The sequence below is a fragment of the Nucisporomicrobium flavum genome (assembly GCF_016464385.1).
Taxonomy (GTDB): Bacteria; Actinomycetota; Actinomycetes; order Mycobacteriales; family Micromonosporaceae; genus Actinoplanes; species Actinoplanes flavus_A.
In genome coordinates this window covers 64,119-120,168 of the sequence record NZ_JADMLH010000010.1, presented here as the reverse complement: position 1 = coordinate 120,168, position 56,050 = coordinate 64,119, and the positions used below count along the sequence as shown (strand labels likewise).

The 56,050-nt window shown below is 71.1% G+C and carries 57 protein-coding genes (2 of these 57 only partly in view); 45 read left to right on the top strand and 12 right to left on the bottom strand.

Annotated elements, in window-relative coordinates; genetic code table 11:
• Nucleotides 1-712: the 5' portion of an urea ABC transporter permease subunit UrtB gene (gene urtB, locus IT780_RS23880; protein ID WP_199513881.1), read on the bottom strand. Its footprint begins 173 nt before the window's first position; 712 of the gene's 885 nt are visible here — the first part of the coding sequence; the start codon lies at nt 710-712; the stop codon falls past the left edge of the window.
• Nucleotides 713-785: 73 nt separating this feature from the next.
• Entirely contained in the window at nt 786-2,084 is a 1,299-nt protein-coding gene (gene urtA, locus IT780_RS23875) for an urea ABC transporter substrate-binding protein (protein WP_199513880.1), read from the bottom strand.
• A 377-nt stretch (nt 2,085-2,461) separates the two neighbouring features.
• On the opposite strand from urtA, the gene IT780_RS23870 reads away from it, so the two are divergent.
• The 4 genes from IT780_RS23870 (at nt 2,462) to IT780_RS23855 (ending at nt 5,115) form a co-directional block, all read left to right on the top strand.
• Nucleotides 2,462-2,950, top strand: coding sequence for a hypothetical protein (locus IT780_RS23870; RefSeq protein WP_199513879.1), 489 nt, complete (start codon nt 2,462-2,464; stop codon nt 2,948-2,950).
• Nucleotides 2,951-3,299: 349 nt separating this feature from the next.
• Nucleotides 3,300-3,626, top strand: a complete 327-nt coding sequence (locus IT780_RS23865) for a hypothetical protein (RefSeq protein ID WP_199513878.1) — start codon at nt 3,300-3,302, stop codon at nt 3,624-3,626.
• 12 nt (nt 3,627-3,638) lie between these two features.
• On the top strand, nt 3,639-4,700 hold the full coding sequence (locus IT780_RS23860; RefSeq protein WP_199513877.1) for a putative T7SS-secreted protein: 1,062 nt from the start codon (nt 3,639-3,641) through the stop codon (nt 4,698-4,700).
• A gap of 202 nt (nt 4,701-4,902) precedes the next feature.
• Nucleotides 4,903-5,115, top strand: a complete 213-nt coding sequence (locus IT780_RS23855; RefSeq protein ID WP_199513876.1) for a hypothetical protein — start codon at nt 4,903-4,905, stop codon at nt 5,113-5,115.
• A gap of 7 nt (nt 5,116-5,122) precedes the next feature.
• Here IT780_RS23855 and IT780_RS23850 read toward each other — a convergent pair whose 3' ends face one another.
• The gene (locus IT780_RS23850) at nt 5,123-5,659 is read right to left on the bottom strand and encodes a TetR/AcrR family transcriptional regulator (protein ID WP_199513875.1); all 537 of its coding nucleotides are present in this window, start codon (nt 5,657-5,659) and stop codon (nt 5,123-5,125) included.
• Between the two features lie 70 nt (nt 5,660-5,729).
• On the opposite strand from IT780_RS23850, the gene IT780_RS23845 reads away from it, so the two are divergent.
• Nucleotides 5,730-6,215 carry a nuclear transport factor 2 family protein gene (locus IT780_RS23845; RefSeq protein ID WP_199513874.1) on the top strand — a complete coding sequence of 162 codons (486 nt, stop codon included), beginning with the start codon at nt 5,730-5,732 and terminating at the stop codon, nt 6,213-6,215.
• 55 nt (nt 6,216-6,270) lie between these two features.
• Entirely contained in the window at nt 6,271-7,059 is a 789-nt protein-coding gene (locus IT780_RS23840) for an alpha/beta fold hydrolase (protein WP_199513873.1), read from the top strand.
• Between the two features lie 16 nt (nt 7,060-7,075).
• Here IT780_RS23840 and IT780_RS23835 read toward each other — a convergent pair whose 3' ends face one another.
• A complete protein-coding gene (locus IT780_RS23835) occupies nt 7,076-8,269 on the bottom strand; it encodes an MFS transporter (RefSeq protein ID WP_199513872.1) in 1,194 nt (397 codons plus the stop codon).
• Between the two features lie 465 nt (nt 8,270-8,734).
• Between IT780_RS23835 and IT780_RS23830 the strand changes: the two genes are divergently transcribed.
• The 9 genes from IT780_RS23830 (at nt 8,735) to IT780_RS23790 (ending at nt 16,513) form a co-directional block, all read left to right on the top strand.
• A complete protein-coding gene (locus tag IT780_RS23830) occupies nt 8,735-9,235 on the top strand; it encodes a hypothetical protein (protein WP_199513871.1) in 501 nt (166 codons plus the stop codon).
• A gap of 5 nt (nt 9,236-9,240) precedes the next feature.
• Nucleotides 9,241-9,594: a hypothetical protein gene (locus IT780_RS23825; protein WP_233413399.1), complete on the top strand. Its 354-nt coding sequence runs from the start codon at nt 9,241-9,243 to the stop codon at nt 9,592-9,594.
• 82 nt (nt 9,595-9,676) lie between these two features.
• Nucleotides 9,677-10,288, top strand: a complete 612-nt coding sequence (locus IT780_RS23820; protein WP_199513870.1) for a phosphoesterase PA-phosphatase — start codon at nt 9,677-9,679, stop codon at nt 10,286-10,288.
• 139 nt (nt 10,289-10,427) lie between these two features.
• On the top strand, nt 10,428-11,198 hold the full coding sequence (locus IT780_RS23815) for an IclR family transcriptional regulator (RefSeq protein WP_199513869.1): 771 nt from the start codon (nt 10,428-10,430) through the stop codon (nt 11,196-11,198).
• A gap of 251 nt (nt 11,199-11,449) precedes the next feature.
• Nucleotides 11,450-12,880 (top strand): extracellular solute-binding protein, encoded by a 1,431-nt coding sequence (locus IT780_RS23810; protein WP_199513868.1) that lies wholly within the window; start codon nt 11,450-11,452, stop codon nt 12,878-12,880.
• On the top strand, nt 12,877-14,895 hold the full coding sequence (locus IT780_RS23805) for an ABC transporter permease (RefSeq protein WP_199513867.1): 2,019 nt from the start codon (nt 12,877-12,879) through the stop codon (nt 14,893-14,895). Before IT780_RS23810 ends, IT780_RS23805 begins: the two co-directional genes overlap by 4 nt.
• A 31-nt stretch (nt 14,896-14,926) precedes the next feature.
• The gene (locus tag IT780_RS23800) at nt 14,927-15,400 is read left to right on the top strand and encodes an SRPBCC family protein (protein WP_199513866.1); all 474 of its coding nucleotides are present in this window, start codon (nt 14,927-14,929) and stop codon (nt 15,398-15,400) included.
• Nucleotides 15,401-15,672: 272 nt separating this feature from the next.
• The gene (locus tag IT780_RS23795) at nt 15,673-16,152 is read left to right on the top strand and encodes a hypothetical protein (RefSeq protein WP_199513865.1); all 480 of its coding nucleotides are present in this window, start codon (nt 15,673-15,675) and stop codon (nt 16,150-16,152) included.
• Between the two features lie 4 nt (nt 16,153-16,156).
• Nucleotides 16,157-16,513, top strand: a complete 357-nt coding sequence (locus IT780_RS23790; protein WP_199513864.1) for a hypothetical protein — start codon at nt 16,157-16,159, stop codon at nt 16,511-16,513.
• Between the two features lie 17 nt (nt 16,514-16,530).
• Here IT780_RS23790 and IT780_RS23785 read toward each other — a convergent pair whose 3' ends face one another.
• The gene (locus IT780_RS23785) at nt 16,531-17,184 is read right to left on the bottom strand and encodes a hypothetical protein (RefSeq protein ID WP_199513863.1); all 654 of its coding nucleotides are present in this window, start codon (nt 17,182-17,184) and stop codon (nt 16,531-16,533) included.
• Between the two features lie 130 nt (nt 17,185-17,314).
• On the opposite strand from IT780_RS23785, the gene IT780_RS23780 reads away from it, so the two are divergent.
• From IT780_RS23780 to IT780_RS23725, 12 genes are all read left to right on the top strand, one after another.
• A complete protein-coding gene (locus IT780_RS23780; RefSeq protein ID WP_199513862.1) occupies nt 17,315-20,200 on the top strand; it encodes a helix-turn-helix transcriptional regulator in 2,886 nt (961 codons plus the stop codon).
• Nucleotides 20,201-20,268: 68 nt separating this feature from the next.
• The gene (locus tag IT780_RS23775; protein WP_199513861.1) at nt 20,269-22,737 is read left to right on the top strand and encodes a PEP/pyruvate-binding domain-containing protein; all 2,469 of its coding nucleotides are present in this window, start codon (nt 20,269-20,271) and stop codon (nt 22,735-22,737) included.
• A complete protein-coding gene (locus tag IT780_RS23770) occupies nt 22,734-23,705 on the top strand; it encodes a methyltransferase (protein ID WP_199513860.1) in 972 nt (323 codons plus the stop codon). Before IT780_RS23775 ends, IT780_RS23770 begins: the two co-directional genes overlap by 4 nt.
• 162 nt (nt 23,706-23,867) lie before the next feature.
• The gene (locus IT780_RS23765) at nt 23,868-24,995 is read left to right on the top strand and encodes a serine hydrolase domain-containing protein (protein WP_307831338.1); all 1,128 of its coding nucleotides are present in this window, start codon (nt 23,868-23,870) and stop codon (nt 24,993-24,995) included.
• A 5-nt stretch (nt 24,996-25,000) separates the two neighbouring features.
• On the top strand, nt 25,001-25,648 hold the full coding sequence (locus IT780_RS23760; RefSeq protein WP_307831337.1) for a VanZ family protein: 648 nt from the start codon (nt 25,001-25,003) through the stop codon (nt 25,646-25,648).
• A 1-nt stretch (nt 25,649) separates the two neighbouring features.
• Entirely contained in the window at nt 25,650-26,321 is a 672-nt protein-coding gene (locus IT780_RS23755) for a response regulator transcription factor (protein WP_199513858.1), read from the top strand.
• The gene (locus IT780_RS23750) at nt 26,314-27,456 is read left to right on the top strand and encodes a sensor histidine kinase (protein ID WP_199513857.1); all 1,143 of its coding nucleotides are present in this window, start codon (nt 26,314-26,316) and stop codon (nt 27,454-27,456) included. The genes IT780_RS23755 and IT780_RS23750 overlap by 8 nt, the downstream gene beginning before the upstream one ends.
• 110 nt (nt 27,457-27,566) lie before the next feature.
• Entirely contained in the window at nt 27,567-29,531 is a 1,965-nt protein-coding gene (locus IT780_RS23745) for a sensor histidine kinase (RefSeq protein WP_233413398.1), read from the top strand.
• Between the two features lie 71 nt (nt 29,532-29,602).
• The gene (locus IT780_RS23740; RefSeq protein ID WP_199513855.1) at nt 29,603-30,037 is read left to right on the top strand and encodes an SRPBCC family protein; all 435 of its coding nucleotides are present in this window, start codon (nt 29,603-29,605) and stop codon (nt 30,035-30,037) included.
• Complete coding sequence (locus IT780_RS23735) at nt 30,034-30,441, top strand: EVE domain-containing protein (protein ID WP_199513854.1); 408 nt, start codon at nt 30,034-30,036, stop codon at nt 30,439-30,441. The genes IT780_RS23740 and IT780_RS23735 overlap by 4 nt, the downstream gene beginning before the upstream one ends.
• Nucleotides 30,438-30,884, top strand: a complete 447-nt coding sequence (locus tag IT780_RS23730) for a MarR family winged helix-turn-helix transcriptional regulator (RefSeq protein WP_199513853.1) — start codon at nt 30,438-30,440, stop codon at nt 30,882-30,884. The genes IT780_RS23735 and IT780_RS23730 overlap by 4 nt, the downstream gene beginning before the upstream one ends.
• A 1-nt stretch (nt 30,885) precedes the next feature.
• Nucleotides 30,886-31,311, top strand: coding sequence for an MmcQ/YjbR family DNA-binding protein (locus IT780_RS23725; RefSeq protein ID WP_199513852.1), 426 nt, complete (start codon nt 30,886-30,888; stop codon nt 31,309-31,311).
• Here IT780_RS23725 and IT780_RS23720 read toward each other — a convergent pair.
• Nucleotides 31,235-31,696 (bottom strand): DUF6010 family protein, encoded by a 462-nt coding sequence (locus tag IT780_RS23720; protein WP_199513851.1) that lies wholly within the window; start codon nt 31,694-31,696, stop codon nt 31,235-31,237. The two genes, IT780_RS23725 and IT780_RS23720, sit on opposite strands and share 77 nt — an antisense overlap.
• A gap of 120 nt (nt 31,697-31,816) precedes the next feature.
• On the opposite strand from IT780_RS23720, the gene IT780_RS23715 reads away from it, so the two are divergent.
• From IT780_RS23715 to IT780_RS23705, 3 genes are read left to right on the top strand one after another with little or no spacing between them, the layout of a single operon-like run.
• On the top strand, nt 31,817-32,164 hold the full coding sequence (locus tag IT780_RS23715; RefSeq protein ID WP_199513850.1) for an ArsR/SmtB family transcription factor: 348 nt from the start codon (nt 31,817-31,819) through the stop codon (nt 32,162-32,164).
• Nucleotides 32,161-32,586 (top strand): SRPBCC family protein, encoded by a 426-nt coding sequence (locus IT780_RS23710; RefSeq protein WP_199513849.1) that lies wholly within the window; start codon nt 32,161-32,163, stop codon nt 32,584-32,586. The genes IT780_RS23715 and IT780_RS23710 overlap by 4 nt, the downstream gene beginning before the upstream one ends.
• The gene (locus IT780_RS23705; RefSeq protein ID WP_199513848.1) at nt 32,583-33,179 is read left to right on the top strand and encodes a maleylpyruvate isomerase family mycothiol-dependent enzyme; all 597 of its coding nucleotides are present in this window, start codon (nt 32,583-32,585) and stop codon (nt 33,177-33,179) included. The genes IT780_RS23710 and IT780_RS23705 overlap by 4 nt, the downstream gene beginning before the upstream one ends.
• A 3-nt stretch (nt 33,180-33,182) precedes the next feature.
• On the opposite strand, the gene IT780_RS42800 is transcribed toward IT780_RS23705, so the two are convergent.
• A complete protein-coding gene (locus IT780_RS42800; RefSeq protein ID WP_199513847.1) occupies nt 33,183-34,241 on the bottom strand; it encodes a DUF2293 domain-containing protein in 1,059 nt (352 codons plus the stop codon).
• A gap of 175 nt (nt 34,242-34,416) precedes the next feature.
• On the opposite strand from IT780_RS42800, the gene IT780_RS23695 reads away from it, so the two are divergent.
• Nucleotides 34,417-34,887, top strand: coding sequence for a hypothetical protein (locus IT780_RS23695; RefSeq protein WP_199513846.1), 471 nt, complete (start codon nt 34,417-34,419; stop codon nt 34,885-34,887).
• Nucleotides 34,884-35,132 carry a hypothetical protein gene (locus tag IT780_RS23690; RefSeq protein WP_199513845.1) on the top strand — a complete coding sequence of 83 codons (249 nt, stop codon included), beginning with the start codon at nt 34,884-34,886 and terminating at the stop codon, nt 35,130-35,132. Before IT780_RS23695 ends, IT780_RS23690 begins: the two co-directional genes overlap by 4 nt.
• Before the next feature lie 81 nt (nt 35,133-35,213).
• Here IT780_RS23690 and IT780_RS23685 read toward each other — a convergent pair whose 3' ends face one another.
• Nucleotides 35,214-37,307, bottom strand: a complete 2,094-nt coding sequence (locus IT780_RS23685; protein WP_199513844.1) for a galactose oxidase-like domain-containing protein — start codon at nt 37,305-37,307, stop codon at nt 35,214-35,216.
• Nucleotides 37,308-37,769: 462 nt separating this feature from the next.
• On the opposite strand from IT780_RS23685, the gene IT780_RS23680 reads away from it, so the two are divergent.
• A complete protein-coding gene (locus tag IT780_RS23680) occupies nt 37,770-38,060 on the top strand; it encodes a GNAT family N-acetyltransferase (protein WP_307831336.1) in 291 nt (96 codons plus the stop codon).
• A gap of 53 nt (nt 38,061-38,113) precedes the next feature.
• A complete protein-coding gene (locus tag IT780_RS23675; RefSeq protein WP_199513842.1) occupies nt 38,114-38,905 on the top strand; it encodes an META domain-containing protein in 792 nt (263 codons plus the stop codon).
• Nucleotides 38,906-38,936: 31 nt separating this feature from the next.
• Here IT780_RS23675 and IT780_RS23670 read toward each other — a convergent pair whose 3' ends face one another.
• From IT780_RS23670 to IT780_RS23660, 3 genes are all read right to left on the bottom strand, one after another.
• Entirely contained in the window at nt 38,937-40,010 is a 1,074-nt protein-coding gene (locus tag IT780_RS23670; RefSeq protein ID WP_199513841.1) for an FG-GAP repeat domain-containing protein, read from the bottom strand.
• A gap of 156 nt (nt 40,011-40,166) precedes the next feature.
• Nucleotides 40,167-41,681, bottom strand: coding sequence for an FAD-dependent oxidoreductase (locus tag IT780_RS23665; protein ID WP_199513840.1), 1,515 nt, complete (start codon nt 41,679-41,681; stop codon nt 40,167-40,169).
• The gene (locus tag IT780_RS23660) at nt 41,678-42,550 is read right to left on the bottom strand and encodes a LysR family transcriptional regulator (protein WP_199513839.1); all 873 of its coding nucleotides are present in this window, start codon (nt 42,548-42,550) and stop codon (nt 41,678-41,680) included. Before IT780_RS23660 ends, IT780_RS23665 begins: the two co-directional genes overlap by 4 nt.
• Nucleotides 42,551-42,632: 82 nt before the next feature.
• Between IT780_RS23660 and IT780_RS23655 the strand changes: the two genes are divergently transcribed.
• The 4 genes from IT780_RS23655 (at nt 42,633) to mycP (ending at nt 46,354) form a co-directional block, all read left to right on the top strand.
• Entirely contained in the window at nt 42,633-43,517 is an 885-nt protein-coding gene (locus IT780_RS23655; protein ID WP_199513838.1) for an MBL fold metallo-hydrolase, read from the top strand.
• 97 nt (nt 43,518-43,614) lie between these two features.
• Nucleotides 43,615-43,995, top strand: coding sequence for a hypothetical protein (locus IT780_RS23650; RefSeq protein ID WP_199513837.1), 381 nt, complete (start codon nt 43,615-43,617; stop codon nt 43,993-43,995).
• Nucleotides 43,995-45,245, top strand: coding sequence for a hypothetical protein (locus IT780_RS23645; RefSeq protein WP_199513836.1), 1,251 nt, complete (start codon nt 43,995-43,997; stop codon nt 45,243-45,245). The genes IT780_RS23650 and IT780_RS23645 overlap by 1 nt, the downstream gene beginning before the upstream one ends.
• A gap of 47 nt (nt 45,246-45,292) precedes the next feature.
• The gene (gene mycP / locus IT780_RS23640) at nt 45,293-46,354 is read left to right on the top strand and encodes a type VII secretion-associated serine protease mycosin (RefSeq protein WP_199513835.1); all 1,062 of its coding nucleotides are present in this window, start codon (nt 45,293-45,295) and stop codon (nt 46,352-46,354) included.
• Here the strand turns inward: mycP and IT780_RS23635 are convergent.
• The gene (locus IT780_RS23635; RefSeq protein ID WP_199513834.1) at nt 46,351-47,835 is read right to left on the bottom strand and encodes a family 43 glycosylhydrolase; all 1,485 of its coding nucleotides are present in this window, start codon (nt 47,833-47,835) and stop codon (nt 46,351-46,353) included. The two genes, mycP and IT780_RS23635, sit on opposite strands and share 4 nt — an antisense overlap.
• Nucleotides 47,836-48,001: 166 nt before the next feature.
• On the opposite strand from IT780_RS23635, the gene IT780_RS23630 reads away from it, so the two are divergent.
• From IT780_RS23630 to IT780_RS23600, 7 genes are all read left to right on the top strand, one after another.
• The gene (locus IT780_RS23630) at nt 48,002-48,391 is read left to right on the top strand and encodes an HPF/RaiA family ribosome-associated protein (RefSeq protein WP_199513833.1); all 390 of its coding nucleotides are present in this window, start codon (nt 48,002-48,004) and stop codon (nt 48,389-48,391) included.
• A gap of 110 nt (nt 48,392-48,501) precedes the next feature.
• Nucleotides 48,502-50,046, top strand: a complete 1,545-nt coding sequence (locus tag IT780_RS23625) for an aldehyde dehydrogenase family protein (protein ID WP_199513832.1) — start codon at nt 48,502-48,504, stop codon at nt 50,044-50,046.
• Nucleotides 50,047-50,057: 11 nt separating this feature from the next.
• Nucleotides 50,058-50,870, top strand: a complete 813-nt coding sequence (locus IT780_RS23620) for a TrmH family RNA methyltransferase (RefSeq protein WP_199513831.1) — start codon at nt 50,058-50,060, stop codon at nt 50,868-50,870.
• Between the two features lie 37 nt (nt 50,871-50,907).
• Nucleotides 50,908-52,521 carry a methyl-accepting chemotaxis protein gene (locus IT780_RS23615; RefSeq protein ID WP_199513830.1) on the top strand — a complete coding sequence of 538 codons (1,614 nt, stop codon included), beginning with the start codon at nt 50,908-50,910 and terminating at the stop codon, nt 52,519-52,521.
• A gap of 56 nt (nt 52,522-52,577) precedes the next feature.
• Nucleotides 52,578-54,194: a HAMP domain-containing methyl-accepting chemotaxis protein gene (locus IT780_RS23610; RefSeq protein ID WP_199513829.1), complete on the top strand. Its 1,617-nt coding sequence runs from the start codon at nt 52,578-52,580 to the stop codon at nt 54,192-54,194.
• 17 nt (nt 54,195-54,211) lie between these two features.
• Nucleotides 54,212-55,117, top strand: coding sequence for a phosphotransferase enzyme family protein (locus IT780_RS23605; RefSeq protein WP_199513828.1), 906 nt, complete (start codon nt 54,212-54,214; stop codon nt 55,115-55,117).
• Between the two features lie 7 nt (nt 55,118-55,124).
• A protein-coding gene (locus IT780_RS23600; protein ID WP_199513827.1) for an ATP-binding protein crosses the window boundary here: on the top strand, nt 55,125-56,050 show its beginning. 1,657 nt of this gene lie beyond the right edge of the window; the window shows 926 of its 2,583 coding nt (coding positions 1-926); its start codon is at nt 55,125-55,127; the stop codon falls past the right edge of the window.

Sequence of the window (56,050 nt, the reverse complement as noted above, 5' to 3'; positions counted from 1 at the left end):
CGATGCCGCCGGCGGCGACGACGAGGAAGGCCGCGATGATGTACTGCGTGCCCATCTGGGAGTTCGTGCCGCCGATGAGGGACGCGGCCACGCCGGCGACCCCGGCCAGACCCGACCCGACGAAGAAGGTGATGCGGTCGACGGTGCGGGTGGAGATCCCCGAGGTCTCGGCGAGGTCCCGGTTGTGCACGGTCGCCCGGATGCGGCGGCCGAACGAGGTGTACTTGAGCCAGGCCGCCAGCGTGGCGACGCAGAAGGCCGCGAGCAGGATGGTGAACAGCTGCCGCAGCGGCCAGTTGTAGCCGAAGCTGTTCAGCTGCCCGTCGAGCCAGTGCGGCTTCTCCACCGGGACGCCCTGGGACGGGAAGATCTGCAGTGCCGCCTGCTGCAGGATCAGGCTGACACCGACGGTGCACAGCAGGGTGTCGAGGGGCCTGCGGTACATCCACCGGATGATGGCGACCTCCAGCAGGAGGCCGAAGAGGCCGGCGACGACGAACGCGACCGGCAGCGCGACCGGGATCGACACGTCGCTGGAGTCGATGACCCGCTGGACGAGGTAGGCGGTGAAGGCGCCGATCATGAGGAACTCGCCGTGGGCCATGTTGATCACGCCCATCTGGCCGAAGGTGAGCGAGAGGCCCAGCGCGGCGAGCAGGAGCAGGGCACCTTGCGCGCTGCCGTTCAGCAGCTGCGGGATCAGTACGTCCACGTGCTTTCGCTCTCTGTCAGAGGGGGCTGCACGTCACAGGCGACGTGCAGCCCCGCGTCCGTATGGGGGGCGATCAGCCTGCTGCGCCGACGAGCTGCTTGCGGATGTCCGCCGGGAACCAGTCGTAGCCCTCGAGGTACGGGTCGGGCTTGATGAAGGCGTCGGACGCCCAGACGATGTCGAACTGGTTGTCGGCGTTGATCCGGCCGATGTGGCCCGGCTTGGAGATGTGGTGGTTCTTGCCGTCGAGCGTGACCTTGCCCTCCGGCGCGTCGAACGTGATGGTGTTCTTCTTCGCCGCGGCATTCACCGCGTCGACGTCGAAGGAGCCGGCCGCCTCCACGAGCGACTTGTACAGGTACAGCGAGATGTACGCGGCCTCCATCGGGTCGGAGGTGACGCCGCTGCTGTTCGGGTACGCCTTCCAGCTCTGGATGAACTTCGAGTTGGTGGGCGTCTTGAGTGACTGGAAGTAGTTCCAGGACGCGTAGTTGCCGGTGACCTCGTGACCCATCGCCGGCGCCTCCTCCTCGGCGATCGACACCGAGATGATCGGCGTCTTCGCGGGAGTGAGGCCGGCGTCGTAGTACGCCTTGATGAAGCCGACGTTCGACGAGCCGTTGATGGTGTTGAAGACGAAATCGGGCTTGGCCGCCACGATCTTCGCCACCTGGCTGGTCCAGTCGTCCTTGTCGAGGGGTACGTACTCCTCACCGACGATCTGGATGCCGAGCTTGGCCGCGTACAGCTTGATGATCGCGTTGGCGGTACGAGGGAAGACGTAGTCGCTGCCGGCGAGGAACAGCTTCTTCACCCCCTTGGAGGCGAGGAAGTCCATCGCCGGGATGATCTGCTGGTTGGTGGTCGCACCGGTGTAGTAGATGTTCGGCGACGACTCGAGGCCCTCGTACTGCACCGGGTAGAAGAAGAGCCCGTTGAGCTTCTCGACGACCGGCTTCACGGCCTTACGTGAGGACGAGGTCCAGCCGCCGAAGATCGCGGCGACGCAGTCCTGGGTGAGCAGCTTCTCGGTCTTCTCCGCGAAGGTGGGCCAGTCGGTGGCGCCGTCCTCCTGGACGTACTCGATCTTCTTGCCGAGGATGCCGCCGCCGGCGTTGATCTCGTCGGCGGCCATGTGCAGCACATTCGAGACGGTCTTCTCGGAGATCGCCATGCCGCCGGTGAGCGAGTTGAGGAAGCCGAGCTTGACGGTGGAGCCGGAGGTGTCGACGCAGCTGGCCGCCGCGGTCGGCCCGCCGCCGGACGTGTCGTCGCCGGCGCGGGCGCCGCAACCGGCGAGCGCGAGCGTAATGGTCGTCGCGATGGCGCCCGTGGCCACAAGCGCGCGGCGCCGCTTGCTGGTAGTGGACATAGGTGAGAACTCCGTTCCCGGGAAGGGGGGCGTGACGCCGGCCGTCCCGGGCCCTGGGCTCCGTGCCGTTGGCGACATGCAGGTGATGGCTGCTGCAGCTGAAAGCAGACTGACCGCCAGTCATTACTTTGACATTTCTTGAGTGTTCCAACTCTGTAGCCTTGGGTTGGGTCGGTGGCCAATATTCCTGGCCCGATGCGGGTTTGCGCGGCAAGCGGATGTCAAAGTTCTGCCACTGCCTGAAGCGCATGGCACACTTTTGACATTGGCTTGACGCTCGTCGCGGACGAAGCTCGGCCGGGCCCAGCGCTGTACCCGGGCCTCGCCTGCTGCCGACCGGCCGGCCATCTCGGCCGCCTGATCTAGGATCGGCGGCCATGCGCCTGCGTGCCTTTGTCATCCTCGTCCTCGCGCCCCTGCTGCTGATCGCGGCCGGCGTCGGAGTCTGGTACGTCGTGACGCAGAAGGAAGGTCGCTACGACATGGCCCCGCGCGCGTGCCAGAAGATCGAGCCGGTGGTCGACGAGCTGGGCGTGCCGTACGACCTGCGGCCGGCCGGTAAGCCGGCGATCTGCGACCTCCGGCTGCCGAAGGACCACCCGCAGTACACCGACGCGCCGAAGATCACCGTGAGCTTCACTGAACCCGTACGCGACATCGCCGGGGCGAAGCAGACGATGAGCGACCTCCGTTCGCAGCCGGGCGTGACCCCGTTGGCCGGCGTCGGCGACGACGCGTACGTCCGGGACCGTGACTTCTATGTTCGCGTCAGCAACCTGGTGGTCACCATCACGGTCCACCCCGACCAGATCAGCACCCCGGAGCAGGTCAAAGCCTTCATCGTCGCCGTGGCCGACCGTCTCTAGCCGGCACATGGTCCAAGCCTGCTGATGCGGTGCCGTCGCCCGATCTTCTGGCCGGTCTGACGGGAAGCGGCTCACTCCGATGGCTGGACATGGAGGCGGTGGAAACGACAGTGGTAGCGGTGATTCGACGCTGATCAACGTTCGGCGCGCGATCATTGATTGGCACCTTTCCTTGCGATCTTCACCCTATTCAGGTCGGATTCTGAGGTCGCTATGTGGGCAGCCGCCTTTGAGTCCTCGGTGGCACGGGTGGCAGGAATCGGGCGGATCGCGATGCGCCGTTCTGATTCACTGGTCCGCGTTCGGCGGGACGGGGTCTGCTAGCGTCCTCAAAGAACGGAGGTGCTCTATGGCCGACGGATTCAGTGTCGATCTTCCGGCGCTTGAGAGCGCGTCGGCAGGCATCAATATGACGCTCGAAGAGCTGAGCGTCGCCCGGATCGACAGGCTTGACGGCGAGCGTGACGCCTACGGCGATGACGATCTGGCCGATGCGGTCGTGGACTTCTGCGACCGCTGGGAGATCGGAGTGGAACACCTCGCCGTCGACGGTCAGGAGGTCGCTGACCGGCTCAACCAGTGCGTCAAGGCGTACCGGCAGGTCGACGCCGCTGCCCGTGATCGACTACACGGCGTCGTGCAGCGCAGCAGCGGGCCCGACCCGGCCGCCGACTAAGAAGCCCACCGCGTGGCCGAGCTGGGTGAGACCGAGGACCCGAAGGCGCTGGTCCCGGGCAATGCGGTGGCGGTCGGTGCCACTGCGCGATCGTTGCGTGCCCCCGATGCTTTCCGTGCCAAATTCCAGGGACAACCCGACAAGTGGCTGGAGGCGGGCAGTTGCTTCCAAGGTGCGGCCGGCGTCCTGGAGAACTACGTCTACACGCTTACCTGGGCTCAGGGCGAGGCAGGCGCTGCCATCAAGGACTGGATTGCGGCGAACGCCGCGACCAAGCAGGCGCAAGACGCGTACGCGAAATACGAGCAGTCCGGAGGCACTGACCCCTTCGTCGACCCGGGTGAGCCGGCTCGTGCCGCGGCGCGGCAGCGGCTGGAACGTGCCCGTACCCAGCTGAAGAGCGCTGCGCGGGATGCCGCCGGCAAGTTCAAGGCATTCCGTGACAAGGCACCGGAGAAGCCGGGCTTCTGGAGCAAGACAGGCGACTTCTTCTCCGAGGTGGGTGCAGGTCTGCAGAATGCGGGCGGCCATGTGATCAACGGCTTGGCCTCGCTAGGTAATGCGGCCGTACACCACCCGGGCGATGTGCTGGCCGCGACGGCAGGCGCCGGGTTGATGCTCCTCGGCGCCACAGGTGACGCAGGCGGCCTGGTGCTGGATGCCACTGGTGTGGGTGCGGTGGTCGGTGTCCCGGTCAACGTCGTGTCGACCGCGGCCATCCTGACCGGCGGTGCGATGGTCGCCGGCGGCATGGGTGACCTGGTGATGCATGCGACCAGCGACGATCAGACCTCGCCCGCCCGCACCGACCACACCGGCAGCACCGCGGCCCGCGATGTGCACGGCGTCGACCGCACCGGTATGCGCAACGTCGACGAGCAGCATGTCTGGGACAACGGCGACATGTACATCCAGGAGGACGGCTGCATCGTCAAGGTTCTGGATAACGGCAACGGCACCTACGATGTCGTGGTCCGTGACATGAGCAATCCCAGCGGGAAACCGGTGACCTCGATCAAGGACGCCACCGAGAAGTACGTCAACAATAAGATCGACAGCGGCAAGTGGGAGTGATGAGCTCAGAGCAGCGGGAGTGGACCGGCCCAGTGACAACGCGGATGAGGTGCTGCATTTGCGGTGACGACACCGAAGGTGCGGACGACTACATCGTCTTGGCGCTTTCCGCAGCTGCGAGCACCGCCATTCAGTACCTGGGGGCGCACGCGGCTCACTTCGACGGCGCGATGGCACCCGGCTTTCGTCTGGATGGCCGCGTATGAGCGGCGAGGATGCCGAGTGGACCGGCCCGGTGCCGCAGCGGATTCGATGTTGTATCTGCGGGGACGACACGGCTGGTGCGGACGACTACGTGGTGATCGGCGTGATCACTGAGGAGAGCAGCGGCGAGATCCAGTACCTGGGTGCGCACGCCGCGCATCTCGAGGGAGTGATGGCGCGCGGATTCACCGTCGAAGTCACGCTGATGTAGGCCGGCGCTATGCGGTGGAGAGGCCGTCGAGGAGGACATCGATCGCGCGGGTGAGCATGGGTGCTGGGACCGGTGTGGCCGCCGTTGTCTGGGCCAGACCTCGGATCAGCAGGTAGACCTCGTCGACGCCGACGTCGGGTCGTACGGCGCCGGTGGCTTGGGCGCGTCGGAGGGCGGTGCCGACTGCGGTCTTCAGTTCGCCTGCCGCTGCGACGACGGGTGGTGGGGCGTCGTCCAGCATGGATGACAGGGTGAGTTTGCTGGCGCCGCGTTCGATCATCTCGCGGATCAGCGCTCGGAACGCCTCTGTCGGGTCGGGCGCGGTGGCCGCTGCCCGGGTTTTGTCGAGCAGGCCGGTGAAGTGCCGGACCAGGGCGGCCTCGATGAGTGCTTCCTTGGTCGGGAAGTGGCGGAACACGGTCGCGATGCCGACGCCCGCCAGCCGGGCGACCTCCTCGGTGGAGCCGGATTCGCCCTTCGCGCCGAAGACCTGGTCGGCGGCGATCAGGATGCGCTCGCGATTCTCCCGGGCATCCTGGCGCATGCGGTCACTTTAACCGAAGCCCAGACTTCGCTACGGTAAGCGGAGTCTGGACTTCGGTAGGAGGAGCGCCATGCGTACGCCCGAGGAAACCGTTCGTGCCGTCGCCGTGGGTGTCTGCCGGCTGATACGCGGCGGGCTCAGCGAGGCCGAGGAAGCCGCGCAGATCGAGGAGCTGGCGGCCTGTTATGCCGAGCGCACCGATGTCCGGCATCCGTTCAACCCGGTCGGTGACCGCCCGCTGAGCAGCCGGGCCGCCCTACGGGAGCATTTCGGCGGGGGTGGTCGCCCGGCCGGCGTGGAACGCTACGACGTCGTCGACGCCCACGTTCACCAGACGGCCGACCCCGAGGTCGTCGTCTTCGAGTTCCGGTACGCCGGGGTGGTCGACGGTCATGCCTTCGCCGTCCCGTGCATCTTCGTGGTCCGGGTGCGGGACGGCGAGATCGTCGAGTCCCGCGACTACATCCACCACGTGGCCTCCGCGCGGGCGTTCGGTCGCCTGCCCGCTCTGGTCGCCGCCCTTACCGCGCCTCAGGCTCAGTCGCCGGGGCAGTGAGGCGGAAGATGGGCCAGCCGATCTCCGTGCGCTATCGGGAACTTCAGGAGGCGTAGTGACCGATGTTCCGCCGTACACCGCCACCGTCGTCGTCGACGACGGCACGACGATCGCCTGGCACCGTTGGGAACCGGACGCGGGCGTCGACGCCCATCCCGTTCCTGTCGTGCTGCAGCACGGTTTCGCCGCCGACACGATGGTGGACTGGCTGGTTCCCGGTACGGTCGCCGGGCTCACCGCCGCCGGCCGGTGGGTGGTCGGCATCGACGCGCGGGGGCACGGGCGGTCGGCGAAGTCGCCCGACACCACGCGCTACGGCGAGCGACGGATGGCCGAGGATCTTCTGGCTGTCGTGGCCCGGCTCGACGCGCCCGCAGTGGATCTCGTCGGCTATTCGATGGGCGCTGTCGTCGCCCTGCTCGCCGCGGCCCGTTGTACCGCTGTCCGCCGGCTCGTCGTCGGCGGGGTGGGCGCCGGCATCGTCGAGGTCGGCGGTGTGGACACCCGTACGCTGCCGGGCGACCGGCTGGCCCGGGCACTGCTGAGCGGAGAAGCCGAGGACGCCGACGTCGCGGGCATGGTCGCGTTCGCCTCGACGCGGGGAAACGATCTGCCGTCGCTGGCCGCGCAGGCCCGCGCCGTGCACCGCGACGGCATCGACCTCGCCGCCATCACCGCCGAGACGCTCGTCATCGCCGGGGACGCCGACCCTCTGGCGGTACGCCCGCAGGTTCTCGCCGATGCCATCACCGGAGCCCGTCTGCGCGTGGTCCGCGGCGGCCACGATGTCATCGGCAGCAACCCGGACTTCCGGTCGGCGATCCTCGAGTTCCTCCGCGGGTGAAACGGCGCCGCGGCGGTCATGCGTGGGCGGCGGAGTCCGAGCTGCGGGACTGCGGCTCCGTGCCCACCCGTCGGGCCATCGGCCACCAGATCACATGCTGCAGCAATCCCAGGACCAGCGTGAACGGCAGCAGCGTCCACATCCCCGCACTCTCGGCGATCGCGCCCGCAAGCCAGGGGAGCGCCGACCCTCCGACAACCGATCCGGCGTTCATGATGCCGATCGCGCTGGGCACCAGACGCGTGGTGGTCATCCGAGGCGCCAGGGCCATCGCCGTAGGGAAGATCGGCCCGAGGAAGAAACCGAGCAGCATCAATCCCGCCGTGGCCGCGGCTTTACCGGGCAGGATCCAGGTCAACGCGGTGACGACCGTGACGCCGGCGAGGCAGATGTGCATCAAGCCGACCGCGGTGAGCCCGAGCCGCGTGACGATCGGGCTCAGCAGAAACCGGCCCGCAGTCAATCCGAACCAGTAGCCGCTGACCGCGTACCCGGCGAAGATCTCGGTCTGGTGCCGCTCCTCGACGAGATAGCCGAACGACCAGTTCCCCATCCCCAGCTCGAGCCCCACGTAGACAGCCAGGAGCGCGGCGCCGAGCAGGACCGCCGGCTGACGAAGCGCGACGCGGGCAAGGCCGCCCGATGACGGCTTCACCATGGCCGGGCCTGATCCGGTGCGTGGATAGACGATCAGAAAACCGGCCGTGAGCGGGATGGCCACCGCACCCAGCACCAGCATGACCGCCGGCCAGGAGGCGTCGGCGATGATGCGGGTGGCGACCGGCGGTCCGAGCAGCGCCCCGATCCCGAAAAAACCATGCAGCCGGTTCAGCAGGGTGGTCGCGTTGGGCAGGTCCGACAGGTACGCGTTGAGCACCGACTCGAGGATCCCCACCGCGTAGCCGGAGGCGATCTGGAGCACCACGAACGCTATGAACGCCGGACGGGTGCCCGCGTACAGGGCGGTGAGCACGTACACGATGCCGCCGGTGGCCGCCGCGAGCCGGATGCCGAACCGGTGGACCAGCGCACCGGCGTTGAGACTGGCCAGGACGAACCCGGCCGAGCCGGCGAAGAACGTGAGGCCGAGCGTCGTACGCGAGACCGCGTAGTCGTCCATCTGCGCGGCCAGCAGCGCGCCGTTGACGCCGGCGTTCACGCCGACGAGCACGAAGGCCGCGTACGTCAAGGCGATCGGCGCCCGTCCCATCAAAGCCCCCGTCCTAGCTGCGCCGCGCAACGATTCGATCGACGAAAGTCGACCCGCACCCGGCAACATCATCGAATGGAGATCGCCGAGGCGTCAACGACGCTCTTCTGCGGCAGGGATGGTCAGCGCTGTTGGGGACGGCTCTCGCCGGTGGTGATGGAGCGGCTCGAATCGACAGCGGTGGCTGCTACGTTCGGTGGCTGTGGGACGCGCCGCTGAACGGATCGCACGGTGACTGGTCGGCCGCGTGCGCCCCGCGGGAGTGGGAGCGACGACAGTGGAGGGCTGCCCGGGCGGCATCGTCCGGCTTCACGGTCCAGTGCACGCAACGTCGCTGAGGCTCAGGCCGCCCTTGGTGATCTGGCGCGGGCGGGGCGGCCGGGATCGGACGCCGGGCCCGCACGCGCAGGCAGTGAGGCCGCTCAGGCCGCGCCGCATCCGGAGGACGCTGAGTTGGCCCGGATCATGGCGCTGTACGAGCGGCTCGGCGCCGAGCCGCCCGAGTTCAATGTCGCCAGGAACGATGTCGCGTACGGGGCCGAGGGTGCGCACACCATCGACCGGCACGGGCCCGAGATCCCGTTGCGGAGAGATCCGGCCATGAAGACTGTCGAGGGACGGATCTACGGCGACGTGGGATGGGCTCGGCCCGAGAACTGGTCACTGCGGTGGACGGACCACACCACCATGAATCGGGAGATCAACAATTACGTGCGGGAGAACTGGGAGGAGATCCGTACCAATCTCGCCGTCGAGGGCGTGCACAACGGTGCTTTCAATGCCGGACACCGCGTGGGGGAGGGCTTCTACAACTCGGGCATGTACGGCGTCGGACCGCGGGAGTCTCAGTACACCGCTGCGAGCGTCGTCCGAGTCTCGATAGACATCGTTCCCGGATCGGACCCGCCGCAGCCATTCATCGTGACCGCCTTCCCGGCCGGCATTGTGCCTTTCGGACTACTGTGATGCTCATGGCTGTGCCTGACCTGCCCGAGTCGATGCGTGTGCACCTCGCCGAACAGCAGGCGCAGCCCCCGCTGGAGACCGTGCGGGAATTCCTTCTCGGCCACGTCGCGGATGCCGAAAGCCTGGACGAAGTCCGTGCCCGGCTCCGGCGGATCGCCCAGCACAGCACTCGCATGCACCGACGCGTACTGGGTGCGTTCGAGTCCGTTCTCGGCACGTCCTGGCCGCCCGAGACCCTGGCTCGCTTGGTCGGTTGGGACGGCAACTGGGTACTCGACGAACCGTCGGACACGGGCGCGGCGCACTTCCTCCGTGACCTCGCCCAGATGCTCCGTGAGGTGATCTCCGAGGCGGAGTGATGCCGTTGGGCCGTGTCATGGGTGTCGATGGCGGCGGGATACCGTCGCGTGTCGCCGTCGTGTCGGAGGAGGGTCCATCACCATGATGACCACCGCCGGGGTGGCTGCTGGGGGGCGTACCCGGTCGTGGCGGGCCGCCAAGCTGGTCACCGACGTGTTGTCGCCGGGGGCGCTGCTGAGCGTGCTGCTCCTGGTCGTTCCTGTGCACGCCGCCGGGGTCCGGCCGGGCCTCGGGTGGGGCCTGGTGGCCGTCGTGTTCGTCAGCGTGATTCCTCTCGGCTACATCTTCGTCCGCGTGCGGCGGCGGACTCTCACCGACATGCACGTCGGTGTTCGGGAGCACCGGCTGCTGCCGTTCGTCGTCGGCGTGGTCAGCGTCGTGGCCGGGCTGGTCGTGCTGCTGGCCGGCGGGGCGCCGAGTGATCTCGTGGCGGTCGTCGCCGTGGTTCTGGTGGATGCCGCCGTACTCATTGTGGTCAGCAGCTTCTGGAAGATCTCGGTCCATGCGATGGTGGCCATGATGACGACCGGCATCCTGGCCGTCGTCCACGGTCCCGTGCTGTGGGCGTTGCTGCCGCTGGTCGCGCTGGTCGCCTGGTCCCGGGTACGCCTCACCGACCACTCGGTCGCCCAGGTCGTCGCCGGTGCCGTGGTGGGGCTGGCGATGGTGGCGGTGTTCCTCCCGTTCCGGTGACGGGCCGCCTGAGGGGTACGGCCGTTGCTGGGTGCGACGAGTCCCGCACTCGCCGCAAGTTTCGGCGCGGCTACGCTTCTTCCCATGCCGGCCCGTGCAGATCATGAGCACGGCTCGGCAGTGCGAAGGGATCCTCACCATGCCCCGTGTGGTACCGGCGGTCAGCCGTGCGCTCGACATTCTCGACCTGTTCCTCGAGCGGCCGCAGCTGTCGGCACGCGAGGTGATGGAGCGGCTCGATCTGCCCCGGACCACCGTCCATGAGCTGCTCGTCACGCTCGTGGAGCGGGCGTACCTGATCTCCGTGCCCGGCCAGCCGGTCCAGTACCGGCTCGGCATGCCGCTGTTCCAGCTCGGCGCGGCGTTCGCCGGGCGGCTGGATCTGGTGCGCGAGGCGCAGGGCGTCACGCGGGACCTGGCCGCCGCGTGCAACGAGGCCGTCCACGTCGCCGTGCTCGACGGCGCCGACGTCATCTACCTCGTCAAGGTCGACAGCACCCACCCCGTCCGGATGGTCTCGGCCGTCGGGCGGCGGCTGCCGGCGAACTGTACGGCGGTGGGCAAGGTGCTGCTGTCGGGTCTCGATCCGGCGGAGCTGGACGCCGTGCTGGCGAAGGGCGATCTGCCGGGGATGACGGCGGAGAGCATCACCGACCCCGACGTGCTGCGGGAGCATCTGGACCGCGTACGGGCCGACGGGCTGGCGGTCGACTGCGGCGAGTCCGACGGCGCCATGCGGTGTGTCGGTGCGGCGGTTCGGGACCATTCGGGCGCGATCATCGCCGCGATGAGCGTGTCGGCGCCGATCATCCGGTGGACGCCGCAGGCGCACGTGGAGTGGGCCGAGCTGGTTCGCGACGGCGCCGCCACGCTGTCCGCCCGCATGGGTTACTTGGGCCGCCTTCGTTAGGCGGCTTGCCGCTTCGGGCCAGAAACCGCATCGAAACATTGACACCCCTGGGGGTGTCCTCTAGCGTCGCGACCACTCCAAACGATATTTCGAACTGCGGTTCGAAATATCGAACGACTCGGACCGTCAGTGCCGCCTCCTCAGCCCGTCGCCGAACGCATCAGATGTGTCGAGCCGGCGGAGCCCGTGGCCGCTGCCGTCGAGACGCGGGGTAGTGCAGCGCTCAGGGGAGACGAGGGAGGCGAATGTCCATGGAGGACAGGCGGTTGTGGTCGCGGCGCAGCGTTCTGGGGATGGGGGCGGGAGTGCTCGGGGCGGCGGGCCTGGCCGCGTGCGGGGACAGCTCCGACTCGTCCGCGAGTGTGCAGCCGGACGTTCCGAAGGAACTGCTCGACCAGGCGGTGTCGCTCAAGGGTTCCTCGATGGGGGTGCTGTCGCAGAAGCTCTACTCGGCCACGGCGAACGATGCGCTCGACAAGTCGATCAGTAAGTTCGCCGACTCCACCGGTACGAAGATCGAGAACAGCCTGGTCCAGGCCGACGCCGGCGACGTCGTGGCCAAGATCGATGCTGAGGTGAAGGGCGGTGTCGCGCGCGACCTGGCGTTCATGACCGACTCCCGGTTCATCGCGCAGTTCCACGCCCTGGGCGACCTGGAGGACGTGACGGACGTCGTCAAGGCGCTGACCGCCAAGTACGGCGAACCCTGCGCGGAAGCCAAGAACTTCTGCGTCTTCGACGGCAAGTGGTTCGCGATCCCGTACCACTTCATCGGTATCGGGTCGTTCCTGCGCAAGGACTGGATGCAGGAGAAGGGCATCGCCCCCAAGGACGTCTACTCCTGGGAGGAACTGCGCGACCTGTGCCTGGCCATCTCGGATCCGGGCAAGCGCCGGTTCGGGTGGGGCCTCACGATGAACCGGTCCGGCGACGGCAACGGCGTGATCGAGGCGCTGATCAACGCGTACGGCGGGTCGATCGCCTCCAACGACGGCCGGAAGGTCACGTTCAACTCGCCCGAGACGGTGCAGGCCGTGACGTTCCTGGGCGACATCTACACCAACCCCAAGTACAAGCCGATGCTGCCGCCGGGCGTGGCCAGCTGGACCGACACCAGCAACAACGAGAACTGGCTCGCCGGGATCCTCGGCTACACCCGCAACAGCTTCAGCGTCTACGCGGACTCCAAGACCAAGAAGAATCCCGTGTACGAGAACACGCACGTCTTCTCCGACTGCACCGGGCCGGCGACCGACAAGTCCCTGCTGCTCGGCCAGTCCCAGGGGTTCGTCGTCTTCAAGGGAGCCAAGAACGCGGCGCTCGCCAAGCTCCTCGCGCAGTACCTGGTCAGCGGGCCCGCCCTGGTCGGGGTCGCGAAGGAGGCGCCCGGCCTGGTGATGCCCGCCTGGGACAAGGTCTGGGACGCCGACCCGTACTTCACCGGCGGCGACCCGTCGTTCCCGCTGCTGCGCACGATGTCCCAGCAGCCGCTGCCGCTGAAGACGAAGAACGGCCTCGCCTTCCCGCAGAAGGCCAGCGCCGGCCAGCAGGCCGTCGTCGCCGCTTACGTCCTGACCGACATGATGCAGCAGGTCGTTCAGGGAACCGCTCCCGCGCAGGCGGTGACCGCCGCTCACGCGAAAATGGTGCAGATCTTCAACCAGCAGGGTCTGCCCCAGTGAGCACCGTTCGTCAGGCCCCGGCCCCGGTGAAGCGGGCACCCTCGCCACCGGGGCCGGGCTCCCTCACGAAGACCCAGCGGTGGCTGGGTCGCGACTGGCGGCTGGCGGCCCTGTTCCTCGCGCCGACGGCCATCCTGGTCGGCGTGCTCGTGCTCCTGCCGATCGCCCGGTCGATGATCACCAGCACCACGGAACGCCACGGGCAGGACAGCGTCTTCGTCGGCCTGGACAACTACCTCGCCCTCGCCGGCGACGAGCAGTTCCGCACCGGCGTGGTGAACTCCTTCGTCTTCACCTCGTACGCCGAGATCTTCAAGGTTGTCCTGGGTCTTGCCGCGGCCCTGCTGTTGCATCACCGGCGTCGCGGCCGCGCCGTGCTCACCGGGCTGCTGCTGGTGCCGTGGGTGGTGCCGACGGTGGTGACGGCGTTCAGCTGGCGTACGTTGCTCGACCCGATCTTCGGCAGCGTCAACACCCTGCTCACCAGCTCGGGCATCGGTCCGCTGCTGGCCGACGCGCACCTGGTCGACAGCTGGCCCGCGGGCTGGCTGTCCGACCCGTCGCTGGCGATGCCGTCGGTGATCCTCGTCAACGTGTGGAAGGGCGTGCCGTTCTTCACGGTCTGCTTCCTCGCCGGGCTGAAGGCCATCCCGGCGGACCAGTACGAGGCGGCGACCATCGACGGCGCCTCGGCGTGGCAGCGCTTCGCCCACGTGACGCTGCCCGGACTGCGCCACGTCATGACCGTCACGGTGACCCTGTCGTCGATCTGGACGTTCAACAACTTCGACCTCATCTGGCTGCTCACCCAGGGCGGTCCGGGCGACGTGACCGCACCGTACGTGCTGGTGGCGTACTCGAAAGCGATCCTGCAGCTGCAGTACGGCGCGGGAGCGGCGGTCACGCTCGTCATGCTGCCGGTCATCGGCGGGCTCGTGTTCTTCCTGGTCCGGCTGCTGCGCCGCGATTCCGGCACGGGGCCGCTCCGCGGGCGCCGCAGCGACGGGCAGCCCGGGACGATGCGCAAGGCGCTGCCCTGGATTCTCACGGCTGTGTTCACCGGCCTGCTGGCGTGGGCGTCACCGGAGATTTTCTGGAAGGCCGTTGTCGTCCTCGGCGTGATCCTGCTGATCGCGGCGGTGGTGGGCCGGGTGGTGTCGACGCTCCAGGCCCGCGGCGGTCGCCGCACGTCGGCCGTGGTGTCGCGGACGGGATCCTGGGTGGCCATGGCGGGGCTGCTCGCCTTCGTGCTCGCCCCGCTGTACTGGATCGCCGTCACCGCCTTCAAGTCCGAGGGCCAGGTCGTCACGCGTACCCACGACCTGTGGCCGACGCCGTGGACCCTCGAGCAGTTCAGCGCGCTCTTCACCAACCAGCCGTTCGGCCGCTGGTACGCCAACACCCTGCTGGTGTCCGGCGCGTCGACGGTGGTGGCGCTCATCTGCGCCGTCCTGGGCGGCTACGCGCTGGCCCGGCTGCGCTTCCGCGGCGCGCAGGGCTTCACCGTCACGGTGCTGCTGACGTACGTGATGCCGGGCGCCCTGCTGTTCATCCCGCTGTACCAGCTGCTCATCGGCGTACGGCTCACCGACTCGCTGTGGTCGCTGGTGCTGACGTACCCGACCTTCACGCTCCCGTTCGCGACCTGGCTGCTGGCCGGATACTTCTCGTCCATCCCGGCCGAACTGGAGGAGGCCGCGCTCGTGGACGGCTGCTCGCGGGTTCAGGCGTTCGGGCGGGTGGTGCTGCCGCTGGCCAAGCCGGGAGTGCTGGCGGTCGCGCTGTTCACCCTCACCAACGCCTGGAACGAGTTCCTCTTCGCGTTCGTGTTCATCACCAAGGACGAGTACAAGACGCTCCCGGTCGGCATGCAGTCGATGATCGCCGGCGACGTGGTCCCGCAGGGACAGCTGGCGGCGGCGTCGCTGCTGGTGAGCATCCCGGTGGTGATCATGTACGCCTTCGGCCAGCGGTTCCTGACGGAAGGGCTGACGGCGGGGGCGGTGAAGGGCTGACCATGGCTTCTGCCGGGCTATCGTGGATCACATGGCCCGTTTCACCGTCACGCAGCAGGTGGCTGCGCCCGCCACCACGGTCTGGGCCACGATGGTCGACTGGCCCCGCCACGGCGACTGGGCGCCGCTGACCCGCGTACGGGTCACCTCCCCCCGGCCCGACGGCGCGGGCGCCGAATTCGTCGCCCGGACGGGGATCGGGCCGCTGGCATTCGACGACCCGATGACGGTCGAGCTGTGGCAGCCGCCGGGCGGGGACGGCCCGGACGACGACCCGGGCCGCTGCGAGGTGGTCAAGCGGGGGAGGGTGGTGCTGGGCCGGGCGGGATTCTCGGTGGTGCCGCTGGCGGGCGGCCGGAGCAGGGTGGACTGGGACGAGGACGTGACGGTGACTCCCCATCGGGTTACGCGGCTCGTGGGGCCGGTGTTGTCGCTTGCCGGTCGGGTCGGCTTCGGGGCGACCCTTCGCGCCATGGCGAAGGACGTGGAGCGGCAAGCCCGCTGAGACGGGTCACTCCGGGCAGGGATTTCAATCGAGCGATGAGCGCGCATCAGCGAGGGCAGCCGTGACCGCGCGACCGAGAAATCCGACCGGCAGCGGTGCCGGCGGACCGGAGCCGCCTCATCGCGGCGAGGGCGACGGGATCTCGCCACGATGCTCGGAGCGTGGCCGCCGCCCAGGACTCCGCCATGCGGATGGTCCAGCGGGGACGTGCAAGTCAGGACCGCGACACTGGTCCGGCTCGAGTCACCGAAGATCCATACTTGGCGCACGTCATGAACGTGTACGACCGGCTGGGGCCTGACCCGCCGAAAGTGGATGTCGCACTCAACGACGCTGCTCATCCCAGAGCGCATACGCTGGACCGGCATGGTCCCGGCGTCCCGCTGCGACATGAGCCCGGAGTTCAGACAATCGAGGGCCGGATCTACGGCGAGCACGGTTGGGCGCAACCCGAGAATCAGTCGTTCAAGTGGGACGACCCGTCGGTCATGACGCGCGAGATCAACGACTATGTACGGCGGAACTGGGAAACCATCCGCGGCGACCTGGCGATCGACGGCGTGCATGAGGGTCGCTTCGACGCCGGCCACCGTGTCGGCGAGGGTTTCCTCAACGGCGGGATGTACGGTTTCGGCCCCCGCCGTGCGGAGTACACACCGACCAGCTTGGTGCGGCTTCGTATCAGGATGGTGCCGGGCTCGGACCCTCCACAGCACTTCCTCGTCAGCGCCTTCCCAGCCGGGATACTGTGACGCGATGGACGCCTCGCAGATGCCCGCGTCATTGCGGGCTCGAATGGCGGAGAAGCAATCTCGGCCGCCACTGGAGAAGGTCCGTTCCCTGCTGCGTAGTCACGTCGCGGATACCGACGGGTGGGTTGAAGTCCGCGACGAACTTCGGATGACTCTTCAGCACAGCGCGTGGCCGCTGCGGGAGGGGCTCGAAGCCATAGATGCCGTGCTGGCCGCTGAGCTGCCGGCGGGCACGCTGCTGCGGATGGTGGCCGGCGACGCGGGCTGGCCGCTCGACGACGACCCGACGGATGCCGGCGCCGCTGAGTTTCTTCGGGAACTGTCGGAGCTGATTCGGTCTTTGCTCGCGGAAGAACCGTAGGACTGCCTTGACACGGCTCAGGTCGTGAAGATGACCACCCGAGCGTCGACGTTGACGACGTGCCCGGCGCCGAGGGGCGACAACGGCTCGTCCCAGTCGACATGTCCGCAGAGCGTCAGGGCCGTACGGCGCATGGCACGCTCGGGGTCGCCGATGATTCCGGAGACTCCAGCGAACGTCGTGCCGCCGAAGCCGCGACGGTCGCCGTCCAGCAGTGCTACGTGGGAACCCAGCTCCGCAACCTGCGCGGCGGTCACGTCGTCGTGGTTGCCGGCCACTCCGTACACCATCGGGCACCCCGCGGCGGCGAAGGCGAGCCACACGTCGAGGACCGCGCCGGACGCGCCGCGGCGGTCGGCTTCAGGTGCTGAGTACAGGTCGCCGGTTAGCAGGACGCCGACCCGGTCGGCCGGCGGCAGCAGTCCGCTCTCCGCCCACACGGCCAGATAGTCGGCGACCGCGATGCCGAGCAGCTGCGGCGCTCCGCCGAGCGGCGAGGGCGCGACTCCTTGCAGGTCCCCGGCGGCGAGCGTCGCGTCGCATCCGGCCGGGAGCTCGTCGACCTGCAACCGTTCGATGCTCAGCTGGACGTTCCGGGGCGCGCCACCGACGCCCGCCGCCCGGTAGGGAACCGTGGCCAGCCGATGCGTCCGTGGGTCCACCAGACGCATCTGCCGTACACCTCCATCGATGTCGGGTTCGACCCTACCGCCGCACCGCTCGGGTTTGAGTACGCTGTGGGGACCGTCGGCCGGGTTTGACCTGGGCATACGGTGACGGTCGACGACAGGAGGCCCGTCCTTGGTCAGGGGGGAGCGCGACGCCCGCCCGGCGCCGCCGCCGATCACCGGCCGGGCGGGGGAGTGTCGGGTTCTGCGGGATGCCGTGCGGCGGGCCGCTGCCGGCCGGGCCCAGGTCGTTGCCATCGGCGGGGAGCCCGGCATCGGGAAGACCCGGCTGGCGCGGGAGGGGTTGGCGATCGCCGAGGGCTCGGGGTTCACCGTGCTCGCCGGCGCCGCCGGGCCGTGGGATCGGGAGCTGTCACTGGCGCCCGTGGTCGAGGCGCTGCGGCCGCTTGTCGACGGCCGGGCCGCGCTGGGGCAGGGGTTCACCGACCTGGCCCGGCTCTTCGACGGGCTCGATGTTCCGGCGCCTGCCGATCTGGGAGATCCGGGGCTGGAGCGTACGCGGTTGTTCGAGGCGGTTCGGCGGCTTGTCGAGCGGTCCACCCGGCGGGCGCCGGTGGCGTGGTTGCTCGACGATGTGCACTGGGCGGACGCCGCCACCCTGGGCCTGGTCCAGTATCTGGTCCGTGGGCTGGCCGAGCGGCCGTTCCTGCTTCTTCTCACCCACCGCGCCGAGGTGCCGGAGGTGCTGGCCGCGCTGCGCCGGGCGGCCGAGTTCACCGCGCTGGATCTGCGCGGCCTCGGCGCCGGGGACGTCGCCGCCATCACGGAGGCGCTCGTGGGTGGGGCCGCCCCGCAGGCGCTGACCGAGCTGCTGGTCGAGCGGTCCGGCGGCGTGCCGCTGTTCGTCAGCGAGATCGTCGGCGCGCTGCTGGCTTCGGGGGCGCTGCGCCGCGTCGACGGGCACTGGGTGCTCGACCGTACGCCGGACGTACCGGTGCCGGCAGCCGTCGCCGAGCTCATGGGTGACCGGATCTCGGGGCTGGCGGAGACGGCGCAGGCCGTCCTGGATCTTCTCGCGGTGAGCCCGGGTGCGGTCCCGCACGCGCTGGTGGCCGCGGTCCTCGGCGAGCAGCGGGCGCTCGACGGGGTGACCGGGTTGCTCACCTCCGGCCTGATCGTCGAGGAGGAAGGGCCGGATGGCGTCGCCTACCGCCCCTCCCACCCGCTGCTCGCCGAGGTCGCGCACGAGCGGCTGCCGGCCGTCACGAGGCGCCGGTTGCATGCCGCTCTCGCACGTGCCACCCGGGCCTCGATGCCCGGGGACGCGTCCCGGACGGCCCGCCACGTCCGTGGTGCGGGTTCCGAGCTTCCGGCGGAGGAAGCCCTCGACGTGCTGGTCCCGGCCGCCGCGGAGGCCCTTCGCCGGCGGGCGGGGGAGGAGGCGGCAGCGGATGCGCAGGCCGCCCTGGACCGGCTCGCTGCGGACGACGACCGCCGGGCCGAACTGCTCGGCATCCTCGCCGTCGCCTCCGAGATCATCGGTGACTTCCCCGCCGCGACCACCGCTTGGTCGCGGGCCGCGTCTGCCGGCCCGCCCGGTCCGGAGCGCGCGGACCGCCTCCGGCGGGCGGCGCTCACCGACTGGAACGTCGGCCGCTTCGACGAGGCCTGGCAGCGGCTCGCCGATGCCGAGGACGAGCTGGCCACTGTCCCCGTGGGACCCGGCCACGTCGCCCTGCAGGAGACCCGGACGACGCTCGCCGGCCGCGTCGACGACGCGCGGCTCGCCGTCGAGCTCGACCGGCTCGGTGCTCTGGCGCGGGAGACCGGTTCCGGCAAGGCACGCCTGATGGAGCTGTACGCCCGCATCGCGCTGATGATCCGCCGAGGACAGCTCGAGGCGGCGGTGCCGTCGGTGCGCGAGCTGTACGCGCTGGCCGACGCGACCGGCGACGACGTGCTGCGCGAGCACGTCCGCCGCCCCGGGGGACAGCTCGCCTTCACCCGGGGTGATCTCGCCACGGCGGAGCACGACAGCCTCGACGGGCTCCGCTTCGCGGCACGGCTGGGGGTGCCGACGCTCGGCGGCGTGTACCTGCTCTATCTCAGCTTCATCGCCCAGGTACGCGGGGACGTGGCCGCGGAGGCGCGATGGCTGGCGAAGTTCAGCGACCTGGACCTCGGCGGCCGCTTCCAGCGAGGCGTGCTGATCCGGCAGGCCGTACGCGGGCAGGGGCTGGTCCGGCGCGGCCGGGCCGAGGAGGCACTCGCGCTCGTCGCGGCGGTCCGGTCGGAGCACGGTCACTGGGCACAGGGCGACCGGCACGCGTTCTCACCGATCGAGTACGTCGAATGCCTCGCGCTGCTGCAGTCCGGTGATGCGGCTCGTGCCCGCGCCCGCGCCGAGGAGACTCTTTCGGCGGGCAGTGCCCTGCTCGGCGGCTGCCTGCAGGTGCTCGCCGAGGCGTGCCTGCTCGACGGTGACGTGCCGGCCGCCCGGCAGGCGTTGAGCCGGCTGCGCGAGGTCGGGCCGGGCTCGCCGTGGCCCGCTGCCTCCGTACGCCGGATGGAAGGGCTGCTGCTGGCGGCCACCGGTGACCCGGGGGCGGCCGCGGCGGCACTGTCCAACTCCGCGGGCCGTTACGCGGCGCTCGGGTACCGGCTGGACGAGGTCTCGGCCCGGCTCGACGCCGCCACCGCCGTTCTCGACGCGGGCACGGCTGACGCGGCGACGGGGGAGGCCGTCCGCGCCGCGCTCAGCACCGCCGAGCGGATCGAGGCGGGTCACGAGGCGGATCGGGCCCGCGCCGTGCTGCGCCGGCTGGGCGTACGGACCGTGCGGGCCCGGCCCGCGACCGGACCGCTCGACCTCAGCCCGCGCGAGGAGGAGGTCGCGCGGCTGGTGGCGGAGGGGCTGTCGAACGCGGAGGTCTCGCGTCGGCTGTTCATCAGCCCGCGGACGGTGACGACGCACCTGCAGAACATCTACGTACGCCTCGGGGTCTCCTCCCGCACCGCGTTGACCCGCTACGTGCTCGACCGGACCGGAAATACGTAGGCCTGCGTATGCCGCGGGAACCAGGGATGGCGGAAACATCCTCCTCACAGCCGAGGAGGAGCCCGACCATGACCCCGTCAACCACCCTGAACCTCGCCGCGGTGCTCGAGCTCGACGCCGCGACGGACCCGTCGATCGCGGGCCGGAAAGCCGCGACGCTCGCCCGCCTGCTCGCCCTGGGCCTGCCCGTGCCCGACGGCGTCGTGCTGCGCGCCGACGCCACCTTCGACGAGCGCGTCGCGGATCTGCTGGCAGCGGCCGCCGCCCGGTGGGGTGACGTCCCGCTCGCCGTACGGTCGTCCGGACTCGACGAGGACCGCGCCGACGCCTCGTTCGCCGGGCTCTACGAGACCGTCCTCGACGTCCGCGGCCGCGACGCCCTGATCGCCGCCGTCGAGAGGTGCCGCGCCTCGGCCGGCGCCGATCGTGTCGCCCGGTATCACGGCAGCACCGGACGCGAGGCCGCCCCGATCGCTGTCCTCGTCCAGCCGCTGATCGAGGCAGTCGCCGCCGGCGTCGCTTTCACCGCCGACCCGGTGACCGGGGCGCGTGACGTCGTCACGATCGACGCCGTCCGCGGGCTCGGCGAGCGGCTGGTGAGCGGTGCCGCGACCCCCGAACACTGGCACGTCGGTCAGGTCGCGACCCGTACCGCGCAGTCACCGGAGGGTGCGGTCCTCACCGCGGCGCAGGCCGGAGCCGTGGCGGACGTCGCCCGCCGCGCGGAGGAGCTGCTGGACGGCCCGCAGGACGTCGAGTGGGCGCTCGACGCGGACGGCACGGTTCACCTGCTGCAGGCGCGCCCGGTGACGACCCTGCCGGAGTCCGCCCGGGTCGTCGTACCGGTCGAGGTGCCTGCCGACCCGCCGCCCGGCTTCTGGCAGCGGGAGGCCAGCCACGCGCCGCTGCCGTGGACCCCGCTGAACCGGTCCTGGCTGGACCGTCGCAGCCGGACGCTCGCCGAGGTCAGCAGGGACCTCGGGCTGCTCGTCGACGGTATCGAGTTCCTCGACATCGGCGGCTGGGAGTACCAGCGGATCGTCCCGCTGGGCGGCAAGGAGCCGCCGAAGGCGCCGGCCTGGGTGACCTGGCTCGCGGCTCGGCTGGCACCACCCATGCGCAGCCGCAACGCTGCGGCGCTCCAGGCCCAGGATCAGGACCTTCCCGGGCGATGGGTACGCCGTTGGCACGACCGGTGGCAGCCCGACCTGACGAGGCGTACCACCGAGCTGTTGGCCGTCGACCGGGCGGGGCTCAGCGACGACGCGCTCGCCGGGCACCTGCGGGACGCCGTCACGCTCGTCCGGGACGGCACGGACGTGCACTTCCGGTTGCACGGCGCTCTGTGCATGGAGTTGTCGCGATTCTTCTTCACCTGCCGGGACGTCCTCGGCCTCGACGTCGCGGAGACCTTCCGGCTCGTGTCCGGCACGTCGCACCGGTCGACGGCGCCGGCCCGTGCGCTCGCCGACGTGGCCGGGCTCGTCCGGCGCTCCCCGGCCGCGCTGGCCCGGCTGCGTGAGGGCGCGCCGCTGGCCGACGTGCAGGCCGCCGACCCGGCCGTCGCCGAGGCGCTGGACGCGTACCTGCGGGACTTCGGTTGCCGGGCGCTGCAGTACGACGCTGCCGAGCCGACCCTCGACGAGCGACCCGGTCTTGTCCTGGGTCTGCTGCGCGACCTGCTCGACGGCGACGCCGATCCCGCGGCCCAGGAGGCGGCCGTGGCGCGCAACCGTGAGGAGGCGCTCGCCGCCGCCCGCCGCTCCCTGGCCGGCCGCGCGGATGCCGACGCGGAACGTTTCGAGCGTGACCTCGCGGCCGCGACGCTGGCCTATCCGGTACGGGAGGACAACGAGTTCACGACGGTCAGCCGGCCACTGGCGGTGCTGCACCACGCCGCCCTCGCGATCGGCGTACGGCTGGCGGAACGCGGCCAGGTCGACCAGCCCGGGGACGCCTTCATGCTCGACGCCGACGAGCTCATCGCCGCGCTCGAGGACCGCTCCGATCAGCGCGAGGTCGTCCTTCGCCGGCTCGGCGAGCGCGCCTGGGTGCTCGCCCACCCGGGCCCCGACGTGTACGGGCCGGCCCCGGCCGACCCGCCGCCGCTGTCCCTGCTGCCCGGCCCGGCGCGGTTCGCGATGGAAGCGTTCCTCTGGACGACCAGTCAGATCTTCGCGCCGGTGCGCCCCGGCGACACCACCGGCCCGCTGCACGGCGTTGCCGGGTCCTCCGGCGTCTATACCGGTACGGTCCGCGTCGTCCGCGACGAGAGCGAGTTCTCCCGGCTGCGACCCGGCGACGTCCTCGTCTGCCCGTCGACGTCTCCGGTGTGGTCGGTGCTCTTCCCGTCGGTCGGCGCGCTCGTCACCGACTCCGGCGGCACGCTGTCCCACCCGGCGATCATCGCGCGCGAGTACGGCGTCCCGGCCGTCGTCGCGACCGCGTCGGCGACGTCCCGGCTCGCGGACGGCGACGTCGTCCGCGTTGACGGCACGAACGGCATCGTCACGATCGTTTCGGCGAGCGACCGATGACCACGTTCAACGCCGTGGCGGAAGCCATCCACATCGTGGCCGCGTTGCGCGCCGCGGAGCGGGCCGGCGTGCTGGCCGCGCTCGCCGTGGCTCCCGGCCCGGTCGAGGACGTCGCCGCGCGGGCCGGTACCGACCCCCGGAGCACGCGGCTGCTGCTCGAGGCGCTCGACGCGATCGGCGTAGTCGCGGCCGAGCCCGGCCGGTTCCGGCTCGCCGTTCCCGGCGCCGACCAGATCGGCGGGCTGCTGGCCACCGCGGACCGGCTCGACGAGACGGTCCGCACCGGCCTGCCGCCGGTCGACGTCCGTACCGCAGACGGGGCGGGCCGCCTCTATCCCGGTGCGGTCGCCGCGCTCTCGGCCGCGCAACGCGACATCGCGGACCGGGTCGCGGACGTCCTCGGCCCCGGCGTGCGGGACGTTCTCGACGTCGCCGCCGGGGGAGGGGTCTACGGCATCGCCGTCGCCCGCCGTACCCCGGAATCCCGGGTCACAGCCCTCGACCTGCCGGAGGTTCTGCCCACCACCCGGGCCGCGGTCGACGTCGCGGGCGTGGCCGGCCGGTTCTCGTTCTGGGGCACGGACGTGCTGACGGTCGGGGAGGCGCCGGCGCCGCGGTTCGACGTCGCCGTGGTGGCCAACCTCTGCCACCTCTTCGACCGGGTGACCTGCGCCGACCTGCTCCGCCGGGTCGCCTCCCTGCTGCGGCCGGGCGGGCGGGTCGCGGTGGTGGACGTCCTGCCCGCGGCCGCCGGGGACATCGCCGCCCGGCGGGCGGTCGCGCTCTACGCGCTCGGGCTTGCCGGGCGGACCTCGGCGGGCGGTGTGCACGAGCTCGGGGACTACCGCACCTGGCTCGCGGGCGCCGGCTTCGAGGAGCCGGACGTCGTACCGCTGGGCGGAAGCGTCCCGCTCTCCCTGGTGCTGGCCCGGGTGGCCGCGACCGACCGGACCCCGGCGGCGGTCTGACGGTCCGGCGGAAAACGCATACGCCGTCGCAACATGGTTCCGGCTTGGGTGGAGGTCCGACCAGCTGAAGGGACCGAAACCATGGCAGGGGATTCCGTACGGAGGATCGATCGGCGAAGGCTGCTCCGGTGGGGCGGGGCGGCCGTTGCGGGCGTACCGCTCGTGGGAGCCCGTCCCGCCGGGGCGCACGCCCCCACCCCGCCGGACACCCGGCCCGGCGGGGCGTACGACCGCTACGTGGCGGACCTGGCAGCCGACGGCAGGTTCTCCGGTGTCGTCCTGCTGTCCCACCGGGGCCGCACAGTCCTGTCGCGCAGCTACGGCATGGCCGACCGCGAGCGCGGGATCCGCAACCACGAGGGCACGGCGTTCAGCCTGAGCTCCGCCGGTAAGCCGTTCCACGCCGTGGCCATTCTGCAGCTCGCGCAGCGTGGCAAGCTGCAGTTGTCCGATCCGGTCGGCAAGTATCTGCGGGGGCTGGACAAGGAGATCGCCGAACGGGTGAGCATTCATCATCTGCTGTCCGGTGCCTCGGGGTTGGCCAGCCCGGACGAGGACGTGGAACGGGTCTTCCGGAGCAGGGCGGAGGTCCATGCTTACTACGTCCGCCGGGCCCGGGAGTCGCGGCTCGTGGGGGTTCCGGGGCTTCCCAGCACCACCCACGCCGAACCCGAGGTCCTGCTTCCGGCCCTCGTCGTGGAGGCCGTGACGGGTACGACGTACTGGGACTATGTCGAGGAGAACGTCTTCCGGCGGTGCGGGATGACCCGGTCGGGCTTCTTCACCCGGCCGCGGTGGCTCACCGACCGGCACGTCGCGCACCCGTACATGGACGTGGCCGGCGGGAGCGTGGTGGATGCCGTGCGCCACCTGGACGTGGGGAGCGCGTACCCGTACATGGCGGGCAAAAATCCGGGGCGGGCCTTCATCGATGCGCCCGGCGACGGGGGTTTCGCCACCGCGCCGGATCTTGCCCGGTTCGCGTACGCGTTGCGCGACGGCACCCTGCTGGACCGGCCGTGGGCCGATGTGCTGACCGGCGCCAAGCTTCCGCACGGTCCGGCGTCGTTCGGGGCGTACGGGGTCGCGCTCGACATCGTGGGCGGCCAGTGGGCGTTCCAGCGCGCCGGGGGGAATCCCGGGGTTGGTGCGAATTGGAGCATCTATCCGGATACCGGCTGGGTCGGTGTCATCCTCAGTAACTGTGACGGCGCGCCGCTGCAGGAGATGATCGCTCGGGAGACCGCGGCCGTCACGGGGGTCGTGTCCGAGGGCGGTGCCGGCGGGTGAGATGGGTGAGGGCGGTTCTCGCGGTGGTCTGCGTCGCGGGGATCGCGTACGTTCTGCGGCGGCCGCTGCTGATGGCCGCCCCGCAGTGCCTGGCGGGGCGGTGGCACGGCTGTTACGACACCGAGAATGGTGTGCTGCTCATGATGCTGCTCGGCCTGCCGGTGGCCGGTCTGGTGGTGTGGGCCCTGGCCACGGCCCGACGCCGGCGGGCGGGCGGTGCCGGGACGGCGTGGCGGCTGTCGCTGGCGGAGGTGGGCATGGTGTACGGGACGGTGCCGTTCGTGTGGATCACGATGATGCCGGGGCCGGGCGCGGGCGTGGTGCCGGGCCGGGTGAGCCTGGTGCCGTTGCGGGATCTCGCCACGATGGGCCCGCTCGGCATCGCCGGCAACCTGCTGATCTTCGCGGCGCTGGGCTTCTTCGCGCCGATGCGGTTCGCCCTGGTGGCGTCCGTGCCGCGGGTCCTGGCGCTCGGGGCAGGCTGCTCGGTCCTGGTCGAGGTCGCCCAGTACGTATTGCAGCTCGACCGGGTGTCCTCGGTGGATGATGTCCTCGTCAATGCCGCCGGCGCCGCGCTGGCCGGGCTGGCGTCGCGGAGATGGTGGCGGAGCGGCGAGGGGATCGAGCATCGCGCCGAGCAGGTGGCGGGCTGAGGTGCGGGTTCTCATCGTGGAGGACGAGCCGTACCTGGCCGAGGCGGTGCGGGCCGGGCTGCGGCTGGAGGCGATCGCGGCCGACATCGCCGGCGACGGCGCGACGGCGCTGGAGCTGCTGAGCGTCAATTCCTACGACCTCGCCGTCCTCGACCGGGACATCCCGGGTCCTTCCGGGGACGAGGTGGCCCGGCGCATCGTCGCGTCCGGCAGCGGCATCCCGATCCTGATGCTCACCGCGGCCGACCGCATCGACGACAAGGCCTCCGGGTTCGGGCTCGGCGCCGACGACTACCTCACCAAGCCGTTCGAGCTGCGCGAGCTCGTCCTGCGGCTGCGGGCGCTCGACCGCCGGCGCGCGTACGCCCGGCCCCCGGTCCGCGAGATCGCGGGCCTGCGGCTGGATCCCTTCCGCCGGCAGGTCTTCCGCGACGGAAGGTACGTCCCGCTGACCCGCAAGCAGTTCGCCGTGCTGGAGGTGCTCGTGGCGGCGGAGGGTGGTGTCGTGAGCGCCGAGGAGCTGCTCGAACGGGCCTGGGACGAGAACGCCAACCCGTTCACCAACGCGGTCCGGATCACCGTCTCCGCGCTGCGCAAGCGGCTCGGCGAACCGTGGATCATCGCCACGGTGCCGGGCGTCGGCTACCGCATCGAGGGAGCGGACGGTGACTAGAGCGCCGGGTCTCAGCGCCCGCCTCAAGCTGACTCTGAGCTACGCCGGGTTCGTCATGCTGGCCGGCGGCCTGATCCTGGCCACGGTGTGGGTGTTCCTGCTGCGGTACGTACCGGAGGTGGTCGACACCCCGCGGCCGCTCGGGCACGCCATGCCCCTGAGGTTCGTGCCGAACCGGTCGGATCTGCTGCGCGCCTTCGCCCCGAGGGCGGCCGTGGTGCTGGCCTTCCTTCTGCTGTTCGGCCTGGCCGGGGGATGGCTCCTGGCCGGGCGCATGCTCGCACCACTGAGTCACCTCACGCGTGCCACCCGGCTGGCCGCGGACGGCTCGCTGTCCCACCGGGTCCGGCTGGCGGGCCGCGGGGACGAGTTCCGTGAGCTCTCCGACGCGTTCGACTCGATGCTCGAACGGCTGGAGTCGCACGTCGCCGAGCAGCAGAGGTTCGCTGCTAACGCGTCGCACGAGCTGCGTACGCCGCTGGCCGTCTCGCGGACGCTTCTCGAGGTCGCCCGCAGGGATCCCGCGCTGGACCGCGACGAACTGATCGAGCGCCTGTACGCCGTGAACACCCGCGCGATCGAGCTCACCGAGGCGCTGCTCGTGCTCAGCCGCGGCGACCGGGGAGACTTCGCCCGCGAGCGCGTGGACCTCTCGCTGCTTGCCGAGGAAGCCGCCGAGACGCTGCTGCCCCTCGCCGAGCAGCGCGGCATCAGGCTGGAGGTGACCGGGGGCGCGGCCCCGGTGAGCGGCTCCGCCGAGCTGCTGCTGCGGATGGTGATGAACCTCGTGCAGAACGCCGTCGTCCACAACCTCCCGAGCGGCGGCAGCGTGCACGTGCACACCGGGGCGTACGGCGACACGAGCGTGCTGCGGGTGGAGAACACGGGCCGCCCGCTCGCCCCGGCCGTGGTGCCGACGTTCACCGAACCCTTTCAGCGGGGAGCGGAGCGCGTACGCACCGGCGAGCACGCGGGGGCCGGCCTCGGCCTGGCCATCGTGCGCAGCATCGTCCGCGCCCACCACGGAACGCTCGACCTGGCTCCGGGCACCCCCGGTGGCCTTGTGGTCACGGTGCGACTCCGAGGCGCTGCCCCGGAAGCCCATACGTGTCGCACTTCAGACAGTAATCGTTGAAAGCTGAACCGTTTCAGGGTGGCGCGAGTACATAATGCCGGATCACTTGGAGGGTCCGGAGGGGCTGACATCTCATGCGGAGCAAACCACGGTCCATTCGCTCGAAGATCATGCTGGCGCTGCTGCTGCCGGTGGTGGCGCTGATCGCGCTGTGGGCGCTGGACGTGCAGGACTCTTTCGATGCCGCGGCGGGGCTGCGGGACAGCCGCAACACCCGGGAGAACGTGAGCATCCCGTGCGACCAGCTGGTGGCGGCGCTGCAGGCCGAACGCAGCGCGTCCATCGAGGTGCTCGCGGCGCCGGGCGGGAGCGCCGCCGCCATCGGCTCCCAGCGCGCGGCGACCGACGCGTCCGTCTCCGCGTTCCGTGAGCACGCCGAGCTCTACCGGGGCAGGGGCATCTCCGCCGAGATCCTCCGCTCCCGGATCGCGGACATGGGCCCGGCGTTCGACTCGCTGGCGCTGCTCCGGACCCAGGTCGACGCCCGGACCGTCGCGCCGGCCGCCGTGCTGAGCGGGTACAGCAGCGTCATCAGCTACGCGTTCAGCGTCTCGACGGCCACCGCGGCCTCCAGCGATCCGCTGGTGGAACGGGTCATGCGGACGTCGGTCGGCCTGCGCCGGGCAGGCGAGCTGCTGCACCAGGAGGACGCGCTGCTGACCGGCGTGACGACGGCCGGGCGTTTCGGCGACGGGGAGTACCGGCAGCTGACCGAGATCGTCGGGGCGCTGCGGTTCCAGATCCCCACCGCCGGGTCCACGCTGCCGGCCCCGGACCAGGCGGCCTTCAAGAGCATGCTGAGCAGCCCGGCCTTCGCCGCGCTGCGGGCCGCCGAGGATCAGCTGCTCAACACCGGGGGAGCGGGGGACGCCGTACCGCTGACCCGCGAGGTCTGGAAGGCGACCTTCACCCCAGCCGTACGGCAGCTCTACGACTTCCTCGGTACGGGCTACGACAAGGCCGTCGGCTTCGCGAGCGCGGAACGCGACCGGGTCCTGTGGCGGTTCGGCATCTTCGGCGGGCTGGGCCTGATCGCGATCCTCATCTCGCTGTTCCTGTCGATCCGCATCGGCGGTTCCGTGGTGCGGCGGCTGTCGGTGCTGCGTACGGCGGCGAACGACCTCGCGCACCGGCGGCTGCCCGAGATGGTCGCGCGGCTGCGTGCCGGGGAGCAGATCGACGTGGAGAGCAACAGGCTGCGGCTCTCGCTCGGCGATGACGAGATCGCCGACGTGGGAGCGGCGCTGAGCGAGGTGCAGCGCAGCGCGGTCGACTCCGCCGCGGGCGAGGCCGCCATGCGGTACGACATGAACCGGGTCCTCGTGAACGTCGCACGGCGCAACCAGACCCTGATCGACCGTCAGCTCGAGGCCCTCGCCCAGATGCCGGGTACGGACGCCGCCGCGGGCCGGGCCGGGCAGCTGGCCGTGCAGATGCGCCGGCAGGCCGAGCACCTGGTGATTCTCTCGGGCTCGGCCCGGAGCCGGCGCGGGCTCGGCCCGGAGTCGCTGACCGCGATCGTCTCCCGGGCCGCCGGCCAGGTCGAGCACGCGGAGCGCATCCGGATCGGGGTGGTGCCGGACGCCGAGGTGCCGGAGCGGGCCGTCGCCGACATCGGGCACCTGCTCGCCGAACTGCTGGAGAACGCCACCACGTTCTCCCCGCCGGACACCACGGTGCGGGTCTCGGGGCACCGGGTCGCGGAGGGCGTCGTCGTCGAGATCGAGGACGACGGTCTGGGGATGTCGGCGTCCGCCCTGGAGGAGACCAACCGCAGGCTGGCCCAGCCGCAGGAGTTCGACCCGGCCACGAGCTCGCGGCTGGGGCTCGTCGTGGTGGCGCTGCTCGCCGCCCAGCGCGGCATCCGGGTCGTCCTCGCGCCGTCCGCCCAGCGGGGCACCACCGCGACGGTGACCGTGCCGGCGGAGCTGGCGGTGCCCGTGGCCGCCCCGGAGGCCAGGCCGGTCCCGCTGACCCGCCGGTCGAACGCGGCCAAGCTGGTGGGCATCGCGGGACAGCGGGGCCGGGCCACCGCCGACCGCGGTGCGGCACCCCGCCACGCCGCGGAGGACTGAGGCCGGCCGTCGGTGGCCGGCACCGCGACGGGGGACTTGCGGGCAAGATAGTAAGCGCGCATACTAAGTTCATGACGACGATCGCGACTGCCCGGCTCACCTCGGACGTACAGCCCCAGGCCTTCTTCGACCGCTGGGCGGACATGGCCACCTGGCCGGACTGGAACACCGACACCGAATGGGTACGCCTCGACGGCCCGTTCCGCACCGGCGCGACCGGGGCGCTGAAGCCCAAGGGCGGCCCGGTCACCCGGTTCGTGGTCAGCTCGCTGGTCCCGGGCCGCGAGTTCACCGACGTCTCCCTGCTGCTCGGGGCGCGGCTGACGTTCCAGCACCTCGTCGACGTGGACGCCGACGGGGCCACCACGGTCTCCGTACGGGTCACCCTCGCCGGCCCGCTCGCCTTCTTCTGGAAAGCCGTCCTGGGCAAGGGCATCGCGAAGGGCCTGGCCGGCGACCTCGCCCGGCTCGAGGCGGCTGCGCGTACGGCCGGGGTGACGGCATGAACCACTGGCTCGGCGTGGTGTGCCGCGACCACGTCCGGCGCGGCACCGAGCGGGGCATCGCCCAGCTCGGCCACGGCAAGCGCGACGGGCTCGCCCGGCTCGCGGCCGGCGACTGGCTCGTCTACTACTCGCCGCGGACCAGCCTGCGCGACGGCGATCCGCTGCAGGCGTTCACCGCGCTGGGCGTGGTCGCCGACGACGAGATCTGGCAGGCGCACGAGGGGAATTTCCACCCCTGGCGGCGCCGCGTCGACTACCTCGCGGACGTGACCGAGACGCCCATCCGGTCGCTGGGCCTCGAGCTCACCGCCCGGCCGGGCTGGGGCGCCCAGCTGCGCCGCGGCCTGGTCCCGCTCACCATGGACGACTTCGGCCGGATCCACGCGGCGATGGTGGCGCAGTGAGTCTCGCGACCCGCCACGAGAGCGCCGACGACAGCCCGGGGCTGCTCCTGTGGCAGGTCACGAACCGGTGGCAGGCGGCGCAGCGGGCGGCGCTCAAACCGTACGACATCACGCACGTGCAGTTCGTGCTGCTGGCGACGCTCACGTACCTGCAGGCGTCCGGGGCGGTCACCCAGAGGGCCCTCGCCGACATGGCCGCCACCGACCCGATGATGACCTCGCAGGTGCTCCGTACGCTGGAAAGCCGCGGCCTGGTGCACCGCCCGCCGCACCCGACCGACCGGCGCGCCCGAGCGGTGGCCGTCACCGAGGCGGGGCGGGACCTGGCCAACGAGGCCGTGGTCGCGGTGGAGGCCTGCGACACCGCCTTCTTCGCCGGCCTGGGCGGCGACCTGCCCGGGTTCACGAAGGCGCTGCGCGTGCTACGTCAGGGAGGGCAGTGACATGTCACGGGACCACGACCGGCCGGCCCGGGTCGAGGACGTCCATGAGCTGGCTTTGGCCATGCCGCATGTGACCGTCGACCACGCCGCCGGGGACAAGCCGGTCTACCAGGTGGGCGGGAAGTCCTTCATCTTCTTCCGCAACCCCCGGCCGGACGCCGTCGACCCCGCGACCGGCGAGCGCTATCCGGACGTCATCGTGTTCTGGGTCGAGTCGGAGACGGACAAGCAGGCGCTCGTCCAGGACGAGGCGTCGCCGTTCTTCACGACCTGGCACTTCGACGGCCACCCGTCGGTGCTGCTGCGGGCGTGCCGGATCGGGGAGCTGACGCGTACGGAGCTCGCCGAGCTCATTCAGGACGCGTGGCTGTCCCGGGCATCGGCGCGCCGGGCGTCCGCCTGGCTGAGCGCGCACCCGCCGCAGTGAACCGCCGGAGCAGCTCCGCGGGGGAGCGGCCGCCGGCGAAGCACCACAGGGCGATGACCGGGTCGCAGATCGCGCACCCGAACGACGAGTCGTGCACCGACGGGATCAGCGGGGTCCCGCGCCGGTGGTGCAGGACGTCCCAGACCGTGTGCAGCAGCCAGCCCACCCCGATGAAGGTCCACGAGCGCAGCCCGCGATAGGCCACCGCGGTCATCAGCGCGGTGAAGGCGAGCTCGCCGAGGCCGAAGCCGCCGCCGCTGATGTACGCGGCCCCGGCGCCCCCGACGACGACCGCGTTGATCTGCCGACGGCGTGGCTCCGGGATGAACGAGCAGGCCAGGGCCCAGATCAACCCGATGATCACGGGTGTGAGGTAACGAAGCATGCCGGAGAACCTAGGAGCACCCCGGCGCCGGGAACACGGGCCTGACTGCCAGGTTCCCCCGGATTGTCGCCACTCCTTTCTCTAGTTGACGCTTTATAAAGTATCTGCTTGAGTAACGGCATGACGACCACCACCGTCGACGAGCAGCGGCTCGATGCCGTGTTCACGGCGCTCAGCGACCGGACCAGGCGGGACATCGTCGCCCGGCTCAGCGCCGGCGAGGCGACCGTCACCGAGCTGGCCGACCGGTACGCGATGACCCTGCAGGCCGTGTCGCAGCACATCCGCGTGCTGGAACGCTCCGGCCTCGTCACCCGGGGACGGCACCGGCAGACCCGGCCGTGCCGGCTCGAACCGGCCGCGCTGCAGGCCGCGAACTCGTGGATCGAGGAGAGCCGGCGTACGTGGTCGGAACGGATGGACCGGCTGGAAACGCACCTGGCCCGGCTCCAAGGCGGGGAGCAGTGAGCGACGACGAGCTCGTCCACCGGCGGGTCCTGCGTGCGCCCCGCGAGCTGGTGTGGAAATGCCTCACCGAGCCCGCCGAGCTCGCGCACTTCTGGGGACCGCGCGGCATGGACACCCCGGTCGACGGCATCATCGTCGAGCTGCGCCCCGGGGGCCGCTTCGAGACCCTGATGGTCGGCGCGCACGGCAGCTACCGGATGGTCGCCACGTTCACCGAGGTCGTCGCGCCGGAACGGCTGTCCTGGGTGGAACCCGCCAGCGGGATGCACACCACCAGCACCCTCGAGGACCTCGGCGACGGCAGCACCGCGGTCGTCATCCACCAGCGGCACGTGCCGGAGGCGATGCGTACGCCCGAGGCCCGCGCCGGCTTCCTCACCTCCCTCGACAAGCTCGAGGCATACCTGGGAGAAAAGTCGTGAGCGAACTGCAGACCTGGGTGGGCCCCACGTACGACGGGCTCGCGGACCTGCTCGCCGGCGCGCCCGCCGAGACGTGGGACGCCCCGACCCTGTGCGAGAAATGGGCCGTACGCCACGTCGTCGCGCACGTCACGATGCCGGCCCGGCTGACACCGGAACAGTTCGGCGCGGAGATGGCGGCGGCACGCGGCGACTTCGGCGTCCTGTCCGACACCGTGGCCGCGCGGGACGCCGCCCTCCCCGCCGCCACCCTCCTCGACCAGCTCCGATCGCCGGTCCTGCACGCCTGGCAGCCCCCGGGCGGCGGCGACGCCGGCGCCCTGAGCCACGCCGTGATCCACTCCCTGGACGTGACGATCGCGCTCGGCCGGCCGCCCGTCGCGCCGCCGGACGCGGTGACCGCCATCCTGGACCGGATCGCCGCGGCGGACGGCGCGTGGTTCGGCATCGACCTGACCGGCGTACGGCTCGAGGCCACCGACACGGCCTGGAGCCGGGGGAGCGGCAGGCTCGTGCGTGCGGACACCGGATCGCTGGTGGCGCTGCTCAGCGGCCGTACGCTCCCCGACGGACAGAGCCTGCCGCGCAGCTGACTCTCAGGGCCGGCGCCGCCACCGCTCGAGCACGCGCTCGATGTCGTCCCGGATCTGCTGCCGCGCCTCGTCCCGCGGCACGCCCGCCATGAGCAGCTCGTCGTACGCGGTGTCCTCATGCCGCACCGAGGCCACGACGGCCCGCGTGACGGCGTCCGGCTCGAAGGCCTGCCCGGCGGCGCTGCGGCCCACGCGGCCGCTGCTGCGGGTCGCGGTGTGCCGGCCGATCGCCGCGGCCCGATCCGGTGGGCAGCCCGGGAACAACCGGCCGATCTGCCGAGCGAACTCCTCCTGCAACCGCTCGTCCGCCTCCGCACGCCGCAGCCGGTCGCGCTCGCGCCGGCGGGCCCGGGCCTCCTCGTCCGACAGGCACTGCTCCTCGGCCCGCTCGACCGCCGCCTCCTCGACCAGCAGACCCTGTCGCTGGTGACGGCGGCGGGACCGGTCGAGCCGCACGACGACCGCCGACAGCCGGCTGGCCTGCTTCGCCCGCCGGGTCAGCGCCGCGTCCCCGGCCGGCAGGAACACCAGATGATCGAGGTCCACGCAGGCGAGGCAGGACGGTCCGGCGTCCTCCATCATCACCATGCTTGAATCCGTACGCCCGCAGCCGACGCACGTGAACGCCTTCGCCGCCAGCACCACGACCAGATCCGGCGGCCTGCTCTGCCGCGCGGCCAACTGCTCGCGCCGCCGCTCCGGCATGTCGGCCGGCGTCCAATGAGTCCGGAACGACGCCTCGGCACCCGCATCGCCGGCGGCGGTGAAACGCAACGGCCGCCGGTCCCGAGTGGCGGCCACGTACTCGACCTGGGCGGGGCGGAGCTCCTGGCCCGCCGCCCAGCGCTCGAACACCTCCATCGCATCGACCAGGCGGTCGGCCGACACCGCCGCACAAGCCTCCAGATGCGGCCTCCGCCCCTGCCGCCACTCCGTCACCTGCCCGGGCGGCAGCCACCCCATCCCGGCCAGCACATCAAGCGGGCACACATGCCCCTGCCGCGCCAGCACCCGCTCGGCAGCGGCGACCACCCGGCGCTCCACCTTCGACACGGATCGCACAGACGGCAGGCTACCCTCGCCCCATGCGCGAGCACTCGCGGCCGACAGCGACCGACGCGCCCGCCGAACGAGTATGGCCGTGACAGGCCATCCACGAAGGAGAAGCGGTGAACCGCTCCCGGACGGTCGGTACGGCGACCGGATCGCGCCGTCTCGAGCGCACCCGGCAGCTCACGTGGCCCAAGCGCAGGACGTGATCGCCGGAGTCGCGCGCATCGGCCGGTCGAGCCCGGACCGCAGCTCGGGATCCGAAGTCGTCTTGCACTCGAGGTCAGGAGCGCTGTCGAACCGGGAAGTTCTCGACGGCGACATCGGCTTGCCGCGTACGGCAGAGACGGTCCGGCACTACGCCGAGCTGGCCGGCGTCGACTTCCGGGGAGCCCCCGTCGAGGTCGTGGAGGCCGCGGACGACGTCGGCTATCTCGATTTCCAGGGCGCCGTGGCGAGGACCGACTCGTTCGGTGTGCAGCTCGGGCCCGCGGCCTTTCAGGACGAGGAAACCCTGGTGCGCACTCTCGGACATGAAAGCGTGCACGTGCGACAGCATCAGGAGGGCCGGATCACCACGATGACCGGACCGTTGGAGGATGAGGCGTACGAGGCCGAGACGGGCTTCGTCGCGACGTGGAGGAGCAGAAGCGCATGACCCGGCTCGTCGTCGAGGCCATTCACCGCATGTCGAGTCGCCCTTGGGTCTTCGTGACCGGGCGGTTGGAGGGTGAGGCCCTACGTATCGGTGACGAGCTGACGGTGACCCACGACGGTCAGGCTGTCGGGGTCGTCACCGTAAGCTCCGTTGAGCTCCATGGCGCCCCCGGGAAGACGACCGTCGCGGTGGACGCGGGATCCGGGGAGTTGCTCCAGGAAGGGTCCGTTCTCAGCCTCTCCTGACCATCTGGGGCTGCCGGGTCGTGCGGGTACGGTCGCTGCCGTCGCCCGCACGAGCCGGACCGAATCTCGGGGATCGCCGCGCTACCAGGTCCATTTCTGGAGGGCGGCGCCGTTGCAGGTGGCCAGTTGGATGGCCGCTTTGCTGGCCGTCGATGCCGCCGCCAGGCACATGGCCGTGTTGCCGAGCGGCCGGACCGTGCCGTCCGTGCCGAAGCGCCACGTCTGGGCCACCGTGCTGTTGCAGGTGTACGTCCAGACCTTCTGGCCTGCCACGAACTGGCGGGACGGTACGTCGACGCAGTTGCCGAGGACCCGCAGCGAGGTGTCGTCGGGGAGCCGGGTCATCGCCTGCGCCTTGGTGTTGTTGCAGGTGTACGCCTGCAGGTACGTGCGGATCGCCGTGGCCGAGGAGGGGATGTCGACGCACTGGCCGGTGCTGTTCTTCAGCGGGCTCATCACCGGGTTGGGGCCCTTGGCGACCTGCACCATCGCGGCAGTCGAGGGCACGCCGTCCGCGTCGACGAGGAACAGCATGTAGTAGCCGGGAGGTGCGACGCCGCCGTTGGGTGGGCCGGTGACCGTCAGCGTCGTACCCGAAGCCGTGAACGTCAGCGGGATGTAGCGCTGGCCCTGGTCCACGCTGTGGGTGACGTCGCCGAGCCCGACCAGGGCGACCTTCCTGACGGTCGCCGCCTGCGGCGAGGTGACGGTGAACGCCGTGTTGATGCCGACGCCGGCCGGTGCGGTGGAGATGACCGGCCGCGGCGCGAGGTCGCCGCTGCCGTCCTTCTTGTAGAGGTACGGCGGGGTGAAGTATTCGAGGTTCTTCTCGAGGTAGCCGACGCTCATGCAGATGCCGCAGACCCCGCCGCCGCCCGTCATCACGCGCCCGTCGGGCAGCAGGACGGCCGTCGAATGGTATTGCCGTACGCGGCTGGCGCTCGCGAGCACCGTCCATTGACCCGTTGCGGGGTCCCAGCGTTCGGCTGCCGTCGCGGCATGGTCGAGGTCGACGAGGCCCGAGGTCGCCGCGCTGGTCATGCCGCCGGTCGCCAGCACCGAGCCGTCGGCGAGCAGCGTCGCGTTGAGCTGCCGCCGGCCGGTCGCCAGCGATCCGGTCGCCGCCACGGCCGGGACGAGCCCGGTACGGGTGGACAGGACGACGGCGGTCCGGGTGGGGACCTTCGCGGTGCCGCCCTCGGTGATGGAGCCGCCGCCCACTACCATGGTCTTGCCGATGTCGTACGTGGAGAAGCTGCCGTAGTCGCGGTAGATGCTGTCCCGCGTGCCGGTGCCGGTGATGACGCCGTTGCCCGCGGTGGTGAGCGTGTACCCGGTGGTGTACGGGCCGTACAGCCCGAGTTGGGCGTCCGGTCGTGAGCCCATGAACGGGTAGGTCCGCCCGCCGTACTGGGTGAAGCTGGTGAGCGCACGAATGGCGCCGTTCGCCTGGTAGACCTCGGCGGTCGCCGGGCCGCCACCGACGATCACTTCCTCGCCGTTCGCCGTCTGCGCCACGGACGGATACCAGCGTGCGGCGGCCATGTCGTTGCCGCGGCTCCACGTCTCGGTCCGCCAGTCGAAGATGTGCGTCTGGACCGTTCCGGCCAGGCTCGCGTTGGCGTTCCCGCCGGCGACCAGAATGTTGCCGTTGCCCAGGTGCGCGAAGCCCGCGCAGAAGATGTTCGATCCCTGCACGTCGACCCGCTTGTACGTGTCGTCGGCCGGATTCCAGACCATCGCGCGGGTGAAGCTGTGGTCCGGATAGGACTCGGCCGCGTTGTCGCCGACGGAGTCCCACATCAGCACCTTGCCGTTGGGCAGCACCGCCTGGAACACCGGGACGACCGGCGTGCCGACGACCGGGCTCCACGACCCGGACTGCCCGGGGTCGGCGACGACCGCCGCCCGGGTCCGCGCCGTGCCGGGCCGGCGCCCGGTCTCGCTCTGGACCCGCGCGGCCCGCTTGGCGGTCTTCTCCTCGATGACCCGCATCGGGGTGTCCGCCAGGTCTTCTTCCGCATGCTCATGGCCGGGGTCGTGCTCCCGGGCGTGCTGTACGGCTTCCGCCCCTTCCGTGCCGGCGGCCGCGGTGGCCGGGCCGGCCGGTGCCGCGCCGAGCAGGAACAGGGCGAACAGTGATCCGAAAGCGATGAGGCCGCGCCGCGTACGCATGAATAATGCCCTCCCCCGATGTCATGCAGAAGTACTCGACCCGGCCTCCATAGATCAATTCGCATTGCTCGCTGAATGCGCGCACGTCGATTTCCGCCGGGTCACTCATGATCGGCGGTTCGGCTGGTGACGAGGACGGTGCAGAATCGCACGTCTTATGTGGCCGGTGCGGTCACTTTAACGGCGACTCAGGACACTCTTCAATGGCTCGCATCGGCACACTATGGCCGTTCCCGCCGCCGTCAGGACGTGTGGATCTGACCGAACGGCGGGTGCGGCATCGGTGCAGCAGTTGCTTGTCGGAGAGCAAAGAGTGCATTGAGCCGGTGTGTCGCAATTTCACGGCCGGCGTATATCGTGAATGCGCCGAAGGACCAATTCGCACGCATCTGCGGCGAACTCCCCGGCGGCGGCCCCGCGCCCGGGGCCGGATCATGATTGGATGACGCGGTGAGCATCGCGGTGACTGACGCAACCGAACGGGAACGTTTCGAGGCGCGCGACGAGAACGACGTCCTCGCCGGCGTGCTGACCTACCAGCTGACCGGCACGATCATCGCCTACACCCACACCAGGGTCGAGCCGGCGTACGAGGGCCAGGGCGTGGGCACGGCACTGGCCCGCGCGGCGATGGACGACGCGCGCACCAGGGGCCGTACGGTCGTGCCGATCTGCCCGTTCCTCAGCGGCTGGCTCGACAAGCACCCGGAGTACGAGAAGATCGTCGTCCGCTCCACCCGCCGCATCAAATAGGAGGTGCTCGCCGTCGAGTGAGGCGGAAAGCGCCCGGGGGAACCGTATGGCGGATGGGAGCCGTCCCAGTGACCATGACGATCCGATGGTGGCTGCTCCTGGTGGTGACGACGATGGCGGTCGCAGGATGCGGTTCCGGGTCCGGGTCGGATGGAGCCGCGGCGCTGGACGGGCGGACGTTCGTCTCCGTGGGCGACGAGCAGGATTTTCCTCTGGTCGCCGGGACCCGGGTGCGGCTCACCTTCCGCGACGGTGAGGTGGCGGCCGAGGCGGGGTGCAACCATCTCGCCGGCTCGGTCGCGTTCGACGGGGACCGGCTGGTCGTCACCGAGGTGGGTGGCACGGCCATGGGATGCCCGCCGGGGCTGGCCGATCAGGACGACCGGCTGATCGGGTTTCTGCAGGGCCGGCCGCGGTGGGCGCTGGACGGCGACACCTTGCTGCTCAGCACGGAGACCGCCCGGCTGCGCCTGACGGACCTCCGCTCGGCCGAGCCGGATCGGCCCCTGACGGGCGTGCGGTGGTCGCTGGACACACTGCTGGAGAACGGTACGGCGGGTTCGGTGCCGGCCGGCGCGCGGGCGTACCTGATGATCGGGGCGGGGCGGGTGACCGGGTCGACCGGCTGCACCGTCTTCGAGGGGCCCGCGTCCGTGACCGCCGGTACCGTCACCTTTCCGGGCCTGAGCACCCGGAAGACGCCCTGTGCCAAAGGGCTGGAGGGCTGGGACGACGGTGTTCTCGCATTGTTGCGCGGCCCGTTGTCCGTACGCGTGACCGGGAATCGGCTTGCCCTGACCCGGGCGGACGGGCGCGGATTGCAGTTCACAGCGCCGCCCCGGTGAGAGCCGGGACGGCGCTGCTAAGGGGTGGATGTCACCAGAGGATGCCGGGCTGCGGGATCTCCGAGTTCACGGCGAAGAAGTTGTGCCACTTCCAGCCGGTGCCGTAGAAGGAACCGCCGGTCGAGCGGGCCACGTAGACGTCGGCCGCGGAGCCGCGGGTGAAGGTGGCGATGTCGGTACGGCCGTCGCCGGTGAAGTCGCCGGTGCCCGGGATCTCGGTGCCCACCGCGAAGTAGTTGTGCCACTTCCAGCCCGTACCGGAGAACGAGGAACCGGTGGAGAACGCGACGTAGACATCGGCCGCCGAGCCGCGGGTGAACGTCACGATGTCGTCCCGGCCGTCACCGTTGAAGTCGCCGACCGACGGCAGTTCCGTGCCCACGGCGAAGTAGTTGTGCCATTTCCAGCCGGTTCCGGAGAAGGAGGATCCGGTGGAGAGGGCGACGTAGACGTCGGCGGAGCTGCCGCGGGTGAAGGTGGCGATGTCGTCGCGGCCGTCGCCGTTGAAGTCGCCGACTGCCGGGATCTCCGTGCCGGCGGCGAAGTAGTTGTGCCATTTCCAGCCGGTTCCGGAGAAGGAGGATCCGGTGGAGAGGGCGACGTAGACGTCGGCGGAGCTGCCGCGGGTGAAGGTGGCGATGTCGTCGCGGCCGTCGCCGTTGAAGTCGCCCACCGCCGGGATCTCCGTGCCGGCGGCGAAGTAGTTGTGCCACTTGACGCCGGTGCCGACGAAGGAGTGGCCCGTCGACAGCGCTACGTACACGTCAGCGGCCGAGCCGCGGGTGAAGGTGGCGATGTCGTCGCGGCCGTCGCCGTTGAAGTCGCCGACGAGCGGTGTCTCCGTGCCGGCCGCGAAATAGTCGTGCCATTTGACGCCGGTGCCGGAGAACGACGATCCTGTCGACAACGCCACGTACACATCGGCGGCCGTGCCGCGCGTGAACGTGACGATGTCGTCGCGGCCGTCGCCGTTGAAATCGCCGGCGACGCCGCTGAATCCACCGCCGGCCGGTGGTGTCGCGGCCGCCGGTGTCCCCGGGATCTGCACGATCATCGAGACGGCTGCTGCTGCGGCGAGCGCGATGAGACGGTTGGTGCGGAACATGTTTTCCCCCGTGTGCCGAACTGGTGTGGACGAGCGCTCTCAAATTAGCGCTGACCAGGGGAAATGCCGCTACTCAGTCCGGTTGCCGTCGCCTGTGCGCAAAGGCCGCGGAAACGGTGCGCGGCGGGTATGCTTCGCGCTTACCGGTCTGACGATTCAGCGAATGAGCAGACCGCGCAGGGGCACCGAATAGACCTGCGCCGGGCGAATTCCGTGACGCCGCAGAATGGCATTCGCCGCGAGGGCGGCGGAGCCGGCCGACCGCTCCATCAGCGCCGCCGGGAATGGCATGCGGACCCAGTCGCCGGCGAGGTACAGACCCTCGGCATCCGTGTTCACCCCCGGCCGGGTGGCGTCGCTGCCCACGGGGAAGGCCGGTGCGTCGTCACCCCGCCGGGTGTCACTGTCCACAATGCTCATCCGCGCGGTCTCCGGCCACAGGGCGCCCAGCTGCTGCCACATCCGGTGCGCCGAGGTGGTCGCGTCGGTGTCCGGCGCTCCCGCGTACTCGTGCAGCTCGATGACCGCGCCGTGCGTGCGGTGCGCCCACCGTGCCGCCTCCGCCTCGGCGCGGTGGAAAAGGCTGACGGAGTCGAGCGTCGGCTCCCCGGACACGCTCGTGAACACGGCCCGTCCGGGTGCGGCGTCGCGATCTGTCCACACGCGGCTGACCACGTACGGTGCTGTGGTTCGTACCGTTGCCATCTGGGCGGCCAACCGCGGCGCGTGCCGGATCAATCCCGGCGAGGCGGCGACGATCTCGCGCGCGGAGCGCGGATCGGCCGCGAGCACGACGTGCTCGGCCCTCACCTGCTGTCCACCGGCGAGCGTGACGGTCCAGCCGGGCTCGATCCGATCGACGGCCGTGCCGGTACGGATCTCCGCGCCCAGCTTCTCCAGCCGCGCGGCGAGCGGCCGCCAGATAGCGGTCTCGTAGTCGTCCCCGGGGGCGTCGAAGCCCAGCCCCTCGGCGTTGCGCAGGAAGTAGAAGTGGAACTGCATGATCATCTCGGCGGCGGACATCTCGGCCGCGTGGTTGAAGAACGAGTGCGCGAAGACGTCGAACAGCATGGCCCGTGCCCGGTCGGGCATGCCGAGCCGGTCCAGGAACGCCGCGGCGGACATCGAGTCGAAGCTCCGGTACGTCTCCGCGCGCGAGTAGCGGAGCAGCGCCAACGAGGTGGGGCCGTCGACATTGCGCATCTCGCGCGTCCGCAGGCTCGGGGACCGCGCCATGAGCGCGAGCAGGCTCCACGGCGGGGTGCCCGGCAGGCCCCCGAAGTCCTCCTGCGGCCAGTCGCGGGAGATCACCGGATAGCCGCGTACGGGCCGCAGGAACGACAGCGACGGATCCACGCGCCGCAGCACGTTGCGCCAGTTGTAGTACTGCCGGAAGAACGCGTGGAAGCCGTGGCCGACCATCTGCCGCGAACCGTCGGCGAGCGTCTTCGGCCACGCCGCCAGCCGGCCGCCCAGCCGCTCACCGCGCTCCAGCAACGTCACCCGTACGCCCCGCTCGGCCAGCAGCAGAGCCGCCGACACGCCGGCGATCCCGCCACCCACCACGACGGTGTGGACGCCGTCCTCCGCGGCCGGCGGCAAGGATCGATCGACGGCGACGAGCCTGCGGGCGTGACGGCTGGTGAAGCGGGCCCTGCGGGTCGCTGTCATGCCTCCGTTGGTGCCCGGCGGGCCGGTCGGCTAACCACGTCCCGGACAAACGCGCGGACGAGCGGGCCGGCGTCGGCGGTACGCCAGGCGACGACCAGCCGGCTCGGCGCCATGTCGGCGAGCGGCACCACGGTGACACCCTCAGGCAGCGCGTGGTTGAGTGCCGTCACCCCGATGGTGCCGTTCCACATCACCGCCTGCAGACACTCCTGCACCGTGCGGACGACCGGGGCGTCACGCTGCGGCGGCATCGGATTCCAGTAGGCGCGCCAGACCGGGTCGGCGCCGTCGGGAAGGCGGAACCACTGCCGGTCGGCGAGGTCGCCCAGGGACAGGCGGTCGCGGCCGGCGAGCGGGTCATCCGTACGCAGCACGACGCCGACCGGATCCGACCGCAGGACCCGCACGCTGAGGCCGGTCTCGTCGAACGGTGCGCGGGTCAGCGCCACGTCGACCAGCCCCGAGCGCAGCCCCGCCGTCGGATCGGCGAAGTCACCCTCCCGCACCCGTACCGTCACGTCCGGATGGCGGTCCCGGAAGGCGGCGGCGGGCGTGACCCCGGCCCGCTCGGCGCTGTCGGCCAGCACCCCGACGGTCAAGGTGGCGGCGCCGGCTGCGGCCGATATGCGGGTACGCAGCTCGTCGGCGCGCTCCAGCATCGCGCGGGCCTCGTCGTACAGCACGGAACCGGCGGCGGTCAGGGATACTCCGGCGGGGGAGCGGTGCAGCAGCGCCGCGCCGAGCTCCGCCTCCAGCTGCCGGATGGCGCGGCTCAGCGGCGGCTGCGTCATGTGCAGGCGGGCGGCGGCGCGCCCGAAATGGAGCTCCTCGGCGACCGCGACGAAGTAGCGCAGCGAACGAAGCTCCATGACCTGCGACGATACTCGTACGGTATGGGCCGTGCGGAGCCGGACTTGGACGCCCGCCGGACCGCCGGGATGGACTTGCGGCATGCCCGACCTTGAGCTGCCCGAACCCGTCGTCCACCCGGCCCACGCGCGTGAGGTCGCCCGCGACGTCGTCGTCATCGAGAACCGCAACGTGCCGCTCGTCCCCAACATCGGCGTCATCGGCGGCACCCACTCGGTGCTGGTCGTCGACACAGGCATGGGCCCGCGCAACGCCGAGAAGGTCCTCGCCTTCGCCGCCGAGCACGCCCGCGCCCGCCGCATCTACCTCACCACGACCCACTTCCACCCCGAACACGCCTTCGGGGCCCGTACGTTCGCCGGCGAGGCCACGTACCTGATCAACCGCGCGCAGGCCGAGGACCTGACCGCCAAGGGCCCCGGCTACCTGCAGATGTTCCGCGGCCTCGCCGAGACCACCGCCCGCTACCTCGAGGACGTCGAGCTGCCCGCCCCGGACGTCACCTACGACGACGCGTACGACCTCGACCTCGGCGGCCGCGTGGTGCACCTGCGCGCGACCGGACCGGCGCACAGCCGGGGCGACCAGATCATCACGGTCCCGGACGCGGACGTCCTGTTCACCGGCGACCTCGTCGAGGCGGGCCAGTTCGCCATCTTCCCCTGGTTCCCGCCGCACGACACCGACGTCTCCGGCGTCCGCTGGATCGAGGTGATGCGGCGGCTCAGCGAGTCCGGCCCCCGCACGGTCGTACCCGGACACGGCGACGTCGGCGGCCCCTCGCTGCTGGCCGAGGTGCGCGCCTACCTCGAGGAACTCCGCGACGAGACGTGGAAGCGGCGCGACTCCGCTCTCGACGAGGAAACCATCGCGGCGGAGGTCGAGGCGGTGCTCATCGACCGGCACCCGGACTGGTCGGGCCGCGACTGGATCGCCAAGGGAGTCGGCTGCTTCTGCGCGGCCTGAACACATCCCGGCCCCCGTACGTGTCTGTGGATATCGGTGCACATGCGTACGCGTCGATCGATATGCTGTGGCGTCGCGGTGGACGGGGAGGTGCGGCATGCCGGACGGGGTGCAGATCCAGACCGATCAGGTCAACGAGGTCGCCCAGGGCTTGCGCGCGGACGCGGACAAAGGCTTCGCATCGGCCGCCAACCGCGGCGCCGCCCTCCACGCCCACGGCGTCGTCTTCGGGCGGTCCATTCCGGGCGACACGGTGCTCAACGCGAAGACCCGCTACGCCGAGGCGTTGGCGAACACAGAAGCCAACCTGCGGGAATACAGGCGGATGGCTGTCATCTTCGCCGAGGTGGCCGAGCAGATCGCGCGGGACTTCGCTCACGTGGACATGACATCGGAAGCTGCACAGCTGCGTGTGATGGCGCTCCTGGACGAAGCGATCGCCAGCGCCGATGCGGTGCAGAAGGAAGGGCAGGCGTGATGGGCGCTGACTGGGACGCGTACAACCTGCCCGCCATCTGGTCGATGCTGAAGGGCGAGAATGCCTGCACCGGTGCCGACCGGGTCCTGTCATGGGAAGGGCTGGCCCACGACGTTCGCGTGCAGCATCGCCGCTTGCTCGACGCCAAGGAGAGCCTTGCGGCAGTCTGGCCCCCCGACAAGAACGCCTCGGCGCGCGTCTTCCTCGACCGGATGGACCTACTCGCCGCCTCCATGAACGACACGCTGACCCGTGCCGAGGACACACGTGCCGGATTGCGCGGCATCCTCGAAGCGCTAGGCGCCGCCCAGGCGGAGGTCCAACCGTGGGTGGAAGTGCGCCAGAACGCCAGCGGCGACATCATTCCGCGCTTCGTCGATCACGCCGAGGACGAGTACGACGAGAAGGCTCGTAAGGCGATGCGACGGGCGGAAGCAGCGATCGCCGATCACAGCACGCAGATTCAGCCGCCTCAGCTTTACAAGGCCACCCCGTCTCGCGGTGAACCTCTGCAGGAATTCCCCGACGACGAACCGAACGACGGCGCGGGCGGTCCCGGCGCTGGAACCTCGGCCGGCCTGGGAAACTCCTCGGGCGCGAGGCCGGTACCGGTCGAGGTACCTCACCACCCGCCGGTGCCAGACCGCTTTCCGGACCATGGACCGACTGATGCGGCACCCCAGCCGGGCATCGTGCCGACCGGTGGCGGCCTCCCGGGCTCCTCCGGCGGCCCAGACCTGGCCGGTGTCCTGCCGACGCCGTCCACAGTCCCGGTGACAGGAGGCAGCGGCACGATCCCATCAGGTGCGGGGACACTGCCGGGTGGCGTCGGTGCGTCCGGAGGTCTGTTCGGCGGCGCCGGGCCGTTCGGCGTCCCGCCCGGCGCCTTTCCCGGTGGCGGTGGTGGGACAGCGCTACCGCTCGGTCGTGGTGCGGCGCAGCCAGGGCGACAGGCCGTTCCGGTCCGCAGCGCGATGCCGTCCGGAACGGTCATCGGTGGGCCGAGTACCGGAGGTAGACCCGGTGCCACGGGCCGGACCGCTTCTTCAGGGCGCGGACGAGCTGGACAGCAAATCGGCCAGCAGACTGCCGCCAACCGGGCGCGCAGGGGCGCTACCGCCGAGGAGTCGCACGACGGCGTGGCCGATCAGACCTGGGAAGTGCTGGATGGTGTGCCACCGGTCATCGCGCCGGACACCCGGCCAGCGCGTCACGATCCCGGACCCGGCGTCATCGGACTGTCTCGGTGACAGTTAAGGCATGCCGGGCATTGCTAGGTGGGTCAGCGGCGCTGGCCTTGCTGTTCGGTTCTGCCGACATCGCCAGGGCGGATTCGGTGCGCGACCGGGAGTGGCACCTGACAGCGCTCAAGATCGAGCAGGTGCACCGCGTGAGCCGCGGCGCGGGCGTAACGGTGGCGGTGATCGATACCGGTGTCGACGCCGGCCACCGGGATCTTGCCGGCGCCGTGCGGCCGGGCATAGACCTGCTGCCGGACCCGATCGGTGACGGCCGCGACGATCTGGACGGCCACGGGACCTCGATGGCGGGCTTGATTGCCGCCCGAGGCCACGGTAGCGGTGACGGCATCCTGGGCATCGCTCCGGCGGCGAAGGTCCTTCCCATCCGTGCCGGCATCGGCGGATACGCTACGAGCGCATACTTGACCAAGGCCATCGCCTTCGCGAAGAAGAACGGCGCACGCGTCGTCAACATGTCGTTCGGCACGGCCGACGACACCCCGCTCCGCGAAGCTGTCCGCGCTGCCCAGGCCGCAGACATGGTGCTGATCGCGTCGGCCGGCAACAAGGGCTCCGTCGGCGACAACTATCCCGGGATGTATCCCGAGGTTCTTGCGGTAGGAGCGACCGACGAACGCGGGAACATCGGACGGATCTCGGTCACTGGGCCGCATGTCGACCTCACCGCGCCCGGCGTAGACATCGCGACCATCGGTATCCACGGCTCCCGGTACGGCATATCGAGCGGAACCAGCGACGCGACGGCCATCGTCAGTGGGGCGGCTGCTCTGGTTCGGGCGAAGTATCCGGAGCTGTCCGCCGCCGAGGTTGTGCATCGGTTGACTGCCACCGCGACCGATGCCGGGGAGCCCGGCCGCGACGATACCTACGGTTACGGGCGACTCAACCTGCTCAAGGCGCTCACCGCCGACGTTCCCGCCGCCGCGCCGAGCGTGTCGGCCGGCGGGAGGGTTGATGCCGCCCCGAGGGCGCCTGACTCCGATGCCGAGACGCGGAGGGTGAGTCCTCTTCTGGTCGGTGGCTTGGCTGTTGCCGGGGTGCTGCTGCTCGGCGGGCTGGTGGTCGGGCTTTTGGTGCTGCTGCGGCGGCGGGATTAGTCGATCGCGATGTTGTCGAAGGCTGCTGCCGTGTTGAAGACGCGTACGCCGGTTGCTCCCGTGGTGAAGGTGCTGTCCGTCACCGTCAGTTTGAGGGTGCTGTCGGCGTACACCTTGATGGTGGTTCCTGTTGCTTCGATTCGCAGGTGGTAGCGGGTGCCGCGGGTGACCGGGAAGGCCGCCGCGGCGAGCTGGCGCCAGTTGTTGTCGGCTTTGCCGAGGATGACGCGGCCCGTGGTGGTCAGGCCGGCGTAGTAGCCGCGGTAGGCGTCCGTGCCCGTTGCCGGTTGGGTGGCTCGGAAGATGACGCCCGCGTCGCCCGTGCCCGCGGTGATGGTGACGTCCGCGTCGTACGTGAGGGTGGCGAAGTTGGTGTCCTGCAGGGACTTTCCGCCGGGTGAGGCGGTCGCCCGGTAGGTGCCGTCGGTCGCTGACCAGGTGGAACCGTACGCCTTCCAGCCGTACGCGTTGCCGTCCTCGAAGTTGTCCCTGACCTTCATCGTCACCGGGCGGATCGTGCCGTCGGCGTTGAAGAACATGCGGTCGTACGCGAGCTGGCGGTGGTTGGCGTCGGTCTCGCTGAGCGGGCGCCGGTGGTAGACGATGTACCAGATGTCCGTGCCGGGCACGTTGAGCACCGCGTTGTGGCCCGAGCCCTTCGCGACCTCCGAGTCCTGGGTGAGGATCTTGGCGATCTTCGTGAACGGGCCCGTGGGGGAGTCGGCCATCGCGTACGAGACCGAGTAGTCGGAGCCGCCCCAATAACCCTCGGACCACATCAGGTAGTACTTGCCGTTGCGCTTGAAGACCTGGGAGCCCTCGGTGTAGTTCGCCGGGGTGATCTCCTTGTACGTGCTGCCGTCGGCGAAGCGGCCCAGGCTGGTCATGTCGCTGTTGAGTTTCACGACGTTGGCGTGCTGCCAGCCGCCGTAATACAGGTACGCCTGCCCGTCGTCGTCGACGAACACGTCCTGGTCGATGGGCTGCGCCCCGTTCACGAACTGCCCGATCAGCGGCGCGCCGATCGCGTCCACGTACGGGCCCTCCGGGCGGTCCGCAACCGCCACGCCGATGCCGCCCAGCTCCGAGTTGCTCTGGATGTCGTTCGCGCCGAAATACAGGTAGTACTTGCCGTTGCGCTGCACCGGCGCGGGCGCCCACACCGCCCGGCGGGCCCAGGAGACGTTCGCGACGGTCAGGACGTTCGGGTGCTTCGTCCAGTGCACGAGGTCGGTGGAGGAGAAGGCGTCCAGGTAGGTCTGCTCGTTGTAGGGCCGGGACGAGGTGGGGAAGACCCAGTACCGGCCCTCGTAGACGGCGACGTCCGGGTCGGCGTACCAGCCGTCGACGAACGGGTTGCCGGCCTCGGCCGTCGAAAAATCAGGCACGGCGGCGGGCGCGGCGGGCGCGGCGGGCGCGGCGGGCGCGGCCAGCGCGCCTGCGGTCAGGACGGCGGCGACCATCGCGGAGACAACGCCCATCATCACTCCCGTACGCACGTGAGAGGACCAAGACGAACACATTCCCTCATTCACGTACGTCGATTGTCAAGGTTTCCTTCCTGAGGGCCTGCCGGATGTGAGGTGCTTTTCCGGTACGGATCGGGTAGGTGGAGATCACGTACGTTCCCCACCGAAGGGAGACCTGATGAGTGCCGCGGCAGAACCGGCGACCGTGGAGCAGTGCCTGCGGGCCGGAGCCGGCTTTTCGCTGGGTGACCGGAACTGGATCGCCGAGCAGTTCGCCACGCTCGACGCCCGGCTGGCGACCTTCCCCGCCGAGACCACCGAGCTGGAGGTTTCGGTGAAGGACCGGGAGGCGCGCGGGCAGAAGGTCACGCTCGAGTGCTGGATCGCGGGCCGGCAGAAGATCGTCACGACGTCCGCCGAGGAGGATCTGCACGCCGCCCTCAACGATGTCCGGGACGACCTGCGCCGGCGGCTCGACGACGCGAAGACCAAGCAGGAGCCGCGTCACAACCGCCACCTCCGGGCCGGGCTCGCGGACCTGCCGCACGAGGAAGAACCGGTGATCTGAGGCCCGCAGGGCTGAGAAATTCTTTTCTTCTTGCCACAGCGAGAAGATGTGGGGGGCGCCCCGCGGCGCACGTCTGGTGCCGCGCGGGCGCCCCTCCGCAGCATGGGCGCATGAGCCTGATCCTCGCCCCCGGTACCGCCTGGACAGACATCTTCGACCGCGTCCGTGCCGCCGTTCCCGAGGCCGTCGCCGGTGACCGGCTGCGCAACCTGTACGGCGGCAGCTGGCACGACGGCGGGACGCCCGCTGAGCTGCGTACCCCCGTCGACGGGTCCCTGATCGCCGAGGTCTCCCGGGTGGACGCGGGAACCGCGGCCGGGGCCGTGCGTGCCGCGGCGCGGGAGCATCGCGACTGGGCCGCGACGCCGCTCGGCGAACGCAAGGCGCGGGTGGCGGTGGCCGTCGAGGCCCTGACCGCGCACCGCGACCTGCTCGCCCTGGCGCTGGTGTGGGAGATCGGCAAGCCGTGGCGGCTCGCCTGTGCCGACGTCGACCGCGCGCTGGACGGTGTCCGCTGGTACCTGCAGCAGATCGACCGGCAGGCCGCCGGCCGCGAGCCGCTGCCCGGGCCGGTCAGCAACCTCGCCTCGTGGAACTACCCGATGAGCGTGCTGGTCCACGCCGAGCTGGTGCAGCTGCTCGCGGGCAACGCCGTGGTGGCGAAGACACCGTCGCAGGGCGGCGCGGTCTGCCTGACGCTCGCGCACGCCCTCATGACCCGCGCCGGGCTGCCCGTCACGCTGCTGTCCGGCAGCGGTGACGAGCTGTCCGAGGTGCTCGTGCGGGCGCCGGAGATCGGGGCGGTCGCATTCGTGGGCGGCCGGTCGAACGGCGGGAAGGTCGCGGCGGCCCTGCTCGACTCCGACAAGCGGCACTTCATCGAGCAGGAGGGGGTCAACGCGTGGGGGATCTGGGACTTCTCCCAGTGGGACCTGCTCGCCGGTCACCTGCGCAAAGGCTTCGAGTACGGCAAGCAGCGCTGCACCGCGTACCCGAGGTTCGTCGTGCAGCGCGACCTGGTCGGCTCGTTCCTCGACGTCTACCTGCCCGTGGTGAAGTCCGTGCGCTTCGGGCACCCGCTGGCCGTCACCGCTCCGGGTGAGCCGCTGCCCGAGCTGGACTTCGGGCCGCTGATCAGCGCCGCCAAGGCCGGCGAGCTGCGGCACAAGGTGGACGAGGCGGTCCGGGGCGGCGCGGTGCCGCTGCATCGGGGCGACGCGGCCGAGGGTCGCTACCTCGACGGTCAGGACATCGGGGCGTACGTGGCCCCGACCGCGCTGCTCGCCCCGCCGGGACGGTCCCGGCTCATGCACGCCGAGCCGTTCGGGCCGGTCGACACGATCATCGTGGTGGACACCGAGGAGGAGCTGCTGTCGGCGATGAACGCGAGCAACGGCGCCCTGGTGGCCAGCCTCGCGGTCGACGACGAGGAACTCGGCGCCAAACTCGCGCAGGACGTGCACGCGTACAAGGTAGGCATCAACAGGCCGCGCTCCCGGGGTGACCGGGAGGAGACGTTCGGCGGGCGCGGGGCCTCCTGGAAGGGTGCCTTCGTCGGCGGTGACCTGCTCGTGCAGGCGGTCACGCTGGGCGGCCCGGGGGAGCGGCTGTACGGCATCTTCCCCGATTACACGAGCTACCCGCCCACGCCGTAACGTCGGACGGCGTGCCCAGGACCCTGCGAATCACCACGCGCAACGCCACCTTCCAGCAGTGGCAGGCGCTGCTCGACAACCGGACGAAACGGCACCGCGCCGGGGAGTTCCTCGTGCAGGGCGTACGCCCGATCTCGCTGGCGGCCGAGCACGGCTGGGAGATCCGTACGCTGCTCACCGCGGACGGCCCCGCGCTGTCCCGGTGGGCGCGCGACCTCATCGACAGCACGGGTGCGCCCCGCGCGATGCTGTCGGCGGAGCTGATGCGCGAGCTGGGCGGCAAGGACGAGGAGTCGCCCGAGCTGCTGGCCGTCGTCGGGCTGCCCGCGGACGACCCGGCGCGGATCACCGTACGCCCGGATCTGCTGGTCGTGGTCTTCGACCGGCCGACGACCCCGGGCAACGTGGGCACGCTGGTGCGCTCGGCGGACGCGTTCGGGGCGGCCGGGGTGATCGTCACCGGGCACGCCGCCGACCCGTACGACCCCCGCGCGGTACGGGCCAGCACGGGCTCCCTCTTCGCCCTGCCCGTCGTGCGGGTGCCGAGCCACCGCGAGGTGCTGGACTGGGCGCGCGGGCTGGGCGTACCCGTGCAGATCGTCGGCACCGACGAGCGCGGGCCGGTCGACATCGCCGAGCACGACCTGACCGGCCCGACCGTGCTGGCGGTCGGCAACGAGACGCACGGCCTGAGCGCCGCCTGGCGCGACGCCTGCGACCGGATGGTGCGCATCCCGATCACCGGCGCGGCCAGCTCGCTGAACGCCGCGTCGGCGGCGACCGTGGCGCTGTACGAGGCGGCCCGGCAGCGGGGCGCCCGATAACGCTCAAACCCGGGCCCCGGCCGCCGAAGCTGAGGATGTGCGTGGAATCTCTCTCAGCGTCGGCAAACGGCTCGGCTTGTCCTATTTCCTGCTCACCGTCCTCATCGTGGTCGCCGCGGGCGCCGGCTGGTGGGGCCTGCGACAGCAGAGCGACACGCAGCGCCGCCTGGCCGTGCTCGAACAGGTGCGCGACGACATCCAGCTCGTCAAGTACTACGCCGCCGACGTCACCGGGTGGCAGGGGCTCGTGGTCGCCGACGCGGGAGCGTTCGGGTACGCGTACGCGACCGGCCCCGACGGCTACAACCGCCAGGGTGAGCTGAAGAGCAAGCAGGCGATCTACGACAGCATGGCCGCCGCGCACACCGCCGACATGACCGACGCCGAGCGGTCCACGTTCGAGCAGCTCAAGCCCGCCTGGGACGACTTCTTCCGGTGGGACGCGACCATCATGCAGTGGCTGGCGACCGACGACACCGCCGGCCGTGCCAAGGCCATGACCAGCATCAACGGCGGGGAGGCCGCCGACTCGTACGGCAAGGTCCTCGACATCACCGAGGCGCTGGACAAGTCCGTGAACGCCCGGGCCGCCCAGGTCCGGGCGGATGCGGCCCGGGTGCGCGACACCAGCCTGCAGGTGCTGGCCGCCGCCCTGCTGCTCGCGCTGGTGCTGGCCTTCGTCATGGGCACCTGGGTCACCCGGTCCGTGGTCCGGCCGCTGGCCGTGGTGGTCGCCGCGCTGGGCCGCCTGGCCCGGCGCGACCTCACCGCCCGCGCCGACCTGTCCCGCCGCGACGAGCTGGGGCGCCTCGGCGACGCGCTGAACGCCACCGCCGAATCGCTGCGGGAGACCGTCGCGGTGATCGCGACGCACGCGGGCACGATCTCCGCGGCCTCCGAGGACCTCTCCCACGTGTCCGCCCGGGTCGCCGACGCCAGCGGGCACATCGAGACGCAGGCGACCGCGGTCGCCCGGGCGGCCGAGGACGTCTCCGGCAACGTACGCACCCTCGAGGCGGGCAGCCACGAGATGGGTCAGGCGATCGACGAGATCAGCCGCAGCGCCGGGGAGGCCGCACGGGTCGCCGTCGAAGCGGTCGACGTGGTGGAGCAGACCAGCGTCAGCGTGGGCAAGCTGGGCGACTCGTCCGCCGAGATCGGCGCGGTGGTCCGGATGATCACCGCGATCGCGGAGCAGACCAACCTGCTCGCGCTCAACGCCACCATCGAGGCGGCCCGGGCCGGTGAGATGGGCAAGGGGTTCGCGGTCGTCGCCGGCGAGGTGAAGGACCTGGCCCAGGAGACCGCCAAGGCGACCGACGAGATCGCCCGGCTCGTGCAGGCCATCCAGGCCGACACGGGCGACGCGGTGACCGCCATCGCCCGGATCGGGCAGGTGGTGAGCCGCATCAGCGACTACCAGACGATGATCGCCGCGGCGGTCGAGGAGCAGACCGCGACCACCGGCGAGATGGCCCGCAACGTCACCGAGGCGGCCGGCAGCAGCCGGGACATCGCCGCGAACATCGGCGGCGTCTCCACCGCGGTCGGCGAGACCACGGCGATCGTCCGGCAGGCCCGCGAGTCGGCCGAGGATCTCGCCCGGACGAGCAGCGAGCTGCACCAGCTGGTGGCCGGCTTCGCCGTCTGACGCGATCCAGCTAACACTCGCTCAGCCGGGACGGCGATCCGGCCGAGGAGATTCCCGTGCGTTTCTCGAATCTCAGCGTCGGCAAGCGGCTCGGCGCGTCCTTCCTTGTCCTGGTCATCCTCATCGTGGTCGCGGCCGCCGCCGGCTGGTGGGGCATGCGGCAGCAGAGCGCGTCGCAGGGCCGCGTGGCGGTCCTCGAGAAGCTGCGCGGGCAGATCCAGGACGTCGAGTACTACGCGGCCGACGTCTCCGGGTGGCAGTCGCTGTGGGTCAACGACGTCGCCGCGTACGGCTTCGCGTACCTCGACGGGCCCGACGAGTTCAACCGCGAGGGGCTGCTCGACTCCAAGAAGTCGGTGTACGAGCTGCTCGCCAAGATCGACACCAGCCACCTGACCCCCGCCGAGCGGACGACGTTCGCCAAGCTCAAGCCCGCCTGGGACGACTTCTTCGCCTGGGACGACAAGATGCTGAGCTGGCTGCGGGCGGACGACAGCCGGGCCACGCTGCGCCGGGTCATGGACAGCATCAACGACGGCCCGGCGTCCGACTCGTGGGCCGCCGTGCTCGACGTCACCAGCGAGCTCTACAAGTCGGTGCAGGCGCGCGCCACGAAGCAGGCCGAAGCGGCGGCTGACGTCCGCCGGACCAGCGAGCAGGTGCTCGGCGGCACGCTGATGCTCGCCCTGATCCTGGCGATCGTGCTGGCGCTCTGGGCGACCAGGTCGGTCGTGCGCCCGCTGAACGTCGTGGTCGCCGCGCTGGGCCGCCTGGCGCGGCGGGACCTCACCGCGCGTACCGAACTGCACCGCGGCGACGAGCTGGGCCGGCTCGGCGACGCGCTGAACACCACCGCGGAGTCGCTGCGGGAGACGGTGGCGGCGATCGCGGGCCACGCCGGCACGATCGCCACCGCCTCCGGAGACCTCTCACGGATCTCCGCCCGCGTCGCGGAGTCGAGCGAGGACGTGGACTCGCAGGCGGTCGCGGTCGCCCAGGCCGCCGGCGACGTCTCCGGCAACGTCCGCACGCTGGAGGCGGGCAGCCGGGAGATGGGCTCGGCCATCGACGAGATCAGCCGCAGCGCCGGAGAGGCGGCCCGGGTCGCCGCCGAGGCGGTCACCGTCGTCGACCGGACGACCGTCAGCGTCGGCAAGCTGGGCGAGTCCTCCGCCGAGATCAGCGCCGTGGTCGGCCTCATCACGTCGATCGCCGAGCAGACCAACCTCCTCGCGCTGAACGCCACCATCGAGGCGGCGCGGGCCGGCGAGATGGGCAAGGGCTTCGCGGTCGTGGCGGGCGAGGTCAAGGACCTGGCCCAGGAGACGGCGAAGGCGACCGAGACGATCGGCCGCCTGGTGCAGACCATCCAGTCGGACACCGGTGACGCGGTCGGCGCGATCGCCGAGATCGGCAGCGTGGTCAGCCGGATCAGCGACATCCAGACGCTGATCGCCGCGGCGGTCGAGGAGCAGACCGCCACCACCGGCGAGATGGGCCGCAACGTGGCCGAGGCGGCACAGAGCAGCCGGGACATCGCGGCCAACATCGCCGGGGTCTCCACCGCGGTCGGCGAGACCACCACGGTCGTACGGGAGGCGCAGGCCTCGGCCGGCGAGCTCGCCCGTACGAGCAACGAACTCGAGAAGCTGGTCGCCGGATTCACCGTCTGACCCGTACGGTCGCAACCATGGTGCCGACGCTGCGGTCGATCGTGGACCCGTCCTGGCTGGCGTCGACGGTGGCGCGGGCGTACGGGCTGGAGGTCTCCGGCTGCGTGCTCCTGCGCTCGCTCATCAACGACGTCTACCGCGTCGACACCCCGGCGGGCCGGTTCGCGCTGAAGCTCTACCGGGCCGGCCACGACGCGGCGGACCGGGAGGTCGCGCTGGCCGCCCACGTCGGCGCCGGCGTCGCGCAGGGCATCCCCCTGGCCGACGGCAGCCTGGCGGGCACGATCGCGGCGGCCGAGGGCCCGCGGGCCTTCACCCTGTGGGAGTGGGCCCCCGGCGCCAAGCCGCGGAAGCCGCGCAGCGACGACCTCTACCGCCGCTTCGGCGTCGCCACCGCCGCGTTCCACGAGGCGGCGGCCGGATTCGCCGCCCCGGCCGCGGTGGACCCGGTGACGCTGCTCGACGGCGTCCTCGCCCGGCTGCCCGACCCGGAGGACCGCCACGTCACCGCCGCTCTCACCGCCGAGGCCGCGAGCCGGATCGCCGGCGCCGGGCTCGAGCGCGGCGTCTGCCACGGCGACGTCACCCTGGACAACGTGCACGCCGACGGCGACCGCCTGATCTTCTACGACCTCGACTGCGCCGCGGAGAACTGGCTGGCCACCGACCTCAGCCCGGTCGCGGCGACCCCGCAGTGGCCGGCGTTCCTGGCCGGATACCGTACGGTCCGGGAGCTGCCCGAGGAGGCGGTCGAGGCCCTGCCCTGGCTCGACGTCCTGCTGCGCGTCGGCTACCTGCACTTTCACCTGTACGCGAAGCCGGCCATGCGGGGCACCGAGTCGCTCACCGAGGGCTGGGTGGACGAGAACCTGGGCCAGCTGCGGGCCGCGGCCGCGTGGCTGCTCCCGGAGTGGGAGACGTGAGGGCCGCATGGGGCTGCTGGAACGCGACGGCGCACTGGCCGATCTGACCAGGCTGCAGGCGCAGAGCGCGGGCGGCGGCCGGATCGCGCTCGTCGCCGGTGAGGCGGGCGCCGGCAAGTCCAGCCTGGCCGCCGAGTTCACCCGGTCGGTGCGGCCGCGGGCCCGGGTGCTGTGGGGCGCCTGCGACCCGCTGCTCACCCCGCGTGCGCTCGGGCCGGTGCACGACATCGCGAAGCAGGCCGGCGGCGAGCTGCGGGAACGCCTCGGCGACGGCGACCGGGGGGCGATCTTCGACGCGGTGCTGGACGCCCTCGACGGTCCCCGGCAGGCCCGCCGCCCGGTGGTGGTCATGGAGGACCTGCACTGGGCGGACGAGGCCACCCTGGACCTCGTCGCGTTCCTCGGCCGCCGGTTGTCGCTGTGCCGGGCGCTGCTGCTGCTCACGTACCGCGACGACGAGCTGGGCCCGGACCACCCGCTGCGCGGTGTCCTCGCCGGACTGCCCCGCGGCCCGGTCCACCGGTTGACGCTGCCGCCGCTGTCGGCCGGTGCCGTCGCCGAGCTCGCGGGCCTGGCCGGCCGGGACGCCGCCCCGGTGTACGCGCAGACCGGCGGCAACCCGCTACTGGTCACCGAGGTGCTGGCGGCCGCCGGCTCCGGGGTGCCGGCAACCGTACGCGACCTCGTGCTGTCCCGCCTGCACGCGCTGTCACCCGCCGCCCGCGACGCCGCCGCGCTGGTGTCCGTGGTGCCCGCGCACGCCGAACCGGCCCTGCTCGCCGGTCACGCCGCGGGCGTCGACGAGTGCCTGGCCGGCGGGGTCCTCACCGCCACGGCGGACGGGGTGGCGTTCCGGCACGAGCTGCTGCGCCGCGCGGTCGAGGAGTCGCTGTCGCCCGTACGCCGCGCCGCCCTGCACGCCGGCATCCTCGC

What these genes read in the sequence shown, in the direction of transcription:
- IT780_RS23800 (WP_199513866.1), top strand. Translation starts at nt 14,927, where the DNA reads ATGGCCCGTTTCACCGTCACGCAGCAGGTGGCTGCGCCCGCCACCACG.
- IT780_RS23685 (WP_199513844.1), bottom strand. Translation starts at nt 37,307, where the DNA reads ATGCGTACGCGGCGCGGCCTCATCGCTTTCGGATCACTGTTCGCCCTG.
- IT780_RS23715 (WP_199513850.1), top strand. Translation starts at nt 31,817, where the DNA reads ATGACGACCACCACCGTCGACGAGCAGCGGCTCGATGCCGTGTTCACG.
- IT780_RS23790 (WP_199513864.1), top strand. Translation starts at nt 16,157, where the DNA reads ATGGACGCCTCGCAGATGCCCGCGTCATTGCGGGCTCGAATGGCGGAG.
- IT780_RS23630 (WP_199513833.1), top strand. Translation starts at nt 48,002, where the DNA reads ATGAGTGCCGCGGCAGAACCGGCGACCGTGGAGCAGTGCCTGCGGGCC.
- IT780_RS23660 (WP_199513839.1), bottom strand. Translation starts at nt 42,550, where the DNA reads ATGGAGCTTCGTTCGCTGCGCTACTTCGTCGCGGTCGCCGAGGAGCTC.
- IT780_RS23650 (WP_199513837.1), top strand. Translation starts at nt 43,615, where the DNA reads ATGCCGGACGGGGTGCAGATCCAGACCGATCAGGTCAACGAGGTCGCC.
- IT780_RS23835 (WP_199513872.1), bottom strand. Translation starts at nt 8,269, where the DNA reads ATGGGACGGGCGCCGATCGCCTTGACGTACGCGGCCTTCGTGCTCGTC.
- IT780_RS23855 (WP_199513876.1), top strand. Translation starts at nt 4,903, where the DNA reads ATGAGCGGCGAGGATGCCGAGTGGACCGGCCCGGTGCCGCAGCGGATT.
- IT780_RS23735 (WP_199513854.1), top strand. Translation starts at nt 30,034, where the DNA reads ATGAACCACTGGCTCGGCGTGGTGTGCCGCGACCACGTCCGGCGCGGC.
- IT780_RS23830 (WP_199513871.1), top strand. Translation starts at nt 8,735, where the DNA reads ATGGCGCTGTACGAGCGGCTCGGCGCCGAGCCGCCCGAGTTCAATGTC.
- IT780_RS23770 (WP_199513860.1), top strand. Translation starts at nt 22,734, where the DNA reads ATGACCACGTTCAACGCCGTGGCGGAAGCCATCCACATCGTGGCCGCG.
- IT780_RS23795 (WP_199513865.1), top strand. Translation starts at nt 15,673, where the DNA reads ATGAACGTGTACGACCGGCTGGGGCCTGACCCGCCGAAAGTGGATGTC.
- IT780_RS23785 (WP_199513863.1), bottom strand. Translation starts at nt 17,184, where the DNA reads ATGCGTCTGGTGGACCCACGGACGCATCGGCTGGCCACGGTTCCCTAC.
- IT780_RS23675 (WP_199513842.1), top strand. Translation starts at nt 38,114, where the DNA reads ATGGGAGCCGTCCCAGTGACCATGACGATCCGATGGTGGCTGCTCCTG.
- IT780_RS23720 (WP_199513851.1), bottom strand. Translation starts at nt 31,696, where the DNA reads ATGCTTCGTTACCTCACACCCGTGATCATCGGGTTGATCTGGGCCCTG.
- IT780_RS23725 (WP_199513852.1), top strand. Translation starts at nt 30,886, where the DNA reads ATGTCACGGGACCACGACCGGCCGGCCCGGGTCGAGGACGTCCATGAG.
- IT780_RS23845 (WP_199513874.1), top strand. Translation starts at nt 5,730, where the DNA reads ATGCGTACGCCCGAGGAAACCGTTCGTGCCGTCGCCGTGGGTGTCTGC.
- IT780_RS23810 (WP_199513868.1), top strand. Translation starts at nt 11,450, where the DNA reads ATGGAGGACAGGCGGTTGTGGTCGCGGCGCAGCGTTCTGGGGATGGGG.
- IT780_RS23625 (WP_199513832.1), top strand. Translation starts at nt 48,502, where the DNA reads ATGAGCCTGATCCTCGCCCCCGGTACCGCCTGGACAGACATCTTCGAC.
- IT780_RS23745 (WP_233413398.1), top strand. Translation starts at nt 27,567, where the DNA reads ATGCTGGCGCTGCTGCTGCCGGTGGTGGCGCTGATCGCGCTGTGGGCG.
- IT780_RS23665 (WP_199513840.1), bottom strand. Translation starts at nt 41,681, where the DNA reads ATGACAGCGACCCGCAGGGCCCGCTTCACCAGCCGTCACGCCCGCAGG.
- IT780_RS23690 (WP_199513845.1), top strand. Translation starts at nt 34,884, where the DNA reads ATGACCCGGCTCGTCGTCGAGGCCATTCACCGCATGTCGAGTCGCCCT.
- IT780_RS23645 (WP_199513836.1), top strand. Translation starts at nt 43,995, where the DNA reads ATGGGCGCTGACTGGGACGCGTACAACCTGCCCGCCATCTGGTCGATG.
- IT780_RS23820 (WP_199513870.1), top strand. Translation starts at nt 9,677, where the DNA reads ATGATGACCACCGCCGGGGTGGCTGCTGGGGGGCGTACCCGGTCGTGG.
- IT780_RS23670 (WP_199513841.1), bottom strand. Translation starts at nt 40,010, where the DNA reads ATGTTCCGCACCAACCGTCTCATCGCGCTCGCCGCAGCAGCAGCCGTC.
- IT780_RS23635 (WP_199513834.1), bottom strand. Translation starts at nt 47,835, where the DNA reads ATGGGCGTTGTCTCCGCGATGGTCGCCGCCGTCCTGACCGCAGGCGCG.
- IT780_RS23775 (WP_199513861.1), top strand. Translation starts at nt 20,269, where the DNA reads ATGACCCCGTCAACCACCCTGAACCTCGCCGCGGTGCTCGAGCTCGAC.
- IT780_RS23815 (WP_199513869.1), top strand. Translation starts at nt 10,428, where the DNA reads ATGCCCCGTGTGGTACCGGCGGTCAGCCGTGCGCTCGACATTCTCGAC.
- IT780_RS23605 (WP_199513828.1), top strand. Translation starts at nt 54,212, where the DNA reads ATGGTGCCGACGCTGCGGTCGATCGTGGACCCGTCCTGGCTGGCGTCG.
- urtA (WP_199513880.1), bottom strand. Translation starts at nt 2,084, where the DNA reads ATGTCCACTACCAGCAAGCGGCGCCGCGCGCTTGTGGCCACGGGCGCC.
- IT780_RS23740 (WP_199513855.1), top strand. Translation starts at nt 29,603, where the DNA reads ATGACGACGATCGCGACTGCCCGGCTCACCTCGGACGTACAGCCCCAG.
- IT780_RS23865 (WP_199513878.1), top strand. Translation starts at nt 3,300, where the DNA reads ATGGCCGACGGATTCAGTGTCGATCTTCCGGCGCTTGAGAGCGCGTCG.
- IT780_RS23655 (WP_199513838.1), top strand. Translation starts at nt 42,633, where the DNA reads ATGCCCGACCTTGAGCTGCCCGAACCCGTCGTCCACCCGGCCCACGCG.
- IT780_RS23870 (WP_199513879.1), top strand. Translation starts at nt 2,462, where the DNA reads ATGCGCCTGCGTGCCTTTGTCATCCTCGTCCTCGCGCCCCTGCTGCTG.
- IT780_RS23850 (WP_199513875.1), bottom strand. Translation starts at nt 5,659, where the DNA reads ATGCGCCAGGATGCCCGGGAGAATCGCGAGCGCATCCTGATCGCCGCC.
- IT780_RS23825 (WP_233413399.1), top strand. Translation starts at nt 9,241, where the DNA reads ATGGCTGTGCCTGACCTGCCCGAGTCGATGCGTGTGCACCTCGCCGAA.